This is a genomic window from Sediminibacterium sp. GW821-FHT12F12 (genome assembly GCF_058806635.1).
This window is the reverse complement of the sequence record NZ_JBXAPW010000005.1, coordinates 173,015-230,685: the sequence shown is the minus strand read 5'-3', so window position 1 is coordinate 230,685 and position 57,671 is coordinate 173,015. Positions and strand designations below refer to the sequence as shown.

At 45.3% G+C, this 57,671-nt stretch carries 52 protein-coding genes (2 of these 52 running past the window's edge); 24 read left to right on the top strand and 28 right to left on the bottom strand.

What is annotated here, in order from left to right; all coding sequences use genetic code 11:
- From AC1RNB_RS09950 to AC1RNB_RS09920, 7 genes are all read left to right on the top strand, one after another.
- A protein-coding gene (locus tag AC1RNB_RS09950; RefSeq protein WP_493082526.1) for a Gfo/Idh/MocA family protein crosses the window boundary here: on the top strand, positions 1-222 show its final stretch. It extends 1,113 nt beyond the left edge of the window; the window shows 222 of its 1,335 coding nt (coding positions 1,114-1,335); its start codon lies off the left edge, out of view; it ends in the stop codon at positions 220-222.
- A gap of 232 nt (positions 223-454) precedes the next feature.
- Positions 455-2,464, top strand: coding sequence for a hypothetical protein (locus AC1RNB_RS09945; protein ID WP_493082525.1), 2,010 nt, complete (start codon positions 455-457; stop codon positions 2,462-2,464).
- Between the two features lie 19 nt (positions 2,465-2,483).
- Positions 2,484-3,374, top strand: coding sequence for a hypothetical protein (locus tag AC1RNB_RS09940; RefSeq protein WP_493082524.1), 891 nt, complete (start codon positions 2,484-2,486; stop codon positions 3,372-3,374).
- A gap of 63 nt (positions 3,375-3,437) precedes the next feature.
- Positions 3,438-4,322, top strand: coding sequence for a hypothetical protein (locus AC1RNB_RS09935; protein ID WP_493082523.1), 885 nt, complete (start codon positions 3,438-3,440; stop codon positions 4,320-4,322).
- Positions 4,323-4,411: 89 nt separating this feature from the next.
- Positions 4,412-5,590, top strand: a complete 1,179-nt coding sequence (locus tag AC1RNB_RS09930; RefSeq protein WP_493082522.1) for an acetyltransferase domain-containing protein — start codon at positions 4,412-4,414, stop codon at positions 5,588-5,590.
- Positions 5,591-5,623: 33 nt separating this feature from the next.
- On the top strand, positions 5,624-6,274 hold the full coding sequence (locus AC1RNB_RS09925) for a methyltransferase domain-containing protein (protein ID WP_493082521.1): 651 nt from the start codon (positions 5,624-5,626) through the stop codon (positions 6,272-6,274).
- 26 nt (positions 6,275-6,300) lie between these two features.
- Positions 6,301-7,950, top strand: coding sequence for a SulP family inorganic anion transporter (locus AC1RNB_RS09920; RefSeq protein WP_493082520.1), 1,650 nt, complete (start codon positions 6,301-6,303; stop codon positions 7,948-7,950).
- A 181-nt stretch (positions 7,951-8,131) separates the two neighbouring features.
- On the opposite strand, the gene AC1RNB_RS09915 is transcribed toward AC1RNB_RS09920, so the two are convergent.
- From AC1RNB_RS09915 to AC1RNB_RS09905, 3 genes are all read right to left on the bottom strand, one after another.
- Positions 8,132-8,539 carry a VOC family protein gene (locus AC1RNB_RS09915; RefSeq protein WP_493082519.1) on the bottom strand — a complete coding sequence of 136 codons (408 nt, stop codon included), beginning with the start codon at positions 8,537-8,539 and terminating at the stop codon, positions 8,132-8,134.
- Positions 8,540-8,564: 25 nt separating this feature from the next.
- Complete coding sequence (mutS, locus tag AC1RNB_RS09910) at positions 8,565-11,267, bottom strand: DNA mismatch repair protein MutS (protein WP_493082518.1); 2,703 nt, start codon at positions 11,265-11,267, stop codon at positions 8,565-8,567.
- A 215-nt stretch (positions 11,268-11,482) separates the two neighbouring features.
- On the bottom strand, positions 11,483-13,087 hold the full coding sequence (locus AC1RNB_RS09905; RefSeq protein WP_493082517.1) for a M28 family metallopeptidase: 1,605 nt from the start codon (positions 13,085-13,087) through the stop codon (positions 11,483-11,485).
- A 94-nt stretch (positions 13,088-13,181) separates the two neighbouring features.
- Here AC1RNB_RS09905 and AC1RNB_RS09900 point away from each other — a divergent pair, with 94 nt between their 5' ends.
- The 5 genes from AC1RNB_RS09900 to AC1RNB_RS09880 all read left to right on the top strand — a co-directional run bounded on the left by AC1RNB_RS09900 (position 13,182) and on the right by AC1RNB_RS09880 (position 17,054).
- The gene (locus AC1RNB_RS09900) at positions 13,182-13,703 is read left to right on the top strand and encodes an RNA methyltransferase (RefSeq protein ID WP_493082516.1); all 522 of its coding nucleotides are present in this window, start codon (positions 13,182-13,184) and stop codon (positions 13,701-13,703) included.
- Between the two features lie 91 nt (positions 13,704-13,794).
- A complete protein-coding gene (locus AC1RNB_RS09895; RefSeq protein ID WP_493082515.1) occupies positions 13,795-14,697 on the top strand; it encodes a UbiA-like polyprenyltransferase in 903 nt (300 codons plus the stop codon).
- 313 nt (positions 14,698-15,010) lie between these two features.
- A complete protein-coding gene (gene ruvX / locus AC1RNB_RS09890) occupies positions 15,011-15,421 on the top strand; it encodes a Holliday junction resolvase RuvX (RefSeq protein ID WP_493082514.1) in 411 nt (136 codons plus the stop codon).
- A gap of 131 nt (positions 15,422-15,552) precedes the next feature.
- Positions 15,553-16,131 (top strand): peptide deformylase, encoded by a 579-nt coding sequence (gene def, locus AC1RNB_RS09885; protein WP_493082513.1) that lies wholly within the window; start codon positions 15,553-15,555, stop codon positions 16,129-16,131.
- Positions 16,128-17,054, top strand: coding sequence for a hypothetical protein (locus AC1RNB_RS09880; protein ID WP_493082512.1), 927 nt, complete (start codon positions 16,128-16,130; stop codon positions 17,052-17,054). The genes def and AC1RNB_RS09880 overlap by 4 nt, the downstream gene beginning before the upstream one ends.
- 65 nt (positions 17,055-17,119) lie before the next feature.
- On the opposite strand, the gene AC1RNB_RS09875 is transcribed toward AC1RNB_RS09880, so the two are convergent.
- From AC1RNB_RS09875 to AC1RNB_RS09855, 5 genes are all read right to left on the bottom strand, one after another.
- Positions 17,120-18,139 carry a hypothetical protein gene (locus tag AC1RNB_RS09875; protein ID WP_493082511.1) on the bottom strand — a complete coding sequence of 340 codons (1,020 nt, stop codon included), beginning with the start codon at positions 18,137-18,139 and terminating at the stop codon, positions 17,120-17,122.
- 46 nt (positions 18,140-18,185) lie between these two features.
- A complete protein-coding gene (locus AC1RNB_RS09870; RefSeq protein WP_493082510.1) occupies positions 18,186-19,907 on the bottom strand; it encodes a porin family protein in 1,722 nt (573 codons plus the stop codon).
- Between the two features lies 1 nt (position 19,908).
- Entirely contained in the window at positions 19,909-20,448 is a 540-nt protein-coding gene (locus AC1RNB_RS09865; RefSeq protein WP_493082509.1) for an RNA polymerase sigma factor, read from the bottom strand.
- Between the two features lie 144 nt (positions 20,449-20,592).
- Positions 20,593-21,702 (bottom strand): carboxylate-amine ligase, encoded by a 1,110-nt coding sequence (locus tag AC1RNB_RS09860; protein ID WP_493082508.1) that lies wholly within the window; start codon positions 21,700-21,702, stop codon positions 20,593-20,595.
- Positions 21,703-21,832: 130 nt separating this feature from the next.
- Positions 21,833-22,786: an ATP-grasp domain-containing protein gene (locus AC1RNB_RS09855; protein ID WP_493082507.1), complete on the bottom strand. Its 954-nt coding sequence runs from the start codon at positions 22,784-22,786 to the stop codon at positions 21,833-21,835.
- Positions 22,787-22,977: 191 nt separating this feature from the next.
- Between AC1RNB_RS09855 and AC1RNB_RS09850 the strand changes: the two genes are divergently transcribed.
- Positions 22,978-23,799 carry an alpha/beta hydrolase gene (locus tag AC1RNB_RS09850; protein ID WP_493082506.1) on the top strand — a complete coding sequence of 274 codons (822 nt, stop codon included), beginning with the start codon at positions 22,978-22,980 and terminating at the stop codon, positions 23,797-23,799.
- Positions 23,800-24,206: 407 nt separating this feature from the next.
- Here the strand turns inward: AC1RNB_RS09850 and AC1RNB_RS09845 are convergent, their stop codons facing one another.
- Complete coding sequence (locus AC1RNB_RS09845) at positions 24,207-27,467, bottom strand: TonB-dependent receptor (RefSeq protein WP_493082505.1); 3,261 nt, start codon at positions 27,465-27,467, stop codon at positions 24,207-24,209.
- 398 nt (positions 27,468-27,865) lie between these two features.
- Here AC1RNB_RS09845 and AC1RNB_RS09840 point away from each other — a divergent pair, with 398 nt between their 5' ends.
- The gene (locus AC1RNB_RS09840) at positions 27,866-29,068 is read left to right on the top strand and encodes a bifunctional 3,4-dihydroxy-2-butanone-4-phosphate synthase/GTP cyclohydrolase II (RefSeq protein WP_493082504.1); all 1,203 of its coding nucleotides are present in this window, start codon (positions 27,866-27,868) and stop codon (positions 29,066-29,068) included.
- 151 nt (positions 29,069-29,219) lie between these two features.
- On the opposite strand, the gene AC1RNB_RS09835 is transcribed toward AC1RNB_RS09840, so the two are convergent.
- The 3 genes from AC1RNB_RS09835 to AC1RNB_RS09825 form a co-directional block, all read right to left on the bottom strand.
- Positions 29,220-30,197, bottom strand: coding sequence for a PhoH family protein (locus AC1RNB_RS09835; RefSeq protein ID WP_493082503.1), 978 nt, complete (start codon positions 30,195-30,197; stop codon positions 29,220-29,222).
- A gap of 180 nt (positions 30,198-30,377) precedes the next feature.
- A complete protein-coding gene (gene rpe / locus AC1RNB_RS09830) occupies positions 30,378-31,025 on the bottom strand; it encodes a ribulose-phosphate 3-epimerase (RefSeq protein WP_493082502.1) in 648 nt (215 codons plus the stop codon).
- 55 nt (positions 31,026-31,080) lie between these two features.
- A complete protein-coding gene (locus AC1RNB_RS09825) occupies positions 31,081-31,887 on the bottom strand; it encodes a tetratricopeptide repeat protein (RefSeq protein ID WP_493082501.1) in 807 nt (268 codons plus the stop codon).
- A gap of 96 nt (positions 31,888-31,983) precedes the next feature.
- Between AC1RNB_RS09825 and AC1RNB_RS09820 the strand changes: the two genes are divergently transcribed.
- Positions 31,984-33,072, top strand: a complete 1,089-nt coding sequence (locus AC1RNB_RS09820; RefSeq protein ID WP_493082500.1) for a TolB family protein — start codon at positions 31,984-31,986, stop codon at positions 33,070-33,072.
- Between the two features lie 145 nt (positions 33,073-33,217).
- Complete coding sequence (locus AC1RNB_RS09815) at positions 33,218-33,691, top strand: hypothetical protein (RefSeq protein WP_493082499.1); 474 nt, start codon at positions 33,218-33,220, stop codon at positions 33,689-33,691.
- A 172-nt stretch (positions 33,692-33,863) separates the two neighbouring features.
- Here the strand turns inward: AC1RNB_RS09815 and AC1RNB_RS09810 are convergent, their stop codons facing one another.
- On the bottom strand, positions 33,864-34,649 hold the full coding sequence (locus AC1RNB_RS09810) for a DUF3108 domain-containing protein (protein ID WP_493082498.1): 786 nt from the start codon (positions 34,647-34,649) through the stop codon (positions 33,864-33,866).
- Positions 34,650-34,830: 181 nt separating this feature from the next.
- On the opposite strand from AC1RNB_RS09810, the gene AC1RNB_RS09805 reads away from it, so the two are divergent.
- From AC1RNB_RS09805 to AC1RNB_RS09795, 3 genes are read left to right on the top strand one after another with little or no spacing between them, the layout of a single operon-like run.
- Positions 34,831-35,850 carry a sensor histidine kinase gene (locus AC1RNB_RS09805; RefSeq protein WP_493082497.1) on the top strand — a complete coding sequence of 340 codons (1,020 nt, stop codon included), beginning with the start codon at positions 34,831-34,833 and terminating at the stop codon, positions 35,848-35,850.
- Positions 35,847-36,563, top strand: coding sequence for a LytR/AlgR family response regulator transcription factor (locus tag AC1RNB_RS09800; RefSeq protein WP_493082496.1), 717 nt, complete (start codon positions 35,847-35,849; stop codon positions 36,561-36,563). The genes AC1RNB_RS09805 and AC1RNB_RS09800 overlap by 4 nt, the downstream gene beginning before the upstream one ends.
- Positions 36,564-36,578: 15 nt before the next feature.
- Positions 36,579-37,064, top strand: a complete 486-nt coding sequence (locus tag AC1RNB_RS09795) for a hypothetical protein (RefSeq protein WP_493082495.1) — start codon at positions 36,579-36,581, stop codon at positions 37,062-37,064.
- 27 nt (positions 37,065-37,091) lie between these two features.
- Here AC1RNB_RS09795 and AC1RNB_RS09790 read toward each other — a convergent pair whose 3' ends face one another.
- Positions 37,092-37,586, bottom strand: coding sequence for a metallophosphoesterase family protein (locus AC1RNB_RS09790; protein WP_493082494.1), 495 nt, complete (start codon positions 37,584-37,586; stop codon positions 37,092-37,094).
- Between the two features lie 95 nt (positions 37,587-37,681).
- Between AC1RNB_RS09790 and AC1RNB_RS09785 the strand changes: the two genes are divergently transcribed.
- A complete protein-coding gene (locus AC1RNB_RS09785) occupies positions 37,682-38,500 on the top strand; it encodes a hypothetical protein (protein ID WP_493082493.1) in 819 nt (272 codons plus the stop codon).
- Positions 38,501-38,534: 34 nt separating this feature from the next.
- Here the strand turns inward: AC1RNB_RS09785 and AC1RNB_RS09780 are convergent, their stop codons facing one another.
- The 3 genes from AC1RNB_RS09780 to AC1RNB_RS09770 form a co-directional block, all read right to left on the bottom strand.
- Positions 38,535-39,044 carry a DinB family protein gene (locus AC1RNB_RS09780; RefSeq protein WP_493082492.1) on the bottom strand — a complete coding sequence of 170 codons (510 nt, stop codon included), beginning with the start codon at positions 39,042-39,044 and terminating at the stop codon, positions 38,535-38,537.
- On the bottom strand, positions 39,044-40,762 hold the full coding sequence (locus AC1RNB_RS09775; RefSeq protein ID WP_493082491.1) for a S8 family peptidase: 1,719 nt from the start codon (positions 40,760-40,762) through the stop codon (positions 39,044-39,046). The genes AC1RNB_RS09780 and AC1RNB_RS09775 overlap by 1 nt, the downstream gene beginning before the upstream one ends.
- A gap of 197 nt (positions 40,763-40,959) precedes the next feature.
- The gene (locus AC1RNB_RS09770; protein WP_493082490.1) at positions 40,960-42,276 is read right to left on the bottom strand and encodes a hypothetical protein; all 1,317 of its coding nucleotides are present in this window, start codon (positions 42,274-42,276) and stop codon (positions 40,960-40,962) included.
- A 194-nt stretch (positions 42,277-42,470) separates the two neighbouring features.
- Here AC1RNB_RS09770 and AC1RNB_RS09765 point away from each other — a divergent pair, with 194 nt between their 5' ends.
- Complete coding sequence (locus AC1RNB_RS09765; RefSeq protein WP_493082489.1) at positions 42,471-42,803, top strand: hypothetical protein; 333 nt, start codon at positions 42,471-42,473, stop codon at positions 42,801-42,803.
- A gap of 4 nt (positions 42,804-42,807) precedes the next feature.
- Here the strand turns inward: AC1RNB_RS09765 and AC1RNB_RS09760 are convergent, their stop codons facing one another.
- From AC1RNB_RS09760 to panC, 11 genes are all read right to left on the bottom strand, one after another.
- Complete coding sequence (locus AC1RNB_RS09760) at positions 42,808-43,008, bottom strand: YqaE/Pmp3 family membrane protein (protein ID WP_493082488.1); 201 nt, start codon at positions 43,006-43,008, stop codon at positions 42,808-42,810.
- Positions 43,009-43,055: 47 nt separating this feature from the next.
- Positions 43,056-44,579 carry an L-piperidine-6-carboxylate dehydrogenase gene (amaB, locus tag AC1RNB_RS09755; protein WP_493082487.1) on the bottom strand — a complete coding sequence of 508 codons (1,524 nt, stop codon included), beginning with the start codon at positions 44,577-44,579 and terminating at the stop codon, positions 43,056-43,058.
- A 327-nt stretch (positions 44,580-44,906) separates the two neighbouring features.
- Positions 44,907-45,605, bottom strand: coding sequence for a LytR/AlgR family response regulator transcription factor (locus AC1RNB_RS09750; protein ID WP_493082486.1), 699 nt, complete (start codon positions 45,603-45,605; stop codon positions 44,907-44,909).
- Positions 45,605-46,699: a sensor histidine kinase gene (locus AC1RNB_RS09745; protein ID WP_493082485.1), complete on the bottom strand. Its 1,095-nt coding sequence runs from the start codon at positions 46,697-46,699 to the stop codon at positions 45,605-45,607. The genes AC1RNB_RS09750 and AC1RNB_RS09745 overlap by 1 nt, the downstream gene beginning before the upstream one ends.
- A 12-nt stretch (positions 46,700-46,711) precedes the next feature.
- On the bottom strand, positions 46,712-47,545 hold the full coding sequence (locus tag AC1RNB_RS09740; protein ID WP_493082484.1) for a hypothetical protein: 834 nt from the start codon (positions 47,543-47,545) through the stop codon (positions 46,712-46,714).
- A gap of 87 nt (positions 47,546-47,632) precedes the next feature.
- Complete coding sequence (gene panB, locus AC1RNB_RS09735) at positions 47,633-48,448, bottom strand: 3-methyl-2-oxobutanoate hydroxymethyltransferase (protein ID WP_493082483.1); 816 nt, start codon at positions 48,446-48,448, stop codon at positions 47,633-47,635.
- A gap of 132 nt (positions 48,449-48,580) precedes the next feature.
- Positions 48,581-49,477, bottom strand: a complete 897-nt coding sequence (locus AC1RNB_RS09730) for a Ppx/GppA phosphatase family protein (protein ID WP_493082482.1) — start codon at positions 49,475-49,477, stop codon at positions 48,581-48,583.
- Positions 49,458-51,551 carry a polyphosphate kinase 1 gene (gene ppk1, locus AC1RNB_RS09725; protein ID WP_493082481.1) on the bottom strand — a complete coding sequence of 698 codons (2,094 nt, stop codon included), beginning with the start codon at positions 51,549-51,551 and terminating at the stop codon, positions 49,458-49,460. Before ppk1 ends, AC1RNB_RS09730 begins: the two co-directional genes overlap by 20 nt.
- A gap of 124 nt (positions 51,552-51,675) precedes the next feature.
- On the bottom strand, positions 51,676-52,173 hold the full coding sequence (gene rfaE2 / locus AC1RNB_RS09720; protein WP_493082480.1) for a D-glycero-beta-D-manno-heptose 1-phosphate adenylyltransferase: 498 nt from the start codon (positions 52,171-52,173) through the stop codon (positions 51,676-51,678).
- Positions 52,160-53,173, bottom strand: a complete 1,014-nt coding sequence (locus AC1RNB_RS09715) for a lysylphosphatidylglycerol synthase transmembrane domain-containing protein (protein WP_493082479.1) — start codon at positions 53,171-53,173, stop codon at positions 52,160-52,162. The genes rfaE2 and AC1RNB_RS09715 overlap by 14 nt, the downstream gene beginning before the upstream one ends.
- 86 nt (positions 53,174-53,259) lie before the next feature.
- Positions 53,260-54,108 (bottom strand): pantoate--beta-alanine ligase, encoded by an 849-nt coding sequence (gene panC / locus AC1RNB_RS09710; protein ID WP_493082478.1) that lies wholly within the window; start codon positions 54,106-54,108, stop codon positions 53,260-53,262.
- Between the two features lie 104 nt (positions 54,109-54,212).
- Between panC and AC1RNB_RS09705 the strand changes: the two genes are divergently transcribed.
- The 3 genes in view from AC1RNB_RS09705 to metK are tightly spaced (at most 50 nt apart) and all read left to right on the top strand, a layout consistent with a single transcriptional unit that may run on beyond the window.
- Positions 54,213-55,031 (top strand): glycogen/starch synthase, encoded by an 819-nt coding sequence (locus AC1RNB_RS09705; RefSeq protein WP_493082477.1) that lies wholly within the window; start codon positions 54,213-54,215, stop codon positions 55,029-55,031.
- Positions 55,032-55,041: 10 nt separating this feature from the next.
- On the top strand, positions 55,042-56,520 hold the full coding sequence (locus AC1RNB_RS09700) for a DUF4270 family protein (protein WP_493082476.1): 1,479 nt from the start codon (positions 55,042-55,044) through the stop codon (positions 56,518-56,520).
- A gap of 50 nt (positions 56,521-56,570) precedes the next feature.
- On the top strand, positions 56,571-57,671 hold the 5' portion of the coding sequence (gene metK / locus AC1RNB_RS09695) for a methionine adenosyltransferase (RefSeq protein ID WP_493082475.1). Its footprint extends 153 nt past the window's final position; 1,101 of the gene's 1,254 nt are visible here — the first part of the coding sequence; it begins with the start codon at positions 56,571-56,573; the stop codon falls past the right edge of the window.

Genomic DNA, 57,671 nt, shown 5'->3' with positions numbered 1-57,671 from the left:
TTTGTTTCTGTAGTGAAATCCAGAAAAACGGAAGACCTCCATTGTTCCATCCAGGCAGGAGCCCATGTGGCAACTGTTGCGCAGATGGGTAATATTTCTTTCCGTACGGGTCAAAAACTACACTGGAACAGAGCCGCAGGTAAATTCACAGATGCTGCGGTGAATGATACTTACCTGCTGGCAAAATATCATAATGGGTATGCTTTACCTAAAATCGGGTGAATACCGGCAACAGAATATACGCATCGTTTTTCCTGAATGGGTATTCGCGATACGGAACTACACAACACGTATAAGAACAAAAGACCTCTGATCGGGGTCTTGGGTCTTTTGTTGTGTGGGGGTATTATTACAGCCATTGCTGCAGTTATGAGTGATAAACTGGTATTTTTTTATACGGGTTTGCTACCTATATTTGAATGGACTATCTTTTCCCTAAACTACTGATTATCCTATGATGAAGCGCCTCTTAATTGCTTTATTATTGCTTGTTCAGGTTGCCCGGGCACAAACCTTTGTCAGCGTCAGGGATTGGCCCATGCCTGCTGGTTATAGCTCCGGACTCGTTACCCCGGGGTTTAAAATTGTACCCAATTTTTTCCTGGAAAATCTGGGCACAAAGACCTACCTGATCCTGAAAATGGAGATCACATTGGCCAGTCCGCGAAACCCAGTGGCCCCATATTCTTATCGGTATATGCGCGGGGGAAAAATTTACACTGACAGGGATCTGGGTTTTGACCCATTTTATCCCATCGGCCTTTCCGCAGCCACTTTCAGCGTGCGGGTGCAGGGACCGGGTGTTAACAAACAAATCAGTTACGAATGGTTTCTTGGCCGTAACCAGGTGGCAGAAGTGCCCAAAGACACCAGGGTGGAAAGTTATGCGGCACATATTCAGGGATTAACCTCGGTTGGCTACCATGGTACAGATGCCATGGACAGGGCTATTACTAATTTTGAGGCAGCAGTTAAGAAAAAAGAAGAAGATGCCAAACGGGCAGAAAGGGAAAAAGCAGATGCTGATAAGAAAAAAATAGATGATGAGAAAAAACGGATAGAAAAGGAAAAGGCAGAAACTGATAAGAAAAAAACAGAGGATGAGAAAAAACGGGCAGAAGCGGAAAAGAATGATCCTTCAAACGGAAGGAGCACATCGGGAGGTAATACAAATGGATCTGATAATAACGGATCTAATTCGTCAGCGGCTAAATTAGCTCCTTTTAATACCTATCCGAACGGTGATCCCTCTATAAAACCGACTGCCACGACCAATCAAGCCAATAAAGGAAAATCTGATCAAAGTTTCTGGTCAGAAAAAAAACAGGAGAAAGCTGGTCCGATTCCGGATCAGTCCATACATAAAAACCTGCCCGATTTTGTGCGCACCACAGATGGGGGGTATTTTCATCGGGGAGAAGACGGAAAATTCAGGCAGGTAACGCAACAGGAGTACCAGGATGCCAAAAATGCTGTTGCTGCCAAATTGCAAAAACCGGTAGAGCAGGAAAAACCCACTCTCACTGCAGAAGAAGTGCGAAGCCAGGTAAATAAAATGTTTGCAGATGCCGAGGCACAGAACAGAGCCATCAACCAGCAGATAGAGCAGAAAGTGGAGATGTGGAAACAAAATTATTATTACGCAGAAGCTATCCGTAACGGAAAAGAAAACCTGGCTGCTCTCAGTTCTTTAAATGGCTCTTATAATTCCGTGCAGCAACTGGAAGCAGCATTCAGTCAGCAAAGCAGTGCTATCAGAGCCGAAGTGCAGAACCTGGAACAGGCACGTAATGCTAAACTGAGCAATGCGGTTAACGGAAATTTTAATGGGAATAGTACAGAACGGGCGATTGGGCAAAGTATGCAGTTGATTGGAGGTATTATCAATAGCAGCAAAGCTGCCAAAGAAGAAAAGGAAGCCAGAGAAGCATTGCGTGCAGAAAGGGAAAGACAATTGGCCGCCATTGCCGCAGCCAAAATGAAAGCCCGTATAGGTATGCGGAATCAGCTGTTACGCAGTTTCCCCAGTGGAGGAACACCACTTACCTCGCATAGAGTAGTATTGCCTGAAGTATACATGTTTGCCTATCTGACAGATATGTCTGCCTTTGATAAGGAACAATCGGTAGTAGCGGTAAGTAATGTTTTCACTGTGCAACAGTATTCTGACGGAACATTTCCCTATAAAACCAGTGTGATCAGCAAATTAAAGGGGTATGCTCCCGGAGAAGTGATACTGGTGGGATATTATGGCGAAAAAGACAAAGCCGAGCAGATGCGTAAAGCTTTTGTTAACCTGGCAGCCCAGAGCGAACTCACTGTAAGAACCTTTGCGATCAAAGCACCACCCGGAACCACTACTGTTTCATCAGGTGCCAGTGGCGATTTCTGGGAAACAGGCGGCAAAAAAAATGCTGCCGATGAAAAGAAAACAGATAAGAAATCAGATTTCTGGAATAATTAAAAACTAAATAAGCTAGTCTATGCGTGTATATGTTGTTCTTTCCTTTTTTCTATTGACATCCCTCCCGGTATTGGCGCAGATGAATGAAACCGAGGCCAAAGCTTCCTATATGCTGGCCGAAGAAAATTATGGCAAGGGTAATTACCCGGTAGCACTCACTTTTCTGAAAAATGCGAAAGCCAGCCTGGGCGGGGCCAACTGTAAGATTCTCTATCTCCAGATCCAGATAGAAAGCGAGCTGGCTAAAACCAGAAAAAATTACAGAGATAGTTTACTGAAAACCATCACTGTTTTTCAGAACTCGCCGGATATCAAAGATTTTAATGAGGACAAAGTATTAGAAGTGGTGAAGATGAAACTGGAAATAGCCCAAAAAGCGGCGGAAGAAGCGGCACTGCTGGCAGAGCAGAAACTGGCAGAAGAAGCGAAGAGTGCAAAGACTTTTAAAGACTGGCGTTTTACCGCAGGACTGAACTTAGGGCTCACGGTGAAAGAAGCAGAAAAAATGTACCCGACTTTTTTTCGCAGAACAAAAACTGAAGTTAGTCAGGATTATCCCGGGCTGGAAATGATCACTTCAAAGCCTGTGTCTGGTTCTAACTATACCACTACCGCTTCTATTTTTGTTAAAAACAATAAAATAGTGGGTAACAGGTTGTTGCTTGAATATGAAGAGGGCGACAGTAAAAAAAATAATTACGAAGCATTCAAAAAATCGATGTTGGACGAGCGGGATAGAAACAATAAACTATTCGGTTTTGAAGCCATTTCGCTTCCTTCTGTTGATGGATTAGGATTCGTGTGGAAGAAAAAAGGGAAAACGTTTACACGTGTCTGGACAAATATCACTAAAAAGGGAGATGGATTTTATGGGATCTATATTTCGGATATAGTGGATGAGTCTAATTGATTTTTTACAGTTTCTTTTCAGAAAACAGTCCTTCATTATCTGGGAAAACGATAATTCGTTTATATGAATCGTATGAAAAATGTGTTATTTGTTTGCCTGATATTGGTTTTCATACAGCCACTTTATAGCCAGGTTAACGAAACAGAAGCCAAAGCCGCATACATGCTGGCCGAAGAGAATTATGGCAAGGGTAATTACCCCGTTGCGCTTACTTTTCTAAAAAATGCCAAAGCCAAACTGGGTGGAGCCAACTGTAAAATACTGTATCTCCAGATACAGATAGAAAGTGAACTCGCTAAAACACAAAGAAATTACCAGGATAGTTTACTGAAAACCATTATGGCTTTTCAAACTTCACCGGATATCAAAGAGTTCAATGAGGATAAAGTATTGGAAGTGGTGAAAATGAAAATGGAGATGGAGCAGAAAGGAATAGAAGAGAAGGAACTAAAGGAAAAAAGAGCAGCTGATTCTGTTAGCAGAGAAAAGCTTTTCAAAGATTTTTCAATAACCCAGGGATGGGAGTTGGGACAAACCCTGGAAGAAGCAGAGAAAAAACATGCCAATTTTTTCAGGCGAACTTCGAGTGAAAAAAGTGGTCTTTTCCCGGGACTGAAACTGATCAGTTCAAAAGATGTGGCCGATGTATCGGTGTATGTAAATGCGAATAAGAAAATTATCGGCTTCAGAACCAATATCGAGTATCCAAGACTGATCAGCAAATACCAGAACTATACTTCGGGGAAAGAGCTTAAGATGAAGATGGTAGATGCTTATACACAAATGTTCGGATTTACGCCGGTAACCGGATATGTCAGCCCCGACGGACTACAATATATCTGGAAAAAGAATAAGAAATCAGTTATTATATCCTGGATGGTTTTTAAGAATGGGAATGGATTTTATGGAAATGACTACTCGTATGTAGTGGATGAAGCCATTCAGTAGTAAACCAGCAGGGAAATAAGTTCCTGATTTTTGTAATCTGAAAGCTGGCAAAACAGCAATAGTTTCCGTATTTTCCCCAAAACAAGATTATGGAAATATTGGCTGTCTTAAAAAAACGCATCGATTCCATCGATATCCTACGCGGAAGCATTATGATTATCATGGCATTGGACCATGTACGCGATTTTTTTCATACAGGCGCTATGACCAGCGATCCTACCAATCCGGCTACTACCACCCCCATTCTTTTTTTCACCAGGTTTATCACCCATTTCTGTGCGCCGGTATTTGTTTTTCTTGCAGGTACTTCCGCTTTTCTGGCAGGCACCAAAAAGACCAAAAAGGAAATGTCTGTTTTCCTGCTCAAGCGAGGGGTATGGTTGATCATTCTTGAGATCACTATTTTTAATCTGCTGTTTTCTTTCGACCCCCTTTATCATTTTCTGGGACTGCAGGTGATCTGGGTAACCGGGTTATCCATGATATTACTCGCCGCATTTTTATACCTGCCTTTACCTGCTCTATTCGTGATAGGTCTTGTGATGGTTGCGGGTCATAATATGCTGGATACCTTCAATTCTTCCGCCATGGAAAAAACGCCCCTCTGGTGGGCCCTGCTGCACCAGCAATATTTTACCCAATATACACCTGGCAGATTTTTTGGTGTATTGTACCCCCTGATTCCCTGGCCGGGAATTATGTTACTTGGGTATTGTATGGGCGCATTATTTGTACCAGGCTATGATGCCGTAAAACGCAGACGTAAGCTCATTGGGTTCGGTTTGGGTGCCACCATCGCCTTTTTTGTGATCCGTTGGTTTAATGCCTACGGCGATCTGGTACCCTGGACAGAACAGAAAAACACAACGGCCACCATCCTTTCCTTTTTTAATGTAACCAAGTATCCGCCATCCTTACTGTACTGCTGTATCACCCTTGGCCCCGCATTGATTGTGCTGGCATGGTTGGAAAAAGCCAAGGGTAAATGGACAGAATGGGTGGTTATCTATGGCAGGGTGCCTATGTTTTATTACCTGCTGCATTTTTTTCTCATTCATCTCTTATGTACCATCGCTTTTTTTGCTACAGGGTTTACCATGGAGCAGGCCGCAACGGGTATGATGTTGTTCCGGCCCAATGAGTTTGGGTTCTCGCTGGGCATTGTGTACCTGATCTGGATAGCCGTGGTACTGATTTTATACCCTTTCTGCAAACGGTACAGTCGGTACAAAGCCACCCATACACACTGGTGGTTATCTTACCTGTAAAACTATTTGCGGGTAAAATGGTAACTTTGTACAATGAAAGCAGGTAAAATGGTTCAAAAGGAACCATTACATACAACGCAAGCTGTTCATACAGAACCCGGTCTCCTGCAAAAATGGTTTGCATCTGATGGGCAGTTTCATCAGCTGTATCCCGAACCGGTGCGTGCACAGGCCAATATGCATTGGACACCCCTGCATGTGGCACGAAAAGCTGCCGAATTTCTTACGGCCGACAAACACAAACACATACTCGATATTGGCAGTGGTGGCGGTAAATTCTGCCTCGCTGCGGCGTATTATTGTCCGGAAGGGATCTACACCGGCATCGAACAAAGAGCCAGTCTGGTAGCCAACGCAGAAGAGGCGAACCGCATATTGGGGTTACCCCATGTTTCTTTCCTTCACCAGAATATCCTGGATACAGACCTGGCTGCCTATGATCATTTTTATTTCTTCAACGCTTTTTACGAGAACCTCGACGATAGTTTCCGCATAGATGAGTCGCTTACCTACTCGCGCGAACTGTATGCACAATATAACCGGCATCTATTCCGCCAGCTCGAGAAAAAACCTCCCGGTACACGTATCGTTACCTTTCACAGCACAGAAAATGAAATGCCGGGTAATTACATGGAAGTAAGTGTGTCGGCCGATGAACTGCTGAAATGCTGGATCAGGGTATAAATTGTTGTACGATTAAATAAAGGATGATGTTTAAACCCAAACTGGTTGATTCGCTGAAAAATTACAACCGCCAACAGTTCTCCAAAGACCTGATGGCGGGTATGATTGTGGGTATTGTAGCCTTACCATTGGCCATTGCTTTTGCCATTGCTTCAGGCGTATCGCCGGAGAAGGGTTTGTTTACAGCGGTAGTAGCCGGTTTTATCATTTCTGCTTTGGGAGGAAGTAAAGTACAGATAGGAGGGCCCACAGGTGCATTTATTGTAGTGGTATATGGCATTGTACAACAGTTTGGCGTTAATGGATTGATCATCGCCACTTTCATGGCCGGGGTAATGCTTGTAGGGATGGGCTTTGCAAGGTTGGGGGCTGTGATCAAGTTTATCCCGCATCCGCTCATCATCGGTTTTACCAGCGGTATCGCATTGATCATTTTTTCTTCACAGGTTAAAGATTTTCTCGGATTACAAATGGGGGCCGTGCCAGCAGATTTCACAGATAAATGGATTTCCTATGCCGGACATCTCTCAACCATCAACTGGACCTCTTTCCTGATCGCCGGTATTACCGTACTCATCATCCAGGTATGGCCCCGGGTATCGCATAAAATCCCCGGCTCGCTGGTGGCCATTCTGTTAACCACCGCAGCCGCTTATTTTTTACATTTACCTGTTGAAACCATTGGCAGTCGTTTTGGTAGTATTCCCTCTTCGCTTCCCTCACCTGTATTGCCGGCCTTTGATCTGGAGACTGTTAAAAAACTCATACCTGCCGCTTTCACCATTGCGTTGTTAGGCGGAATAGAATCTCTTTTATCGGCCGTAGTAGCAGATGGTATGATAGGAGGTAACCACCGATCCAATATGGAACTGGTGGCCCAGGGTACGGCCAATATTTTTTCTTCCCTGTTTGGCGGTATACCGGCAACAGGTGCTATTGCCAGAACGGCCACAAATGTAAAAAATGGGGGAAGGACGCCGGTAGCAGGGATTGTGCATGCCCTCACCCTGTTGCTGATCATGTTATTTGTAGGTAAATGGGCCGCCCTTATACCCATGGCTACACTGGCGGGTATCCTGGTAGTAGTAGCCTATAACATGAGCGAGTGGGAGAGTTTTGTCTCAGTATTCAAAGGCCCCCGCAGCGATGTGGCGGTACTGGTAACTACTTTTCTCTTAACTGTATTGGTAGATCTTACGGTGGCCATCGAAATCGGTATGGTGCTGGCCGTATTCCTTTTTATGCAGAAGATGATTAAGTTCAGCGATGTAAGCAGTATGACGGCACAGTCTGATGAGAACAGCATTGATGCAGACTCCATAGATAATTACCAGTTACCTAAACAGGTAGAAGTATTCGAGATCACCGGCCCCCTGTTCTTTGGTGCCGCCTACAAATTCAAAGACGCCATGCGTTTTATTGAAAAACCACCCAAAATTCTCATCATCCGCATGCGCAAAGTGCCCATCATTGATGCTACCGGTATCAAAACATTACAGGAAGTGTACAAAGAATCCAGACACAAAGGCACTAAAATCATTCTCTCCGAAGTGCACAGCACACAGGTTTTACAGGAACTGAAAGATGCGCGCTTACTCTTTGCAGTAGGCAAGGCCAATGTAACCGAAACCTTTCCCGCCGCAATAGAACGCAGCAAAAAAATATTGGCCGGTTAGTGTCTGACCTTGTTTTTAGGAACAATCCCTCTTTACCTCTTTTTCTCTTTAGCTCTTAGTGAACCATCCTCCATCATCATCGAAATAACTACGGGTTCGATAGAACGAGAGGGTAAAACTGTAAGTACTAATCAGTTAGTGCGATTATGCTCTTGAATCTCCTGAAAAATGGGAAGTTACTTTATGGAGCAGGGAACTTACTTTTCTGTTGAATCAGGTCCCACAGATTGCCATAGAGGTCTTCAAATACCGCCACCGTTCCGTATTCTTCTTCCTTTGGTGTACGGATGAATTTGATATTCTTTGCCGTCATGTCTTTGTAGTCGCGCCAGATATCATCTGTGTTCAGGAACATAAATACGCGGCCACCGGTTTGGTTACCCACCCTTGTTTGCTGTTCATCGGTAGCTGCTTTGGCGAGGAGGATACTACACTCTTTGGCACCGGGTGGTGCTACCAGTACCCAGCGTTTGGTTTCATTCAGTACCGTGTCTTCGAGTAAATTGAAGTGGAGTTTCTGCGTATAAAAAGCGATAGCTTCATCATAATCTTTTACAACCAGCGCAAAATGGGTAATGTATTGTTGCATAATAAGCAGGTAGGGTAGTGAAGGATTATTTCAACAGGCTTTTGATCTCATTCAGTTTCATCAGCGCTTCTACCGGTGTAAGCCGGTTGATGTCGAGGTCGTTGAGCTTTTTGCGGATCTCATCAAAGGTTTCTGAGTGGGCATCAAAGATGGAGAGTTGCATCTGTGGTGCCGCCATATTTTTCAAACGCTGCCCCATATCGGTCGGGACGCTCAAAGCGGCCCGACCGATATGGGGCAGCGGAGGCTGTGCTTGAACGCTAGTACTATTCTCATTACCACTATTCAGGCCGCTTTGAGCATCCCGGCCCGTGGCAGATCTTTCTTCCAGTTGTCCCAGAATCTCATTGGCCCGATCAATCAACGTTGCCGGCATTCCTGCCATTTTCGCCACATGGATACCAAAGCTATGGGTACTGCCGCCTCTGGCCAGCTTACGCAGGAAGATGATCCTGTTACCCACTTCCTTATTGGTTACATGAAAATTCTGTACACGGGGTAATTTCTCTTCCAGTTCATTCAGTTCATGGTAGTGTGTGGCAAACAAAGTTTTTGGGGCTGCAGGCGAGCCGTGCAGGTATTCTACAATACTCCACGCAATCGAAATACCATCATACGTAGAGGTACCCCGGCCGATCTCATCCAGTAAGATCAGGCTGCGTGGCGAAATATTGTTGATGATGCTGGCGGTCTCATTCATCTCCACCATAAAAGTAGATTCTCCGCCGCTCAGGTTATCGCTGGCGCCTACTCTTGTAAAGATCTTATCGGTCAGCGGCACACGTGCACTGGCCGCCGGTACAAAACTACCCATATGCGCCATCAGTGTAATCAATGCCGTTTGCCGCAGTATAGCACTCTTACCACTCATATTCGGACCGGTAAGAATGATGATCTGCTGATCAGTTGAGTTAAGCGTGATATCGTTGGCGATATAACTTTCTCCCGCAGGTAAATTTCTTTCAATTACCGGGTGACGGCTTTCTGTAAATGCCAGGTCATACCCTTCGTGCAGTTCAGGCTTCTTATAGTTATACTGCAAAGCATTCTCCGCAAAACAAATCAGACAATCCAGCGTAGCTAAAATATTTCCGTTGATCTGTATCGGTGCAATATAATCCTGCAGGGCAAGCAGGAGTTTATCGTAAAGATCCATCTCAATCGCCAGGATCTTATCTTCTGCGCCCGTGATCTTTTCTTCGTATTCTTTTAATTCAGGCGTAATATACCGTTCCGCGTTAGCCAGCGTTTGTTTGCGGATCCAGTCGGTCGGCACTTTGTTTTTGTGAATATTGGTTACTTCGAGATAATACCCAAACACATTATTGAAACTGATCTTCAATGAAGAGATGCCGGTTTTCTCCGCTTCCCTTTGCTGAATATTCACCAGAAATTCTTTTCCGCCACTGGCGATATTTCGCAGCATATCCAGTTCTTCGTGTACACCCGCTCTGATCACTTCTCCTTTGTTTACAGCCACCGGCGGATTTTCACTGATCTCCCGCAGAATTTTTTCCACTATCAGATGACAACCATTCAAAGCATCGGATAATCTTTGCAGATAAGGATTAGCCGCAGTAGCACAAAGCTGTTTGATCTGCTCTGTCTGCTCTAATCCCCTTGCCAGGTGCATCACTTCCCGCGGATTGATCTTTCTCATGGGTATCTTGCTCACCAGGCGCTCAATATCTCCACAGATTTTGATGGATTGTGTTAGTTGCTTGCGCAAATCGGCCTGTAATACCAGAAAAGCAACCGTATCCAGCCTTTCATTGATACGGCTCAGTTCTTTCAGCGGAAAGATCATCCAGCGGTGCAGCATCCGGGCACCCATGGGACTCACCGTATTATCCAGCACTTTTAATAAGCTGTTGCCAGTATCGGTACCGGTATAGAGTAATTCGAGGTTGCGGATGGTAAAGCGGTCCATCCACAAAAAATCTTCTCTTTCCATCCGCTGGATAGAAGTGATATGCTGCAGGTGCGGATGTTCCGTTTCTTTCAGGTAATAGAGTATGGCTCCGGCGGCGGTGATGCCCTGATGCAGGCCCTCAATGCCGAATCCTTTCAGCGAATGTGTCTGAAAATGTTTCAGTAAGCTTTCAGTGGCAAATGCTTCATCAAAGATCCAGCTCTCCATGGTATAGGTGTAGAACTTTGGCCCGAAAATTTCCTTGAAATGTTTCTGGTAACTGCGCTGGTAAATAACTTCTGCGGGTTTCAGGCCCTGCAGCAGTTTGTCAATGTATTCATCATTACCTTCAGCGATAAAAAATTCGCCCGTAGAAATATCCAGAAAAGCGATGCCTGTTTGTTTCTCAGTAAAATGAACCGCCGCTAAAAAGTTATTACTGTTATGCTCCAGCAGTTTATCGTTGGTGGCAACGCCCGGTGTTACCATTTCGGTTACACCCCGCTTCACAATTCCTTTCACCGTTTTGGGATCTTCCAACTGATCGCAGATGGCTACCCGGTAACCGGCTTTTACCAGTTTGTGCAGGTAAGTATCCAGCGCATGGTGCGGAAAGCCCGCCAGCTCGCTGGAAGAAGCGGCACCATTATTCCGCTTGGTCAATGTAATGCCCAGCACTTTGGAAGCAATAATGGCATCTTCCCCAAAGGTTTCATAAAAATCTCCCACCCGAAACAGCAGAATAGCATCCGGGTATTTCTGTTTAATAGCCCGGTGTTGCTGCATTAAAGGAGTATCTGCGCTCGATTTTGACATGGGCAACAAATATACTGATGTGCTTATTCTGAGTAGGGATATTCGGGGGGATGTGGAAAGAAAGTTTGGAGTTTGGGGTTGGGAGTTTGGGGTTGGGAGTTTGGGGTTGGGGCATAAAAAAGCAGGAGCCCGGATTCCTAGAACACCCTTGACTCCTGCCTGATAACTATTAACTCTTTAAATTATTAACTCCAAACTCCAAACTCCAAACTGCTCTAAAACCCAAACCCTCCCGCCGGTCTCGGCTTTGGCATTTCTTTCCGGGGCAGTTTGGCATCGCGCTGAGAAGCGTTGTAAACAAAGGCGGCCACAATGGTAGCAATCTGTTTCAGGTCGGCTTCAATCAGGTGATCGTACACATCCATATTACTGTGGTGTGTGCGGGTATCATATTCGATCGGGTCCTGGATAAACTGGAAACCGGGCAATCCCACTGCATCAAATGCCTGGTGATCGGTACCGCCGGTGTTGCTGATGGTAACGGTGGTAGCACCCAGGTCTTTGAAAGGAGCGAGCCATTGTGCAAAAATATCGCGGCAGGCTTCGTTACCCTGCAGGTAAATACCACGGATCTTGCCGGTACCATTATCGATATTAAAATAAGAAGAGAATTTCTCATGCGCCGGTGTTGTTTGCATGGTAGCCGGATCAGCGAAAGTATTTTTTACATATCCTCTTGATCCCAATAATCCCTGCTCTTCACCACTCCATAAACCAATACGAATGGTACGGCGGTTGTTGAATCCAAGTGATTTCAGGATCCGGATGGCCTCCATCATCACAGAAGAGCCGGATGCATTATCGGTAGCACCGGTGCCGGTCTGCCAGCTATCAAGGTGGGCACCAATCATCACCACTTCATCTTTTAATGCGGGATCGGTTCCCGGAATTTCCGCTATTACATTATACCCGTTCAGGTCTTTTGTATGGAATTTGGTTTTTACATCCACGTCCATCTTTACCGTTTCACCTGCTTTGGCCAAACGGAGAATGGTGTTATAATCTTCGATACCCAAAACGATATCAGGAAAATTCTCCGGGTCACTGGCTTTATACGCACCACCGCCCTGGGCAAAAATGGTTCCATCATGACTGCGGGTGCTGCCATTACTGATAAGCGCAACAGCACCTTCTGCCTTGGCCATATTTTTCAATACGGTCAGCATACGGGCAGCCGGGTTATTGAACCGGGCCATCATGGCTTCACGCTGTCTTCGCTGAGCAGCCGTATCTACTGGCTGACGGGAAGCAGCAGCAGGTGCCGTTGCTTTGGCCATGGCATCCAGATCGGCATCGGTATACCTTACGGCATCGGCTTTAAAACTGTGTTTGTAGGGTGTAGCCTGGTCAATAATCAGCAGTTTGCCTTTCAGTTGTCCGCGGTAGGCTTCCAGTCCGGCAGAATCCTTGGCATTGATCACCAGTATTTCCGCACTCTTCTGTCCTTTGGTACCCGCGGTCCATGTCTTAGGATAAGCAGACAGTGATTTATAATAAGGAGCAGTAATGGCTACATAACTTTTTTCCAGTTCCCATCCTTTACCAAATTCGCCCCAGGGTTGTACAGTGGCATTGGTGAGTCCCCAGCCCGCCAGGGTTTCCCTGGCATAATTGGCAGCCCGGTTAAAACCCGGAGATGCCGTTAGGCGGTTACCACTTTTATCGGTAAGATGAAAGGCTATTTCCATGACTTTGGAATTTTCCAGGCCTTCTTTCCGGATCTTCTGCATCATGGCAGGATCTACATTCTCTGATTGTGCCAGGCCTGCGAAAGGGAGGGCCAAAGCCAACATGACCGACAGGCGGGTGTTTTTTCTCATAGCTGAAATGTTTAAGTTTTGGGAAGAACAAAATAGCAAATCTTACTCATTTTAACCGATCCTTTATTTGAATGGATGGAACTACCTTTGCGCCATGCGAAAACTGACCATGGATGAGCTTGGCCGGATGTCGGTGGATGCCTTTAAACAGGCTGAAAAGAATCCCGTAATGGTGGTGCTCGATAATATCCGGAGCATGCACAATGTGGGCAGCGTGTTCCGCACAGCCGATGCTTTTCTGGCCGGCGGCATCTGTTTATGTGGCTATACACCTCAGCCGCCGCACCGCGACATCCATAAAACGGCCCTTGGCGCTACAGAAACCGTTGATTGGCTGTATTTTTCCACTACCAAAGAAGCAGTGCAGGAACTGAAACAGAGAGGGTACAAAGTGTATGCGATAGAACAGGTGGAGAATAGTATTCCCTTACAGCAGTTTAACCGGGGCGATGATAAAATTGCACTGGTCTTTGGCAATGAAGTGGAAGGGGTAGATGTTAACGTATTACCGCTTTGTGATGGCAGTATCGAAATTCCACAGTTCGGCATGAAACATTCGCTGAATATCTCGGTGGCGGCGGGGATTGTGTTGTGGGAGATGGTGAGGGGGCAATAAGTCAATGAGTGAATGAGTGGATGAGTGAATAAATGATAGGATGATAGGATGATAGAATGAATGAGGGAAGAATGTTTTTTAATGAGATGATATGACAACAGTAAAGAAATATTTAAGTCTGGTGAAATTTTCGCATACCATTTTTGCGATGCCGTTTGCGTTGATTGGTTTTTTTCTGGGGATCACATATATGCAGAAACATCCGGAGGCGGGGGAATTGATTTTTAAGGCTACGGCAATGGATGGTTGGGGCATGAAACTGTTCCTCGTGCTGGCCTGTATGGTTACGGCAAGAAGTGCGGCAATGGCTTTCAACCGTTATCTCGATAGAAGTTTTGATGCCAAAAATCCCCGTACGGCCATCCGGGAAATTCCGGCAGGTATTATTTCGGCCAATAGTGCGCTGCGTTTTGTGATATTGAATTGTGTGCTGTTTGTAACGGCCACTTATTTTATCAATGATATCTGTTTTTTCCTTTCGCCCGTGGCGTTGTTTGTGATCCTGTTTTATAGTTATACCAAACGGTTCACAGCTTTGTGTCATATTGTGTTGGGTCTTGGACTTTCACTGGCACCTATCGGCGCTTATCTGGCTGTAACCGGTCGCTTCGATATACTGCCCATCCTGTTTTCTATGGCTGTTATTTTCTGGGTGAGTGGGTTTGATGTGATCTATGCCTTACAGGATGTGGAATTTGACCAGTCGCAGGAACTTTATTCCATTCCCAGTGTGCTCGGCAAAGCCAAAGCACTGCGGGTATCTGAAATATTACATGTGTGCAGTTCGGCTTGTGTGATAGCTGCAGGCATCTATGGCGGGTTTCACTGGTTGTACTGGATAGGGATTCTGGTTTTTGTGGGCATGCTTGTTTACCAGCATTCTATCGTAAAACCCAACGACCTCAGTAAAGTGAATATCGCTTTTATGACAGCCAATGGCATTGCCAGTGTGGTATTTGCCCTGTTTGTGATAGGAGATCTGTTAATGATGTAGCTGCTTACACGATGAAAATGTAAAAAAGCACAAGTTCCCAAGTTAACTTGGTTTAATCCGGTATTTGAAAAAAAGCGTTAAGAAATTTACAGAATGGAGCGTTAAGAAATGAACGATGCCTGGCTTAGATAAGCGGTTGAATGGCATATTTGCACAACCATAGTTGTGATGATTGGCTTTAGACTTCGTTCATTTTAGCGGAATGGAGTTACTTTTAAAATAGGGTCTAATGGGTATCTATATTTACCAGATTCAGAAGCAAAAACTAGCTATTTTATTTTTCTTTTAGTTATTTACAAAATACTCAATTACTATGGCCCGGATCATCTGTATCGATTATGGCGGAAAAAGAACCGGACTCGCGGTTACGGATCCTTTACAGATCATTGCCACTTCTTTAACCACCATCGAAACCAAAGACCTGATCTCCTTCCTCAAAAAATATTTCCAGGAAGAAGCGGTTGAACTGATCCTGATCGGTGAACCCCTGAATCTCGATGATACAGCCACCCATGCTACCCCATTAGTGAAAGCGGCGATCGTTCGGCTGAAGAAGGAGTTTCCGGCTATACCTATTCAAACCGTAGATGAACGGTACACTTCCAAAATGGCTTCCCGTGCCATGGTAGAAATGGGGATGAAGAAAAAAGACCGTCGCATCAAGGGTAATGTTGACCAGATCGCAGCCACCATTATGTTGCAGGAATTTCTGCAGAATAAGTGATCTGTTCATCTGCCTGTGAAATAAAGCTGACGAATTAACGCATCATTCACCAATTTACCCCGATTCTCATTTGCCGGTTGCCCCCTTTTCCGGTATTTTTGCGGCATTTTGATACTTATAACCGCTTAGAAATGATTTTTCCGATCGTCGCATATGGGGCTCCCGTTTTACGGAAACTGGCCCGGGATATTGAACCCGGTTATCCCGGTCTGGCCACTTTGATAGAAGATATGTGGGAAACCATGTATGCCAGTAACGGGGTAGGATTGGCTGCACCGCAGATTAACAGGGATATCCGCTTGTTTGTGATGGATAGTACCCAGATCTTTGCCAACCTGGAAAAAGACGAAGAAGGGGTGTACCCCGATGCACCCGGTATCAAACGGGTTTTTATCAATGCACAGGTACGATCGCTCGAGGGCGAAGAATGGGCCTATAATGAAGGCTGTTTAAGTATTCCCAAGATCCGCGAAGATGTGAGCCGCGCCGAAACAGTGGTAATGGATTATCTCGACGAACAATTTCAACCGCATACAGAAACCTTTAACGGTATTACGGCAAGGGTGATTTTGCATGAGTATGACCATATAGAAGGCAAACTCTTTATCGATTATCTCAAACCGCTACGCCGTAAAATGCTGCAGGGAAAATTGAATGATATCAGTAAAGGGAAAATCCGCGTAGATTATAAAATGATATTCCCCAAATGATGCGATATAGTTTTTTCTGTCTGCTCCTGCTCTCTTATACTGCTTCCTTCGCCCAGGATACGTCTGTGGTTATTGACGAAAAACGCTTTACCCTGAGTGAAGTAGTAGTTCGGAATAATTTCGATTATAAAACACTGCTAACCCAGATCAAAGAAGACACTACTTTCTATAAAGCCTTCCGCAACCTGCGCATACTCGGATTCAGCTCTTATAACGATATAAAAATGCTGGATAAAAAGGGGGGGGTCAAAGCTTCTCTTTCCAGTAAAACCCGGCAGAACCATACCGCCAATTGCCGAACCATGGATGTGCTGGAAGAAACGGTGACCGGCGATTTCTACGACCGGAAAAATGACTACAATTACATGACCCCGGAATTATATGCCGGTTTGTTTTTTACCAAGGGACAGGTTTGCGGAGAAAATAATATTGTGAAAGGCCGTAACCTCCGCTTCAGCGATAAAAAGGGAATTGAAAAACACAAAGAGCAGTTGAAAATGTTGTTCTTCAATCCTGGTAAAAAGATCCCCGGCATTCCTTTTATCGGTGACAAACTGGACCTGTACGATGAGGATGCACACAAATTATATGATTACAGATTGGATATAGAAGAGTTTCATGGCGGACTGGCCTATGTGTTTGCCATCGCGCCCAAAGAAAACAAGGAGAAAAGCGACAGGGTGGTGGTAGACCAGATGGTTACCTGGTTTGATATGAAAACCCTGGAAGTATTGGCGCGCAATTACTCGCTCAGCTATAAAGCCGGTGTCTATGATTTTGATGTGAGCATGGAAGTGGAAATGACCAAATTTGATGGATTAACCGTTCCCAAAATCCTCCGTTACCGTGGTAACTGGGATGTGATCTTCAAGAAAAGGGAAAGGGGGCTTTTTACAGCCACACTGTTCGATTTTAAAAGATAAAAAAACAAGGGCCGCAATTGCGGCCCTTTCTATACCCCCCGGTATATGTTCAACAATGAACTTCTTTATAATTCGTCTAATTCTTTCAGGATATTCTGCAGGCTCTTCTTTTCAGGAGAGAGTTTGTAACTCGTGGTAAGTGTTACACTATTGATCTCTTTCTCACCCCAATAAAAGTCGCTGCCTATTTTGGATAGAGAGATCAGTTTGATCTTACTCCGCAACGGAATATTTTTAGCGAAGAAAGAGCGTGAAGCATAATCTCCCTTGCAGTTAACTACGATCTTACGTCCGTCTATAACGATAAATACGGCTGTGTTTTTATTGGTAAAATTGGGCGATAAAACAGCGGTTACTTTTACCCTCGGCAAAGTGCTGTCTATATACCTGCTGGCCGTAACCCAACGCAGGTTTTTGGATACCAGTTCATATCCATAATAGGAAGGAACCAGCGGGTTATTACTCAACTTAGACCAGGTAGGCAGAAAGTTGGTGTTAAAATCCCTTATCCACGAGAAAACAGTATCAATCCCCTTCGGCGGAACGGGTATCGCTTCCCTGCCGTAAAAAGCCTGCATATCTGCTTTGGCTGTATCTATATCATGGAATTTGATCCGGAAAGTGCTATCGGTAACGAGGCGCAGTTCATTTCCTTCTTTTGATACGCGGATAAAAAAGCCGCCACCGGTTTCGAGCAAACTGCCATCGGCCGTAGTAGTGGGTTTAAATACACGTAAAAAATCTCCTTTCCGCCGCAAGGGTAATAATTCCACCCTTACATTTCCCTGGGGAGTGCCGGTTGATCCGGGTCCCACCAGACTGTTAGGTTTGAATTCCAGTTCCAGGCTATCACCAAAAAACAGTTTACCGCCGTTAACCGCATTAAAAGAATCCACCAGTACTTCTTTGGGATGCAGGAGATCGAACAGATCATTCACAGAATGGGTACTGAGCAGATTTTTTACCCATGCCGTATCATTCAGCGGATGATTGGTATACGTGGTGAAATTGTCAGACAGTTCCTTCTTGCAGGAAGCAAGGAAGAGCGCAGACAAACCTACCATGATGTGTAAAATTCTTTTCATAACGTTCCTGTCTATCAGATACCCAACGGGTATCTTTTGCTGCCTGTTACTTTCGGTTTAAGTTGATCCGGAGCCCTACAGCCAATCCGCCCACGCTGAAGCGCTGTTTGAAGCTGGCCTGCTGGGTGGTCATATTAGATAAGTTGTACCGGAAATAGGGTTCAAAGAAAATATGCATATCCTCACTCATCTTTTTCACTACACTGAAACTGCCGATCAATCCCAGTCCTATATTGGTTTTGTATACATTATTGCCTGTTTTGGTCAGCGGTACAATGGCCAGTGAAGAATCCAGCATCACACCCTGGTACCAGGAAGAGATATTCACCGCCACACCTGCATTGATTCCGAATTTGAGGTCTTCATTGCCAAACTGGTAACCTACGGTTAACGGGATATCAAAACTGCGGTAACGGTTACGCACGGTATTATTCCGGAAACCCACTGTCTGTAATACGCTGGTATCCTGCACAATCACTGTATCGCCCGGTGCGCGGATAATGGTGCGTACGGTTACTACTGTAGTCGTTTTTACTTCGTTCTCTGTACGGTACACATATTTTTCGTTAGCCTGCGAATACTGTACACCTGCTTTTAACAGGATATTATCTGTAAGGGGTTTCACCAGCCGAAGTCCGGCGGAATAACCCACCTGCATACTTTCACTACTGTCTTTTTTCAGCATGTATAAGGGAGAGGCGGATACATTACTCACAGACTTAAACGACAAATCGGGAGAAGCATAGGCTTCCAGGTACCAGTCGGTATTGCGCCTGTTATCGGATGGGCAGATAATGATATTCTTGAACTGGTTGGTGTGGTTCAAGGTGGATAGTTGTTTATCCTGCAGGTTTTGCGACATATCATACCCGGTGAGGGTAGGAATGATAAAGGCAGGCAGCAGGTTTTGCTGATAAGAAGGTATCTCTTCTCTGTCATCTGTAATTGCCAGGGTTTTATCTGCCGCATGGGTTTTGTTCAGGAAAGGATCATAAGCTGTATTGGTAAGATCGTTGCCTGCAGGAGGAACGGGCTTTAACAGCTCTATTCCTTTTTTCCTGCGGATGCCCGATACGAAAATATCCTGGGAAGCAGAACCGGCTAAACGGTTATCAGTAGCATTGGCTGCAGGTGGCAGTAAGTTGCGGTTATGGTTACTATTGGCTGCATTCTCTGTTACAGGCGCTGTAGCCGGGGTTGTATTTGCTGAAGGAATAATTGCCTTATTCGGTGCTGCATTGGCGGCAGGCACCTGTGAAGCGGGTTCAGACTTACTGATGGATGATTCTGTTGCTTTCTCCTTGTGCGAACTGAAATAGAGATAACCACCCCAGGCACCGGCTGTTAACAGACCGAGAATCAAAACAGCTGCAGCAGGGTAGCGGAACCATAAGAAGCCGACTTTATCATCATCCTCTTCCTCCGGACGAACTTTCTCCCATAAACCAGCGGGTACCGGTGCTTCATGATCGATGAGTTTACCCGCTACAAACTGGTCAAACTGCCCATCGCTGATGCGGTCCCACAAACCAGCCGGAACAGGCGCTGCAGCACCGGTCAGCGTGCCGGCTACAAAACCATCAAACTGTTTATCGTTGATCTTATCCCATAACCCCTCCGGTACGGGGGCTTCAGCATCTTTTAAACTGTTGCCCACGAATTTGTCAAATTGACCTTCCACAACCTTATCCCAAAGACCTGCCGGCACGGGCACAGCGTGGTCTTTGAATTTGTCGTTGAAGAAGTCATCAAATTGGGTATCGTTCATCCTATACAGCAACTTTTTGTAATTGTAAGATTTGGTATTGCAGCATCTTCCGCGCTTTTACTAACTGGCTGCGGCTGGTGCCGGGTTGAATATGCAGCATTTCCGCTATCTCTTCATGACTATAGCCTTCAATCGCATTCAGGTTGAATACGAGGCGGTAACCATCCGGTAACTGGCTGATCAGTCTCATCAGGTCTGCTTCTCCCAGCTGCGAATAAGCCTGGGCATCAATAGAAGGGGCATTCTGGCTGTTATCGTCGATATCTTTGAACTGCAGTTTTTTCTTTTCCAGGTGGCGGATAGCAGTATTCACTACAATACGCCTGATCCATCCCTCAAAAGCACCTTCAAATTTGAACTGACCGATATACTGGAATACTTTGATAAAAGCATCCTGGATCATATCCTCGGCTTCCATCGAATCTTTGGCATAACGTAAACATACGCTCATCATCTTACCGGCATACCGGTCAAACAGCATGCGCTGGCACCGGGCATCGTTCCGGATGCAACCCTTTATCAGTTCGTATTCGTCGGTCACCTGGGGAGTGTTTTGTATAGTTTGGTAATTAGTAGATACCGCGGCAAGTTACTTCGTTGCTTTGATTGCAAGAGATTTTACCGGGTTTATATACTATAAATCCCACAACTATAAGCTGCGGGATTTATAGTAATAGTATGATAATCAAACTTTTAGAAATGAATCGTGGATATAATCCACCACATTTACCAGGCTACCGGTTTCGCGAAATACCGTTAATTGTCTGTCGGCACCCGTTCCTGTCTCAAAAATCCGGGCCACATAGTCAATCACATGACGGCTGCCCAACTCATCTACCACATCATCCACAAAGTCCAGCAGCTCATAAATCAGTGCTCTGGTATTCACTTCCGTTTCCTTGCCAAAATCGATCAGGGTACCATCAATCCCGTAACGACTCGCCCGCCATTTATTCTCGTTGATGAGGGAACGCTGGTAGATCATGAAGTTCAGGTTCTGTCCGCGCAGTTTATAGATTTTGGCACAGATGGCCTGAAACAACGCGGCAATGGTGATGGTTTCATTAATGGTCATCGGCACATCACAGATGCGGAACTCAACGGTATTGAAGAAGGGGTGTACTCGCAGGTCCCACCAGATCTTCTTGGCATTATCAATGCAATTGGTTTTGATCAGCAGGTTCACATAATTCTCATACGCTTCAATATTCTCAAAATAATCCGGGATGCCGGTTCTCGGGAACTTATCGAATACTTTGGTGCGGAAAGATTTATAACCCGTTTCCCGCCCTTCCCAGAAGGGAGAGTTGGTACTGAGGGCATACACATGCGGAAGAAAATAACGGGCCGTATTGGCGATATGAATGGCCATTCTGCGGTCTTCCATGCCCACATGTACATGCAGACCAAAAATCAGGTTACTTCTGGCCGCTTCCTGCAGTTCATTTACCAGTTCGTTGTAGCGTACATGATCCGTGATAAGTTGTGTTTCCCAATGACTGAAGGGATGGGTGCCTGCGGCACCGATCCAGTAACCCAGGTCGCCGGCAATCTGTGCAATATTGCCGCGCAGCGAGGCTACGTCTTTAAAGGCTTCTTCTATATTGGCGCAGATATCAGTACCTACTTCCACCACCGCCTGGTGCATTTCCGCTTTCACTTTGTCTTTCAGAATCTTCTGGCCCTCCTGCACAATCCGTTGCTCATGACTCTTCAACTCCCGCGTATGCGGGTCCAGCACCATATACTCTTCTTCTACGCCCAGTGTAAAATGTTTGAAATTCAGATTTCCCATAGCAGCAGCTTTCTTTAACGTGAATCGTGAGACATGAATCGTGAGTTGTCAATTGTCAATGGACAATGGTGAATAAAAGCCTCTCTCACTACTCACTACTCACCACTGACGACTGACGATTCACTACTCACTAATATAATTTCTTCCCGGCAGTACCTCTTTTCAGATATTCCCCCCAGGTAAGGTTATCTACTCCGTCTTTTTGTGCCTGTGCTTTTTCTATTGCAAAATTGGCGGCGGTTTCTACTACCCAGTCAAAATTTTCCTGTCCTACGCTTTTGATATCCGCATCCGGTGCCGGGTTACAGAAATCGATGGCATAGGGAACGCCATCCCGCAGGGCCAGTTCAACGGTGTTGAAATCATAACCGAGGTATTGGTTGATGCGCAGTACGATATCCGTCATCTCTTTCAGCTTTTCTGCCGAAGGTTTGAAATCTGCCACATAACGCAGGTGGTGCGGGTTGCGGGGTTCATAAGACATGATACGCACATGTTTGCCGCCGATACAGTAACAACGGTAATATTCCTCAAAAATGATCTCTTCCTGCAGCAGCATCACCAGTTGCTGGGTTTCGCTGTGTTTCTCAAAGAAATCATCCATATCGGTAAGCTTATACACGTTTTTCCATCCGCCACCGGCAAAGGGTTTCATGTACGCAGGGAAACCTACGTATTTAAAAATGCCTTCCCAATCCAGCGGATAAGCCAGGTTGCTGAAGGACTGGTCTGAAGTATCCGGCGGAAGGTCCCGCGAAGGAAGGATCACCGTTTTGGGAACGGGTACATCTATCTTGGTGGCGAGGCAATTGTTGAAAAACTTTTCATCCGCACTCCACCAGAAAGGATTGTTGATAACGGCAGTACCGCAGAGTGCCGCATTTTTTAAATAAGCCCGGTAAAAAGGGATATCCTGACTGATCCTGTCCACTATCACGGCATAGCCGCTTGATTCACCCTGCATCACTTTGTCTATACGTACAGGTTCGGCAACAATACCGGGAATATTCTTGCTGTTGATCCTCTCCACAAAAGCCATGGGAAAACTTCTTTCCTGGCCGAAAAGTATGCCGATCTTTTTCATAAGTAATCGTTTGGTAAATAATGAGGTTTTCCTGATAGGTTCCGTAGTCAATTTAGCGAAACTGATTCGAAATAAGAAGCCTGCCCGTATAAATATTTTCTGCTATAAGTGAAGCACCGCTATTGCTTCTTTGGTGGTTTTGTGGAGATTTCATTCCGCTGAATTGTGATCATTCCATTATTTTTGAAAACATGGCCGATACCAAACCGATTGTACTTTCTGCGGTAACCGTAGAACAGTTTACCCTCGCTTCAGAATACCTGGAACGGGAAGTGCGGGTAGATATGTACCTCCCGCTTCCGCAAAAGCAGGCCGACCAGTTAAGTCTGCTGCTCATTAACGATGGGCAGGACCTGGCCACCATGGCCTTTGACGAAATATTGGATGAGTTGATCTATTCCGGAACCATTGAACCGCTGGCCTGCGTAGGAATTCATTGCGGGCCGGAACGGAAAATGGAATACGGCACCGCTTACTCTGCCGACTTTAAAGGTAGAGGTGCCAAAGCGGGGCTGTACAGTAAATTCATTTTTGAAGAGTTATTGCCCTATATCCGCAAAACCTATCAGGCACCTTCTTTTAAACACAAGTCTTTTGCAGGTTTCTCACTGGGTGCATTAAGTGCAATGGATATTGTATGGAACCATGCGAGTGAATTCAATAAAGTGGGGTTATTCAGTCCTTCTTTGTGGTGGAGAAGAAAAGGTTATGATGATGGATATGACGATGAGCTGCACCGTTTGATGCACCTGCAGGTGCGCAAGGGGCATTTTCATCCCTGGTTACAGTTTTTCCTGGAATGTGGCAAACTGGATGAAACCGCCGACAGGAACCAGAACGGGGTGATTGATTCGATCGATGATGCACTGGACCTGATCGTAGAACTGAAAGCCAAAGGATATACCGATGCCCATATCGAATATCTGGAACTGGAAGATGGTAAACACGATGTAGCTACCTGGGGAAAAGCGTTTCCCGCATTTTTGAAATGGGGATGGGGATTGAATAATTAGTAGTTAGTAATCGGTGATTATTAATTAACGTCTTGTGCTATTGGATAATTCAAAATTCGGTTGGTTAGTAAAATAAAAACTGCTACTTCAGGGTGTTCAATGAAAAATTTCTAATCAGTCCGCCTTTGGCGGACGGGCCTCTTTTTGTTCGGTGCCGAGCGAAGGCGAGGGCAGACAAAATGATGCGTTGGCAGAAGAAAAAGCAGTCCCGCCATCGGCGGGATAACAGGGACGGGGCTCCCGCCGGTAGCGGGACCGTGAGCGACAAAAAATCCTGACTATCAGGGTGATTTTTAATACAATACGTTATTAATTACTAACTACTAATTCAGGACGGGACAGAATACAATAAAAAGAGGCTGCCTCGTTTGAGACAGCCTCTTTTCTATTGCTGGATAAAGTTAGGGTTAGAACGTGAAACGTAAACCTAACTGGCTGATCCAACGTGCGGCATAAGCAGCATTGGTACTGTTACTTACACCCCATGCAGAAGTTACATTCGGGTTAAAGCGGTAAGTAGGTGTCAGGTCTGTTGCACTCTTGTATCCGGCAAACTGCACCAGCGAAAACTGGTCGTTGCTCTGGAAATACTGGCGGCCCCAATCCCTGTTCAGCAGGTTACCCAGGTTAAATACATCATACGTTAACTGGAACTGGTAACGTTTGCCGGCCACCATGATATTGAAATCCTGTGCAATTTTCAGGTCAACGATATTGGTGAAAGGTAAACGGCTTCCGTTTCTTTCTGCATACTGTCCACGACGGTTACGCAGGTATTCGTCGTTCTGGATATAATTATTCAATGCAGCTTTCTGTACATCAGGGGCAGCGGTTACACCACTACCGGTTACAAAAGTCATATTGGCCAGATCACCGGCGGTTGGTACATAAATCAGGTCGTTAGTACCTGTTAAACCATCGTCCCTTGTCATACTGTTGGAACCATATACATAGCTAAGCGGAGAGCCGGACTGACCAGTGTAAGCCAGAGTGATGGTTGTTGCCAGCGACTTGTTGGCATATTCAAATTTCTTGCTCAGGTAAGCAAAAATCCTGTGACCTGCGCTGAAATCAGAAATAGAACGGGTGATATAGTTACGTCCGTTAACGGTTTCCATAAACCTCCACTGACTCAGGTTAACAGAGCTGGTACCTTCATTCAGTGTGAAAGAGTTACCATAGCTATAGTTCACCTCAAAAGTGAAATTGGTACGGGTACGTTTGGTTAAACTGATTGTTGTACCATACGCAAAGCCTGTTTTGTCTGTGTTATTGCTTAACAGGATGGCATTATCGTAAGGGTTGCTGCCATCTGCGTTAATCGGAATTTTCGCATTGTTAACAGTAGAATATACATTACGTGTGTCAGGTCCTACGGCTTTTCCTACAGGAGGTAGAAGGTTGATATTGGTGTAGTTGATCTCATTGATATTTTTGGAGAAAAATCCTTCCAGTGTTCCAGACCAACCATCGCCAAAGCGTTTATCTACGGCCAGTGAAGCTCTGAAGATCTTAGGCAGTTTAAACTCAGAAGATACCAGGTTCAAAGGTCCTTTGGTTACGCCGGCACCCACTTCGCTTGGTTTCCACTGGTTGTTGGGATCGTTGCGGAAACGGATCAGCGCCAGCTGTGTACTATTGGCAGTATAACCTCCAATGAAAATACCATTATTGTTATACACACCACCAGGCCATACCAATGGAATACGTCCTACAAACAGGCCAAAACCTCCACGTACGGTCATATTTTCATCAGGTATTTTGTATACGAAACCTACGCGGGGAGAGAATGAAATAGGCACTTTTGGTGTAGCACCTGAACGTGCACCTTTCAGATCCCAGTACTGCGAAAATTTAGGAATAGCTACCGTGTTGGTATAGATATCTTCCCATGGTTTGCTCAGGAATTTGGAATAATCTGCACGGATACCAAAATTCAACGTCAGGTTATCATTGGCTCTGTACTCATCCTGAATAAACAAGGAACCTGAAGCGTATTTGAATTTGGCAGCAGCATTGGTATTATCACCTTTACCATTATCGATCTGCGGGAAACCGTAGGTATAGGCACTGGGTGCTGCATTGGTTAAAAATGCATTCAGGTTAGGAAAAGTATAGTTACCAAAAGTGTTCTGGATAAAGGCATTGAATACACCGCTGTACTCCCAATCCACACCCACTTTCAAACCATGTTTACCGGCAGTGAACTTGAATTCATTGAACACGGTCCAGTTTTTCTGCGTAAGCAGGTTAACAGTAGAGCTATTGTCTGGCCCGAATATGATGGCACCGGAACCGTCATTGATACGAACACGGGGGAAATCCTGTCCCATTGGTCTGCGGTCATCCGATACATCCGTAAACGTGATCAGCAATTTATTGGAAGCATTTCTGCCTACGACACTTTTCAATTCTGCCGAAGTAGAATTACTGCGGGTAGGGAAACTATAACCGTTATTGTAGAAATTGATAAGACTGGTACTGCTGGTGCTGGTATTCAAGCGTTCACCTTTGGTGTAACGGTTGCTCAGTGTCAGCTTATGTTTATCGCTGATATTCCAGTCGATACGGGCAGCAATCCTGTCGGCTTTTACTTCTTCTGTATTATCCTGAAAGCCACCGGGTTCATAACCATAATTGGTCCGCAGGGTATTGGCCAGGTTATTCAGGATAGTCAGATCCTTGGTATTACCGGCATAACTATTGAAATCAAATGGCTGAGGGCGGATATCGCGCTGCAGGTCTACGTTGATAAAATAGAACAGTTTGTTTTTCACAAAAGCACCACCTACACGGAAACCATAGGTTTTTTTAGAGAAATTACTCAGTTTGGTAGCATTCTCTTTCAATCCTGTAGGTGTTTTACCCGCCAGGTTCTGGTTCTGGAGGAAATAATAAACAGAACCTTCGGTTTTATTGGTGCCACCTTTGGTAATGGCATTGATACCACCTCCTACAAAGTGACCCTGGGCCGCATCGTAAGGAGAGATAACCACCTGGAACTGATCGATCGCATCAATAGAGATCGGGGATATGCTCGCCTGACCACCATTGGTTCCGGAAGCTGCCAGACCAAATACGTCGTTATTGATCGCACCATCTACATAAAAAGCGTTGTAACGGTTGTTCTGTCCGGCGATGGAAATGGCACCTTCTGTACCATTCACCAGTTTCGCCTGGGGAACTGCGCGGAGATAATCATATATATTACGTCCAACAGTAGGCAGATTGGCCATTTTGTCGCGGCCAATGGTTGTTTCGGTACCCCCTTTGCCGGAAGCATCGGTTGTTTTACGCAAACCGGTTACCACTACATTACCCAGGTTGGAAGCCTTGGGAGCCAGGGCAAAATCAACCCGGTATACATCACCCAGTGTAAGGAAGATATCTGTTTTTTTCTCGTTCGTGAAGTTGATGAACGATACTTCCACAGAATAAGGACCTCCGGGGTTCAGGTTATTTACGTCAAAACGACCGCCATTGCGGCTCTGAACGCGGTAAATAGTACCGGTGGGTTCATGCGTAACTGTTACAGTGGCACCTACCAGCGGTTCACCTGTATTGGTTTTAACGGAACCTCCCATACTACTGGTGGTGGTCTGTGCCAGTGTAAATGCCGGCAAGAGCAGAACCGCCAGTACAAATTGTACAATTCTTTTACTAAGCATAGTGTTAATTTTTCAAATGCAAAGAAAGCAAATATTCCCGTGTGTATAGTCAGGTGATATTAACAAATTATTGTCAAAAGGCCCTTTTGGCTATTTTACCCGTAAACTTGGTATCTTTTTATCTTTTTGGGTGATATTTTGTTGTTTTTCAAGGTAAACGCAATTTTTTTGACATGTATTCAGAATACGGTTGTGGATAACTACCCTGCCGTAAACCTATATTTTCTATTTTCCCTGTTTCACTCCCGAAATACAGGTCAATCTGATCTGAATCGTTACTTTTTGGAAAAAGAGGTCGTTTTCGGGATTTGTAAAATTTCGGGCGTAGGCGGGCTTTTCTTCAGGTTTATGACCGAAGTACCCCGCCCGCACTGTAATTTTGCATTTCAATAATTTTTATGTTAGACAGGATCGAGCAAGCGATAGAAGACATCCGTAAAGGGGAAATGGTGATTGTGGTAGATGATGAGGATCGTGAAAACGAAGGCGATTTTATCATTGCAGCAGAACATACCACCCCGGAAGTGATCAATTTTATGAGTAAGGAGGGCAGGGGATTGATCTGCGCCGCATTGACCGAAAAACGTTGCGCTGAACTGGAACTGGGACCCATGGTTACCTCCAATACCTCATTGCATGAAACCGCTTTTACGGTATCGGTTGACCTGATCGGTCAAGGTACGACTACCGGTATTTCGGCCCAGGACAGGGCCAAAACCATACAGGCATTGGTGAACCCGAAAACGCATCCTTCCGAATTAGGCCGTCCCGGACATATTTTCCCACTCAAAGCCAAAACCGGTGGAGTATTACGGAGAACCGGGCATACAGAAGCGGCGGTAGACCTGGCAAGACTGGCTGGCCTTGAACCTGCAGGGGTATTGGTTGAAGTGATGAACGAAGATGGTACCATGGCCCGTTTGCCGCAATTACTGGAGATCGCTAAGAAATTTGACCTGAAAATTATTTCTATCAAAGACCTGATCGACTACCGGCTAAAAACTGATTCGCTGATTGAAGAACTGGTGCGGGTGGATATGCCTACCAAATATGGCCATTTTACCCTCGTGGCTTTTAAAGAAAAAACCACCGGTGCAGAACACCTGGCATTGATTAAGGGTAGCTGGACAGAAGACGAAGCGGTTTTAACCAGGGTGCACAGCAGTTGTTTCACCGGCGATATCCTCGGTAGTTTCCGTTGCGATTGCGGCGACCAGCTGCACAAAGCCATGCAAATGGTAGAGCAGGAAGGCAAAGGAATCATTCTCTATATGAACCAGGAAGGAAGAGGGATTGGTCTTGTAAATAAACTCAAAGCCTACAAACTGCAGGAGGAGGGAATGGATACCGTAGAAGCCAACCTGCATCTCGGCTTTGGCATGGATGAAAGAGATTATGGGGTAGGGGCACAGATCCTTCGTTACCTGGGCGCCACCAAATTAAAACTGATGAGCAATAATCCCCGCAAACGCGCCGGATTAAAAGGGTACGGACTGGAGATGGTGGAGATTGTTCCCATCGAAATCCATCCCAACTCACATAACCGCAGATACCTCGAAACCAAGCGGGATAAATTAGGACATGAGATACTGGGAGATTAGTGGTACGTGAATCGTCAATCGTCAATCGTGAGTGGTGAGTAAGGAGTCGGCAATCAGCATGCTTTTACTCACTACTGACTACTCACCACTCACTATCTATCTATTGCATAAAAAGTAAAGGTCTCAATCAAATTGAGACCTTTACTTTTTATTATCTGTGATGCCCCTGATCGGTGTCTTCTTTTTCTTTCTCGTATGCTTTGATGATGGCTTTTACCAGGCGGTGACGTACCACATCTTCCTCCGTTAATTCGATATGTGAAATGCCATCGATATTTTTCAGGATCCGGGTTGATTTTTCCAGACCGCTGCGCATATTACGTGGCAGATCCACCTGGGTAGGGTCGCCGGTGATGATGGCTTTGGCATTGGCACCGATACGGGTAAGGAACATCTTCAACTGAAGATCATTCGTATTCTGCGCCTCATCCAGGATGATAAATGCATTATCCAGGGTACGTCCGCGCATATAGGCCAGCGGGGCGATCTCAATGGTGCGGGTACTCATATAATAACCGAGTTTATCGGCCGGTATCATATCATCCAGCGCATCATATAGGGGACGCAGATAAGGATCGATTTTTTCTTTCAGGTCGCCGGGAAGAAAACCTAAACTTTCGCCGGCTTCTACCGCAGGTCGGGTAAGGATGATTTTCTTGACCACTTTATTCTTCAGCGCCCGCACTGCCAATGCAACGGCGGTATAAGTTTTACCGGTGCCGGCTGGTCCGATGGCAAATACGATATCATTTCTGTCAACCGCATGCACCATTTTTTTCTGGTTCTGTGTACGGGCTCTGACGGTTTTACCATTGGGGCCGAAAACGAGAATGTCGTTGGGATTACGGTCAACAAAATTGTCAACAGTTTCTGCATCATCGCCACCCAGGATCTGTTCAAAGTAATTTTCACTCAGGTGACCATTGCGTTCGAGGTACTGAATGATGAGGTCGATCTTTTCTTTTGCTGTTTCAATCTGTTCAGGAGCCCCGCTCAGTTTTAATTGCGTCCCGCGGGAAAGGATCTTTAATAATGGGAATTTCTTTTTCAGCAAATCTAACTTTCCGTTATTGACACCAAAGAATTCGATGGGATTAACGGAGTCGAGGTTAATGATGGTTTCTGTCAAGCTGATGAGATTTTAATGGATTAGTAAGATCTGAACTACTATTCCAAATTTAACTGGAAGACAATATAAAATCCTAACACTTCTTATACACAGATGTGGATAGTGTTTTGCCGGTATATTGTCTGTTACCTGTAAGAAAAACCACTAGGAAGTTTGTATGATTTTCTGCAGAGTGTACCGTTATAACTTTTTCAAAGCAGCAATCGTAGCAACCGGATCTGCAGATCTGAAAACGGTATTGCCCGCCACCAGTACATCTGCACCAGCCTGCAATATAGCACCTGCATTGTCCAGTGTAACACCGCCATCGATCTCGATCAGCGTAGAAGATCCACCATCTATGATCATTTGTTTCAGTGCGCGTATCTTATCGAGAGTGCGGGGAATGAATTGTTGTCCGCCAAACCCAGGGTTCACACTCATCAGGCAAACCAAATCAATATCCTGAATGATATCGGCCAGGAGCGATACCGGTGTATGCGGATTCAGTGCCACGCCCGCTTTCATGCCCAGACTTTTGATCTGCTGCAGGTTGCGGTGCAGGTGCGGACAGGCTTCTATATGTACGGTAAGGATGTTGGCACCGGCTTTCTGAAATGCTTCTGCATATTTACCGGGCTCCAGAATCATCAGGTGTACATCGCAAACTTTGGTAGTGGCTTTACATACCCTTTCAATGACAGGAAATCCAAAACTGATATTGGGTACAAAACTTCCGTCCATCACATCCAGGTGAAGCCAATCGGCCTGGCTGGTATTGATCATATCACAATCTTTCTGAAGATTCAGAAAATCGGCACTTAAGAGGGAGGGAGCAATGATGGCCATGATTCAATTTTGATGCTGCGAAATTGCAGAATTTATTGCTTGTCTGCGATTAAATTTATTTAGCGCCTAAGCGGTTCAATGCTGCGGCTGCTTCTGTTAATGTTGGATCCAGGGTTAAGGATTTCCGGTAATTATCAATGGCTTCTGCGGGTTGCTTCAATATTTCTCTGCATTTGGCAATCCAGTAATAACCATCAGCATAGGTATTTTTTATGGTTACCACTGTCTGGAATATCTGCAGTGCTTCCTGGGTTTGATGGTGATCAAAATACAGAAAGCCTTTTTCCATATACGCTTCCATATAATTCAGGTCGTTGCGGATACAATTGTTGAATGATTCTATCGCTTTTGCCTGATTACCAGTTCTTGCGTAATAAATACCTGTAATAAAATGGCAATGTGCCACATACTCTCTACCCATTCCCAAAGCCATCAGTTGTTGGCAAATCCGCAGGGCCGTAGTATCCTTTTTCTCCGCCAGCAGGTTGGCAGCAGCCAGCATGGCATCGGGCGATGGATATATGCGGATGGCATACCGGTAAGACCGTAATGCCCCGGTAGTATCTTTGGCATTTTCCTGTAGGAGGGCTTTGCGGTACCAAAGACCGTAGTTCAGGCTGTCTTTTCTGATCAGGGAATCCAGCTGTCCAAGAGCCTGTGGGTAAGCGCCCAAACTATCCAGTGCATCCACCAGCTTCATCCGCAGGCCCATACTGTCGGGATATTGTTCTACAATGCTCAGCAGGTTTTGCACTGGTGCGGGCATATTCTCTTTGGGCAGGGTACCAGGTACTTTTTCTTTCAGATCGTTTTTACAGGCTGCCAGCAGCAGTACACAAAAGACGATTTTCCATACTTTCATCCGGTAAAATTAAGCAGATAGAATGGCACGTGACAGTTTTCTGACGTAAGACTGTTGCCGGAAACCTATTTTTGCCGAATATTAACAAATAACCATATGAAAAGAGGATTGATTATTTGGGTATGCCTGTTGGCAGGTATTGGTCAGTTACTGGCTCAACCATCACAGGCTGTCGTAAATGATTCTGTTTTATTTGCCGGTGAAAAGCATTTTAAAAATGTACGTCAGTTAACTTTTGGCGGAGATAATGCGGAAGCTTATTGGAGTTATGATGGCAAGAGCATTATTTTTCAACGCACCAACCCTAAAGAAGGGATTACCTGCGACCAGATCTTTATCGGAAAAATTCCTACCAAACCGGATGAGAAGTTCACCTATAAAATGGTGAGCACTGGTAAAGGCCGGACTACCTGTGCGTATTTCCTGCCCGATGGTAAACATATCCTGTATGCTTCTACGCATAAGGGAGCAGATACCTGCCCGCCTACACCCGACCGTAAAAAATACGGCAACCGTTATATCTGGCCATTGTATGATAGTTATGATATTTTCATGGCTGATCTGAATGGAAAGATCGTAAAGCAAATTACTACTGCTAAGGGGTATGATGCTGAAGGAACCTTATCGCCCGATGGCAAAAAGATGATCTATTGCAGCGATAAAGACGGAGACCTGGATTTATACATCATGGATCTCGCCACCGGTAAAGAAAAGCGCATCACCAATATGCTGGGGTATGATGGCGGTGCCTGGTTTAGCCCGGATGGTAAAAAAATTGTTTGGCGTGCCAGCCGCCCCAAAACCGATGCCGAGATCAAAGAATATAAGGAACTGCTGGCCGAGGGGATGGTAGCACCTACGCATATGGAAGTATGGGTAGCAGATGCAGATGGAAAAAATGCCAAACAGATCACCAACCTTGAACAGGCTAACTGGGCGCCCAATTTTACACCCGATAGCAAACGAATCATCTTCTGCAGTAACCATGAATACAAAAGAGGATTTCCTTTTAATATGTACCTCACCGATATCAATGGTAAGGGCCTTGAAAAGATCAGCCGCGATAAGGGCTTTGATGCTTTCCCCATGTTCAGTCCGGACGGCAAAAAGATCATTTTCGCCTCTAACCGTAATAATGGCGGCACAAGGGATACGAATCTGTTTGTGGCAGATTGGGTGGAGTAGTGAATGGTGAATGGGTAATTGTGAATGGGGAGTGTGGTAGAAAAGCCTGGGCATCTTTCATCATTGACAATTGACCATTCACGAAAGAAACATTCGTTTTTCCCAAAACCCTGCTTTATCTTTCACTTATAAAAAAATTATCGATATGCAAACAGGAATGGTACACTTACATAATTTTCTTCGTTGGGTAATTCTGGTCTTGTTGCTGGTCTCTATCCTGAAAGCCTATAGCGGCTGGCAGGGTAAAAAGGCTTTTGCCGCAGGCGATAAGAAGATCTGGTTATTCACCATGATCAGTGCACATATCACTTTATTACTGGGATTGTACCAGGTTTTTATGGGTCGTTACGGGATATTGACCACTACCTTACCCGAGGGCACCAGTGCTATGAAAGATAAGTTCTTCCGTTTTTACTGGGTAGAACATCCGCTGGGAATGGTCATCGCCATCATTCTGATCACCCTGGGATATGGTATGGCCAAAAAAGCGGTTAGTGATGAAGTGAAGTATAAAAAGGCCTTCTATTATTTCCTCATCGCCCTGATCGTGGTACTGGCCAGTATTCCATGGCCTTTCAGGGAAATTGTAGGAAGACCCTGGTTTCCGGGGATGAATTAAACTGATAAAAGCCGCATGATTGCGGCTTTTTTGTTGTTGAAAGAAGAGGGGAAATGAACAGATGAACAGATGAACAGACGAACAGATGAATAAGGAACAGGAAGAACTTAGAACAAGGAAAGTAGAACTAAAGAGTTCTGCCAGTTACCCAACTTCTTTATAAATAATCAGTTTAATTACTGAAGGCTAATTTGATTTTATACCGGTAACGTGTACCGAACTGTTGCTCCAGTTTCAGCACTTCTTTGGTTTTCTTGCTGATATAAAAAACTTCGTGATTCTGCATGCGGTCGAAATCTTTGTGTTCGAGTAACCAGCAATCGATCTGCTGCCCGTCAAAACCAGTAAGCGTAGCGCTGCCGGTAACGGTATAATACACCAGTTTGGGGGCGGGGAATCCCGGATCATAAAAGTTGATGGCAAAAGTGGTGTTGGGTTTATAAGGTAGGAGGGGGAATGTTTCCAGATCGAGATGCCAGTTCAATACATATTGGCCGAAGGACTGTTCAAAAGCTTTGTAACGTTTTACGTTATTGCTGTCTGCATCATGGCTGTTCACTGCTTTGCCATTGATCATCGCTTCCCGGCTGATAAAATCCCAACGGCTGCTGGTATTCCCCTTGTTCCACACATCATGTAATAAAGGTGCAAAGGTTTTGCGGTTGCATACGGAATATACTTTGTGAACAACGGTATCATTGCTTTCCCATTCCTGTGTAACACTAATGGCTTCTTTACCCTGGTAGCTAATGAGGTCTATCTTCCTGGTCCAGGTACTGAACCTGGACCGGCTGCTGTCTTTTCCCATTTTAAAGTATACCAGCCAGCGATGGGTGCCCGGCTGCAGTACAGAAGGCCTCACATCTGAGGGTTTGACCAGTAATGTGTCCATTTTTTGGGCCTGTGCCATCAAATGACCCAGCAGCAGGAAAACCAGAACGGTAGTAAATATTTTCATACAAATTGGTTTAGACTACAAAAATGAAACAGGGAAAACACCGGTTCCGGGGAATTAAACAGATGGCTGGTTTTTTTCAATCAATCTGTCCTGTGGCTATACAGCTGCATCCATTGAAGGAAAAGCCCCATTAATTTAAAAATGCTATGATTTGCAGCAGTAAAAATTAAATTTGTACTCTATGCTGAACATGGTGCGTACTGTTACACTCAGACAGATCCAATGGATTATCTGGATCCTGGTATTCCTGATACATGTGTTGTCTATCATGGCCTTCGACCCATTCAGTCAGGCCCTGGTATATGGGGCGCTGAATGTGAGTACCTATGTCATGATTATTTACGGAAATGCATTGTTACTACTACCGCGTTTTTACGAAAAAAAGCAGATGGTGTTGTATGTATTACTGGCTTTGTTACTGATCTGCCTGGTTGCTTTTTTTCGCTATTACAGTAGTTTTTATGTGTACAATCAGTTCTTTGCTGAAAAGCCAACCCCCTTCCGCTGGTCGGGTATCGGTTCTTCCCTGATCACTTGTTTTCTGGTATACCTGACTAGTATCCTGTTTTATATCACCTTACGCTTTTTTCAACTCAAGCGGAAGCAGGAGCTATTAGAGAAGCAACATGCAGAAGCGGAACTCAATCTGCTGAAATCGCAGGTGCAGCCTCATTTTCTGTTTAATACCCTGAACAATATTTATTTTGTGGCACAGCGCGAATCACCGGCTACAGCGGTTTTGCTGGAAAAACTCTCGTTGATCCTTCGCTATTTTGTAGATGAAGCACCCAAAGAAAAAATTCCACTCTCTGCGGAACTGAATTTTATCAGCAGTTATATCGAACTGGAAAAAATGCGGATGCGTTACCCCCTGGTAGTAAAAATACAGGAAGAAACTGACCGCGAAAGGGTGGCAGTACCCCCGATGCTGCTGATACCGCTGGTGGAAAATGTATTTAAACATGGAATAGATAAGCTGAGAAAAGATAATTTTATTAACCTGTTTGTGCTGGTACACCAAAACCAACTGGAGGTCAGGGTAGAAAACCTGCTGTTGCCGGTATCGGGGAAACCTGATACAACTGGTACCGGACTGCGCAACCTCCGGAGCCGTTTATCTCTGTTGTATGGCACCGGTTATACTTTGCAGGCAGAAGAAGCGGGAAACCTGTTTGTGACACAGTTAAGCATACCCCTATGAAAAGGATCACCTGCATGATTGTAGAAGATGAACCGCATGCACTCCGGTTATTGGAGGATCATATTGGTAAACTGTCTTTTCTGCAACTGGAAGCACGTTTTTTTGATGCGATGGAAGCCCTCGCGTATTTAAAACAGCACACAATAGACCTGATTTTTCTGGATATCAACATGCCCGGCTTGTCTGGCATGGATATGGCGGCCATGCTTCCTCCCCAGCAGAAACTGATTTTTACAACTGCCTATGCTGAATATGCGCTGGACAGTTTTGAATACCAGGTAGTAGATTATTTATTGAAACCCATCAGCTTCAGACGGTTTATGCAGGCAGTGAATAAATTAACTGCATTTATGCCACAGGAAGAACTGGTTCCTGTGGTTAACAGCCCATCTGAAGAAAACGATTTTCTCTTTGTGAAAAGTGGCAAACAGGTGCATAAGATCGAGTACAATGCCATCTGTTACCTGGAAGCGTTGAAAGAATATATCGCCATTCACACCGAGACGGAAAAAATACTCGTGTATAAACGAATGAAAGAGGTAGCGGCGCAATTACCTCCGCAGTTTGTACGGATCCACAATTCTTATATTGTAAATCTTCGCCACATCAAAAATATCGAGTCTCATCTGGTAATGGTAAAAGGAGAGAGCCTGCCGGTAAGTAATGGCTACCGCGCACTTTTTCAGGAAAGAATTCAGGCAAAACTATTGTAAAACCAATTGTAAAATATGACAGTCCGCACGCTATCGGCAAGGCGCAGTATACTTACAGCATGGCTGATAGCCGGAAGCCTGGATATTATTACCGCCTGCCTGTTCTTTAGTGTCAGAACCGGTAAAGATCCTATGCGGGTGCTGCATTTTGTAGCCAGTGGTGTATTTGATAAAGCCGCTTTAACAGGCGGAGCCCTGTATGCTGTATATGGTTTGTTGCTGCATTACCTGATTGCCTTTCTGTTCACCTTTTTTTTCTTCTGGATCTATCCTAAACTGAGGTGGTTTTCCTTCAACAAATGGTTAACAGCGGTCGTATACGGATCCTTTGTATGGGCAGTGATGAACCTGCTCATTGTACCGCTCAGTCATACACCTAAATCGCCGTTTCAGCCAGGTCAGGCTATCATAGCCGCATTGATACTGATCTGTATGATAGGTCTGCCGCTATCGATCATCATCGGAAAGTATTATGCAGGCAGGAGAACGGGGGGCGGTTAAAAAGACGCCACAGATTAAGAGAGCGGCTTACCTGGCACCCAACTCTATCACTTCGCAATTTTTCATTTCCTTTCCGTCTATTACAAAACGGATCAGGGTTCTTACTTTATGCCAGCCCTGTTTGCCGGCAGCGCCGGGGTTCATGTGCAGACAATTCAATTTGTCATCATACATCACTTTCAGAATATGCGAATGGCCGCTGATGAACAGTTGTGGCTTGTGCTGCAGAATCAATGGTTTTGATTGCGGGTTGTATTTAGGCGGATAGCCGCCGATATGTGTCATCACTACTTTCACCTGTTCACATTCCCAAACGAGTGTTTCCGGAAAAAAGCCACGGATATCCTGTCCGTCAATATTGCCATACACCCCCCGCAGCGGTTTGAATTGCTGCAGAGCCTTTGATACAGCATCTGTTCCAAAATCGCCCGCATGCCAGATCTCGTCGCAATCGGCAAAATGTTTGAATACCGCTTCGTCCAGGTAATCATGCGTATCTGAAATAAGGCCGATTTTTGTCATACAACTGCTAAGTTACTGGCCGGATCGATAGGATGCTACTTGATTTATTTCTGGTTACCTTAGTCTTCTCTAATACCACAGATATTTTTCTACCCATGAGACGATTTCTTTTTTTAGCTGTTGTATTTTTCATCATTCTGTCATCCTGCAGCACAAGCCGCCGCATGGATTGGCCCCTATGGAAGGGAGCATTACCGGCTACCACCGGTACGGCTTTTTATCAATCAGTAGCTGCAGTCAAATGGCAGGAAAGGGATTCATTGGCTAAACAGGAAATATTGGCTGGCAACCTGCCTCCTTTTCTTCGGAAATTTGTCCGGATCAATCTTTCCCTCACCGATAGCGTTACCGGAAAAAAGATCCGGGCATTTTATTATGTAGCACCCGATTATATATCACTGGGTACGGATGATGACTGGGCCCGGATTCCCCTGACACCCATGGCGGCACAGGTGATCGCTGACAGCTTTCATTGTTTTTTGCCTACCCGTAAAATGGTCAATGATATTTACGAACAGGCTGCAGTAAAACTGATACCGGTACCTATGTATGCGTTCCGCGACAGTTCTGTTACCATGTGGCAGCATCACCTGATCGTTGAAGGACAAAGAAAGGGGCGAAGGGGGTTGATTGCCGGCATCAAAAAAGATGTGGTACTCTCCGGTAAAATCACCCGCGATGCCCGCCCTAACCGGGAAGCCATTTACGGCTGGCACAAACCGGATGGCAAACCCATACAACCGTTGTATACAGGACATATCAACTGGTGGGTCGATTACAGCCATGGCATACGCCTGGTGTACCGCACTATCTGGGTAAACGGTAAACCGATGGACTATACAGACGTACTGAAAAATCCCGTGCTGCAGAAATTACTGTGCGACGAGGAATGGTGCGATTTTGTACGGTATTAAGCAGGTAAAACAGATTACCCCTTACACTACAATGCTACAAATATCTTTCTTCCAGTATTGCTTTATGATGCAGTAAATGTCCGAACAGAATAAAACCAATGGCATTGGTCGTAACCGGCAAGTCGCTGGCAATACCTTGTTCAGCCAGTTGTTCTTCACTTAACGATAAAAGCAAAAGGTCAGTGGCTTTGCGAACAGCCTGAAACTCTTCCTTTAACGAAGCAAGTGTTCTTGCATGGGCATTCGAACTGAGCGCATAACTATCTTCATCAAAAGAGGCGAGTGGCGTTTTGTCTTTACGGGCGATCCGTAACGCACGATAAGAGAATATTCTTTCTGCATCTATCACATGCTGCAGCAGTTCTTTAATGGTCCATTTGCCTGCTGCATACCGGTAGTCGGCTTTCTCTTCTGGGAGTTGGGTATAGAAATCATTCATGGAAGTGGCATAACGGGCTACGGCCGCTGCTACGCTGTCTGCTTCCACTCTTGCGATATACCTCGAGAAATAGGGAGGAAATTCGGAAGCTTGTGGTCTTGCCATCAGGATTTTGGTTTGGTGTTTTTCTGAATAGTTACGTTGGAAATTTTCACAGGCTCTTTGCCTGCCAAAGAAGTGGCAGCCCGGGTGGTATCGGCTGTTTGTACCGCTTTGTAGGCGTTAATGATACCACCTGTTCTGCTTAGTATCGCAAAGGGTATTTCTTCATTTTTGGAGCCAGGTTTGATCGCCTGTATCGAAGGATCGGGTTTGATCGAAGATTCTTCAATAATCTTTTTAACCTGCACAGCAGTTAACTCAGGATAATAACCACGGATCATTGCCGCCAGGCCGCTTACGATCGGTGCCGACATACTGGTACCCTTCAGGTTGCCGTATTGGTTACCTCCGGGAAAAGTGGAGTAAATTCTTACGCCTGGTGCAAATACATCTACATTCTGTTTGCCGTAATTGCTGAAATCTGCCGCGATACTGCCGCTGATCCTGGGATCGCTGCTGGCACCTACGGTGATAAAATTGGAAGCGTTGGTATTCCATTGTTTCAGCCATGGATTGGGGAAGTTCTCTTTTTCATCCAGGTCATTGCTTTCATTACCCGATGCGTGTACAATCAAAACATCGTGCAGCTCAGCATATTTTACGGCACTGTCTACCCATCTTTTTTCAGGCGAGAAGGATTTACCAAAACTCATGTTGATCACTTTGGCACCATTATCCACTGCATAATGAATGGCCAGTGCCACGTCTTTGTCATATTCATCCCCATCAGGCACCACGCGCATCATCATCAGTTTCACATTGTCTGCCACTCCATCTATGCCCATGCCGTTGTTTCGCTGGGCCGCAATCAATCCCGATACATGGGTGCCGTGTTTGGCACTGTTCAACGGACCCATCACATCATTATTGCCATAAAACCGGTCTGTAATGTCTTCGTAATTATCTTTTATGATCTCTGCCCGGTAATCCACCGGCGGTGTGTCTTTGGATTCGAAGGCCATTTTCTTTCCTTCTACATATTCATCCAGGTCGGCAATGGTATTGGTATTTTTTTCATCCGGGTCAATACCGATCATCTTAATACAGGTGAGGTATCCAAACTTGGCTTCACGCGCGGCTTTTGTCTGGGGTTCAAATCTTTCCAGTTTTTCACAGGTATACTCTTCGCAACCCATTTCTTTGCGCAGCACTTTATCGTGGCGTTTGATGGCTTTGGCGGTTACTTCCACAAACATCAGTTCTACCTGCTCGTCTGAACTGAAGCTGATCTCATTGGCCGCTTTGCGCCAGATCACATATTGTTCCCGCTCATTGCCTACCAAAGAAGCCGTATCTACCGACTTACCAGTGAATTTGCCTTTTAAGCGGTGGTATACCCTTGATCTTTCGTCAGATGTTCTGCATACATCGCGTCCATCTTTTCCTCCCAGAAAATTCCATCCATACACATCATCTACATATCCGTTTCCATCATCATCTTTTCCGTTGCCGGGAATTTCTTTAGGGTTGTGCCAGAGAATATTCTTCAGGTCCTCATGCGTTGTATCTACGCCTGAATCGAGTACCGCTACGATCACGGGTTTGGCTGATTTTCTTTTTTCTCTGAGAAAAGTATAGGCTTTGTTAAGGCTGATGCCATAAAAGGAATCCTGTGCATAATCCAGCAGATGCCAGCCCCTGGGGGCTTCGGTTTGTGCATGTCCCTGTTGGTACATGAAAGGCAGGGCCACGATGGCTAAGACAATCCCACGACGCATCATTGTGTAAAAGTTTTTCCTATATCTACAAATTTGAGAAATGATCATGATAAAATAACAATCGACACCCTGTTTTAGGAAAACATTAAGTGAATCGGGATTTGTCTGTTATTTTATTGATTATCAGTTAACTATCGGTACTTAATTACCGCAGATTCACAGATAATAATGCGGGAATTTGCGGCTTTCGGATCTGTCCTTTAAGGTTTCTTGGTTAACAGATCATTGGGGGTAAGCGGATGGCTTAAAAGCTGGCCAAACAGTTCCCATCTTTTGTCGGGTGCTGTTTCTGTACCGCCATTGGCTTCGATATAATTTTTCACCAGGTCTTTGCCGTAATTATAGTTGATCACATAACTACGGTTCACACGGATAAAACTGATGGATTTCAGCGCAGTTTCTTCGTTATTCAATCCATATTCCTTCAGCCAGTGCAGTGCTCCAGCTTCGTTCATCGTGCCGTTTAATAACCCCCTCGCTACTTCATTGCGTACATAATTCAATTGGCCCTTCAACTCAAGGGCGGTGTAATAGCGGTCAAGACCCGTAGTGTCCAGTCCGGCCAATGGTAACAATACCTCTTTGGTAAATGCGTTTTTTTCCTTGCCCGGGAAAGTAACTTCTATGCCATAATTGGCACTGCCTTCGGCGATGAGTGATTGCGGACTGAAAAGCGGATACAAAGAAATCTCCACCCAGCCTTTATCAGCGTAGAGATTTTTTTCAAGCAGCATATTGTACACATGGTGTCCGGGGTAACTTTCATGGCTACCCACGTCAATGGCTTTGTCGATAAAAATTTTCAGATCGGTGTTGAACTGTACAAGGCTTTGGTAATGCCCCTTGTACCAGTTATATCCGCTCCAGGGTTTGTTGGTCACATATTCCAGTTTAAAATCCTCCTCCGCCGGCAGGGTATAATGTGCTTTGGTTCGTTTACGGCATTCGGCGATCGCTGTTTTAAAAACCGTATCTATCTTGCTGGTGGGAATGATAAAACGGTTGGCCAGTTCCTGGAAGCGATTGTTGAGGCTTCCTTTCCCCGGCAGTATACCATCCAGCCTGGCCACCAGTTCCTGGAAATGAGATTCCGGATAAGCGGGTACGGTTACCCCGAATAAGGCGTTGGTTTCTTGATCGAAAGCTGGTAGCTGACCCGCTACGATACGGATCCTGCCGGCAAAAGCCGTTAACTGGGCATTGATCCAGCGCACCCGGGCCAGCAGGGTGTCATTTTTTTCTTCTTTGGCCAGTGTATTGATCTCCTCCGTTAATGCCTGCACGGCCTTTAACAAACTGTCTTTGGGAAATACCGCCGCTTTGTTACCAACAGGGCGTAAAGAATCGGGCCCGTAATAGGCATCTACGAATGCTTCATCATACTGGCCAATGGTAAGCCCCAACCGAACATATTTTTCTGCCAACTGGTTTAATTGAGCGCCGGTGTTTGATGGGGTGGTTGGTTGCGAACAGGCCACTGTCAGCAGCAGGAGGGAGAAGAGAAAGATTTTTTGCATAGTGATATCGTTAGGTTAAAGTTGCTGATATTCTGGCAATCTGCCCCGGTTTTACCGGTAAAATACAGGAAGATTGGTTTTGTGATGGCCATTGCAAAAAAATCAGTGCATTGTGTATACCGGGAATCCAACAAACTCCTTATATTAGGTTCAGGATTTTGCCTGAAAGGATTCTCACTTCCCAAACGATTGTTATGTCTTATACCTCTACTGTACGTATGGAATGGGTTCAGCAATGGATGGCCGATAAACGCGAGCCGCATACGATTGAAGAAGAACTCAGACTTTTGGGTTTGGGTGCAGATCATATTGAGGGACACCTGTCGGAATATAAAAAACTCAGGCATTCAAAGCGACTTACTACCGGGTTTATCTGGCTCGCTATCGGCGCTTTCCTTGGCTTTGTGAGTTGCGTACTCTCCCTCACCAATCCTTTTCCGGCATTGTATTTCTGGATCCTTTACGGACTTACCTCGGTGGCCATCGCACTGATCTTTGTAGGACTTTATTTTATTTTTGAAGACTAAGAAATTATCTCCGGCTTTCTTTAATGGCTTTGATCAGTTTGTTGTTCCTTCTTTCTGCGCGTGCATTCTGCAAAGACATAACGGCCCATAAAGCTGCCGGTAACCAGCCCAGCAGGGTTAGCTGTAACAGCAAACAAATTACCGCCGTAAAAATCTTTCCCCTGAAAAAGAAAGACAGGAAGGGAAAAAGAATGGCTAATAACATATCCCTGGTTGGTTTATGGTTTGGGTAACATTGGCTGTTACATCGCTTTAGAGGTCAAATACGATGCCCTGTGCCAGTGGCAGTTTATCGCTCCAGTTAATGGTATTGGTTTGTCTGCGCATATAGGCTTTCCAGGCATCACTTCCGCTTTCACGTCCGCCGCCGGTTTCTTTCTCTCCACCAAAAGCACCACCAATTTCAGCACCACTGGTCCCGATATTCACATTGGCAATACCGCAATCGCTGCCGGCATGTGAGAGGAAGCGTTCCGCTTCGCGCATATTCAATGTCATGATGGAAGAGGAAAGTCCTTGTGGCACACCATTCTGCAAAGCAATGGCTTCCTCCAGCGTATTGTATTTCATCAGGTAGAGAATAGGGGCAAAGGTTTCATGTTGCACAATAGCCATCTCGTTTCTGGCTTCGGCTATACAGGGTTTTACATAACAACCGCTTTCATATCCCTTTCCTTCCAATACGCCTCCTTCTACCAGGAAACGGCCACCCTGCTGTTTACACTGTTCAATAGAATGCAGGTACATTTTTACGGCATCGGTATCTATCAGGGGACCCACATGGTTATGGGTATCCAGCGGATCACCGATCCGTAACTGGCCATAGGCTTTTACCAGTTTGGCAGTAAAACTATCATACACAGATTCGTGAATGATCAGTCTGCGGGTTGTGGTACAACGCTGTCCGGCAGTGCCCACCGCTCCGAAAACCGCACCAATCAACGACATATCCAGGTCTGCGTCTTTGGAAATGATGATGGCATTGTTTCCACCCAGTTCCAGAATGCTTTTGCCCAAACGGCCGGCTACAGCGGCACTCAGTGCTTTACCCATGCGGGTAGATCCGGTGGCAGATACCAGCGGAATGCGGGTATCATTACTCATCCATTCGCCTACTTCACGTCCGCCCTGTACCAGTCCATTTACGCCTTCGGGTACATTATTCTTAGAAAATACTTCTGCTACAATTTTTTGTACGGCAATACCGCATAAAGGTGTTTTTTCACTGGGTTTCCAGATAGTCACGTTTCCGCAAACCCAGGCCAGTGCCGCATTCCAGCTCCATACGGCCACAGGGAAGTTAAAGGCGGAAATGATGCTTACAATACCCAGTGGGTGCCATTGCTCATACATACGGTGTGCCGGGCGCTCGCTGTGCATGGTTAAACCATATAACTGGCGCGAAAGACCCACAGCAAAATCACAGATATCTATCATTTCCTGTACTTCTCCGTATCCTTCCTGCAGACTCTTGCCCATTTCATAACTCACCAGTTTTCCCAGTGCTTCTTTGTTGGCACGAAGAGCATCACCTACCTGTCGTACAATTTCGCCGCGTTTAGGGGCGGGCCACATACGCCAAACCGCAAAAGCTTCCTGCGCTTTGGCGATGGTTGCTTCGTAGGCAGTTGTGTCGGTAGCTGTTACGGAACCGATGGTTTTCCCGTCAACGGGCGAGAAAGAGTCGATTTGATTGCCATTACTGTTGATCCATACGGTGCCGGTAGACGTACCGTGATTCTGTGCGGTGATGCCGAGTTGTTTAAGGAATTCCATACTGCAAAAGTACCACCAAACCGGATATTCCCCAACCCCAGTATGCAGGAGTTGATAAATTAATGTTTTCGAAGCAGCAGGTTCCGATACCTGTAGCGGGGCCTATATAGGTTAATAACGTAAAACCTTACTACACAATAACTGAAGAAGAAGATCTGAGGCTGTAAAGGCGCTAAAAGAAAAAGGTACCACCTGTTGAGAACAACCGCTGGTACCTTTCATCAAAACCTTGCATGAAACATTTATGAAAAATGATCCCTGTAAAAGTATTTATCGATACAACATTGTTCAATTTATATAGGCGAGCAGGCCTATTGAATCGGGGAATTACTTGGTTTTAGAAATCGTTAACAATTGGTCATATACCTGACTGTAACTGCTGCCGATGGGAATCTCTTTACCGGCGGTCCAGAGTTTGGTTTTGCTGAACTTTTCGATACGTGCCAGCGGCACAATAAAAGAGCGGTGTACCCTTACAAAATCCCGGGAAGGAAGTTTTTCCTGTATACTTTTTAGTGTCATTAAAGTAAGTACAGGATTAGGCTTGATATAGATTTTGATATAATCGTCCAGTGCTTCTATCAGCTCAATGTCTTTCAGGTTGATCTTCATGATCTCATAGTTCACTTTCACGAAGATGGAATTGAGCTGCAGTTCCTGCGAACTGAGGAACTCGATATACTCTTTCACCTTGTAACAGGCTTTCAGAAAACGGTCGTACTCAAAGGGTTTCAGCAGGTAATCAACAGCGTCTACATTAAACCCCTCTGCTGCAAAATCTTTGTATGCGGTGGTAAATACAACCGGTGGCTTCTGGGGCAATGACTTATAGAACTGCATCCCGTTGATATCGGGCATTTGTATGTCGAGAAAAAGCAGGTCTACCGCATTTTCCTGCAGCCAGGCTTTGGCTTCGTCTGTATTAGTGAAGGTTTTTTCCAGTTTCAGGAAGGAGATCTTGCTGCAATACTCGTTAATGAGTTGCAGTGCTAAGGGTTCGTCATCAATGGCTATGCAGTGTATCATCAGGTCACAATTTCCAGGTGAACATTATAATAATTGTCTTTCTCAAAACTGGTTAGTTTGTGTTTGCCGGGATACATCAGTTCCAGTCTTCTTTTTACATTGTTGATTCCGATACCGGTATTTTCCATCAGGTTATTTTCTGAAGGTACAATATAATTGACAGCTGTAAAGATGATCCTGTTCCCTTCCGTTCTGATCTCGATGGTGATGCTGGATGCCTCTTTGGTACTAACCCCATATTTAAAGGCATTTTCTACAAACGGGATAAAAAGCAGCGGGGCTACCAGCAGGTTATCGGTTGATCCTTCCGTTGTAAAATTGAGTGTTACTTTATCCGTTAACCTTACTTTCTGCAGATCAATAAAATTGTGCGTGAATTCCACTTCATTCTGTAAAGGTACGAGGTCCCTCTGCGTTTCTGTTAGGATATACCGCATAATGGAAGATAGTTTCATTACAGCCGGTGCCGTTTTCTCACTTCTGACCACGGCCAGTGAATAAATATTATTCAGCGTATTGAAAAAGAAATGCGGGTTCACCTGCGATTTCAGGAATGACAATTCTGTATTCAGTTTTTCATTCTCTGTTTCTTTCCGGTTCTGTTCTGTCTGCAACCAGCGTTGAATCACAGAGATACAGGTGCCTACTGTAAAAATCAGCAGGAAAAGAACGGTGTTGTATGGGTCTGCCACTGGTCTTCTTCCGCGCATGTAACCGGTAAACCTTGGTTTCCCTTTAAATGCCGGGTTGCGGATAAACTCTCGGTTATTGGGATTAAAGGGTTCGGGTTCTGCAATGAACAAGGCAATTTGTTTGGGGGCGTAGAGAAATACAACCAAACAAACCACAATCGACAGGATATAATAAAACCATTTTTCTTTAGCCAGAAAACGCGGGATCAATAACAAAGTGTTGAGGTAATAAAACAATACCAGAAATACATTATTACAGATGATGGAAGCCAACTGATGATTGCTCATACTGAAATCGCGCAGCCTTGGAAAAAAAACCAGGTAGGGGAGGGTGAAAAAGCAAAGCCATGCTGCACTGTGTGCAATCAGCGTTACTAGTTTCTTATTGTTATTCAATGGCATATATCAACTTGTTTAAAAGCTCATCACATATTTGGTCCAGAAGCTCTGTTCCTTCATCCGGCTGTCTACACTTCCAAAATTAGCACCACCACCTCCGGTATTTCCGCCACCGGCACGTGAACCACCGTTTCTTCCGCTGCCTCCACCAGAGGGTCTGCCGCTTCCGGCAGGTACACCTACCAACTGGGTGGATGTACTTACGGGTCCTCCTGCATTTGGCATCTCCATTCCGTTAATCTTCCATCCAATACTCAGTGTTTTGCCGCTAAGAGCAGTTTGTCCTCCGAGAAAACTGAGTGGTACCAGGTATTCGATGTAGAAATTATTGGCTTCATCCCAATCAAATGCAAGGTTGATGCTATTGGGTTGACTGATCAGCTGGTTTTGATCTTCCTTATCATCAAAGCCGAAAGTTTTCAGCAGAATCATAGTAGCTGCTAATCTTTCCCGCATTTCTTTGGGGTCTGGTCTGCCACCCTCGCCCGGCTCACCGCCAGGTCTTCCGCCCCGTCCACCACCACTTTCCCTTTTAAGCGGGAAGCTGATGCCTGTTCTTTCTCTTTTCCTGCCTTTGTTGTCCATATACAAATCCATCCCAAACGACATCATTTTCATCTGCAGCTGCAGATCCGTTACTTTCATGGCGAGGTAGAGGTTGCTAACATCATGATCAATTGCGTATTGTATATTCGTTTCTTTATCTGTTTCAAACCTGCCCGTATTCCATTCATTGATATTGCCATCCAGCACATGATTAATCCTTACCGAATCACTTACCATTTTTGCCTGTGTGGAGGTTAACAGGCAGAGCATAGGCAGTATAGCCACAAAAAGATTCTTTTTCATGTGCAGTTGGTTTGTACCAAATCTATTCAGCCCAATCATGCCGGTAAAAGATTATGGGTGAAAATATGGGTCTTATCGGTGAAGAACTCAGTAAGATTCCTGCTGGTTGGGGAAATCCCGGGATTTTACGTCACGGATATATTGTTGTACCGCTCCGGTTACCTGCGTTTCCAGATCCAGGTACTGGCGCAGAAAACGGGGTTTGAAAGTATTGTTGATGCCGAGCATATCATGCATGACCAATACCTGTCCGTCGCAATCGGCCCCGGCTCCAATCCCAATCGTTGGGATCTGCAGTTGCTGGCTCACTTTCTTAGCAAGTTGTGCGGGGATTTTTTCCAGTACAAGGGCAAAACAGCCTGCCTCCTGCAACAGTAATGCATCCCTGGTCAGCTTTTCCGCTTCCGCTTCTTCTTTGGCCCGAACGGTATAGGTGCCGAACTGGTAGATAGACTGTGGCGTAAGCCCGAGATGGCCCATTACCGGTATGCCTGCGGCAACAATACGTTTGATACTGTTTATCACTTCTTCGCCTCCTTCCAGTTTCACTGAATGGCCGCCGGCTTCTTTCATGATGCGGATGGCCGATGCTACGGCGATATCCGGATTGGATTGATAGGAACCAAAAGGCAGATCCACTACTACCAGGCAACGGTCTACGCCCCGTACCACACATTGCGCATGGTAGATCATCTGGTCCAGTGTAATGGGAAGGGTGGTTTCATGTCCGGCCATTACATTACTGGCACTATCGCCCACGAGTATCACATCAATACCTGCCGCATCAAAGAGGCGGGCAAAGGAATAATCATAGGCGGTGATCATGGAGATCCTGGCGCCCTGGGTTTTCATCTGTTGTAAAGTGTGGGTGGTGATTTTTTTGATCTCTTTATGGGAAGACATTTGAAAATTTTTTAAAGGGACAGAAAAGGGGAATATGCCTCTGCTTTAGAATAAAACATATTCAAATGCCGGTATGAAAATACTAAGATTTGGAAGATTCTCATAGACTGCTTCAAAACCCGGGTATAGTGGTTACGAAGTAATACCCTTGGCTGCCAGTTCGTAGTAAAGATGCTGTATCAATCCATCTGCCAGGCCTATTTTAGGCACATAGATCTCCGCTGCATCTGCCCAGCGCATTACGTTGATATAGATCTGCAGGGCCGGTACAATTACATCGGCCCGGTCTTCGCGGAGTTTGTAGATATTGATCCTGTCTTCCAGCGAAAAACTGGCGATCTCTTTATAATAATCTTTCAGCAGTTCGAGGTTCAGGGGTTTGCCGTCTTTTTTCTTACTCAGCGAAAACACTTTATTGATGTTGCCACCCGTGCCGATAGCGGTGATCTGTTTAAACCCTTTGGTTTTTACTTTGATGAAATCTTTCATCTCGTCCCACTTCCTTTCATCCACCATGTCTTTCAGCAAACGGATGGTGCCGATATTGAACGACTGCTTGAATACCAGTTTGCCATCGGCAAAAAAAGTAAGTTCTGTACTGCCCCCACCTACATCAATGTATAAATAACTGTGTTCCGTATCCATATGTTCTGCCACATGGTTCTCGTAGATGAGGGATGCTTCCAGATCGCCGCTGATAATCTCGATCTCCAGGCCGGTTTCCAGTTTCACTTTGCGGATCAGGTCGGAACTATTACTGGCATCGCGCATGGCGCTGGTGGCGCAGGCGATCACATTTTTCACACCATATGCATTAATGAGATGCCCATAGGCTTTCATGGTCTGCAATACCATACCTCTTTTTTCTTTGGAGATTTCCCCTTTTTCAAACACATCAAAACCGAGGCGTAGGGGTACACGTACCAGGTTCAGTTTATTGAACTGGGGGTTGCCTTCACGGTCCTGGCTTACTTCGGTGATCAGTAACCTCGCGGCATTACTCCCGATATCAATGGCTGCTAACCTCACTGTTCACTACATTTTTCTTGTGCAGGTAATGGTACGTTTCTATCTGTGAACGCACCTGTCTTTTACCCGCGGAAGGTACATAGTTGTTGGTTAAGTCATTGTCGAGGATTCTCGCTTTTACGTTATCTCTTAATTGAATGTGGATAATCTCTTTCAATTCTGCGCAGATAGAAGGGTCTGTTACGGGAATGGCAGCTTCTACCCGGTGGTCCAGGTTGCGTACCATCCAGTCGGCACTGGAGATATAAATCTTTTCCTTACCCAGGTTATGGAAAATGATGACCCTGGCATGTTCGAGGTATTCATCTACAATACTGATCGCACTGACTTCTCCCTTTTCTTTTTTCGGATCACGCAGCATACAATAAATACCTCTGATAACCATCCGGATAGACACCCCCGCCCTGGCCGCTTCGCCGAGTTTGGCAATCAGGGTGGCATCACTCAAAGAATTTACTTTGAGAATGATACCGGCTTCCTTACCGGCTTTGGCATTTTTGATCTCGCGGTCTATCAGGGTCATCAGCGACTGCCGCATATTGGTTGGACAAACCAGCAGGGTTTTACACATCCGTAGATGCTGGATCCCCGTTTTCCAGTTTTCGAGGTAATGAAAAATGCGGTTGATATCGGCCATCACATTGCGGTTGGCTGTTAGCAGGCAATGATCTCCATACACAATGGCTGTTTTTTCATTCAGGTTACCGGTACTTACAAAACCATACTGGATGGTTTTGTTGCCTTTTCTTTTTTTAATGATACAGAGTTTGGCATGAATCTTCATTTTGGGTACGCCCAGTAATACGGTAACCCCTTCTTCTTCCAGTACTTTTTTCCATTCCAGGTTGGCTTCTTCATCAAAGCGGGCTTTCAGTTCCAGCATCACCACCACTTCCTTACCATTACGGGCGGCGTTGATAAGCGCATTGATCACTTTTGAATTGGATGCCAGGCGGTAGGCTGTTAGTTTGATCGAGTTCACATCCGGATCCATGGCTGCTTCGCGCAGCAGGTCTATCACCGCATTGAAAGAATGGTAGGGAAAATGCAGCATCACATCTTTCTTGATGATCACATCCGTTACCCGCATCGAACTCTGCAGAGCCGGATGTGTAAAGGCAGAACGGCGGGTACTTTTGGTGTTGAACACATCCGGGAAATCCATGAAATGCCGGAAATTGTGGATGCGTCCGCCGGGAATGATATTGCTTTTCCGGTTCAGGCTCAACCTGCGTATCAGGTATTCGAGTAAACCGGCATCCATTTCTTTATCATATACAAAACGAACGGGTTTGCCCTTACGGCGGTTCTTTAAGCCCTTTTCAATCTTCTCTACAAAACTGGTACTAACATCATTATCGAGATCGATCTCGGCATCTTTGGTAACCTTGAACACATGTGATTCAAAATGGTCATACCCGAAATAGGAGAAGATCACCGGCAGGTTATAGCGTACTACATCTTCCAGCAGAATAATATTTTTTTCTGACGATTTGGAAGGTAGCTGTATAAAGCGGCCGATGGCTCTGGCCGGTACTTCGATGAGGGCATATTTCTGCTGGTAAGCAGAATTCTTTTTCCGCATTACTACACCGAGATAAATACTTTTATCACGCAGGTAGGGGAGTTGCGGCAGACTCTCAATCATCAGCGGGATGATATTGGAGCGGACTTCTTCTTCAAAGAATTTTTTTACGAACGACTGCTGCTCGCGGGTAAGTTTTTTTTCTGTTACGAGTTGGATATTGGCTTTTTTCAATTCTTTCTGTATACCTGCCCAGATCCGGTTAAACTCGTTCTGCTGCTGTAATACAATGGTCTGGATCTGGTCAAGGATCTGCTGGGGGGCTTCTTCCATGTGCATGTTCAGCTTCCTGCGTTTCTCGCTGAATTCCAGCATCCGTTTCAGCGTGGCCACGCGAACACGGAAGAACTCATCCATATTGTTGGAAAAAATACCCAAAAAACGGATCCGTTCTTTTAAAGGAACACCCGGATCATTGGCTTCCTGTAATACCCTTGCATTAAAACTGAGCCAACTGATATCTCTCTGAATAAGTAATTTTTTTGCCATGCGCTGGGAGAGAAATTTGGAAAGGTGGATGATGTAATTGGTATTTGTTTTCTCTCCCGTCAAATATAAGAAACACCGTTTTTCAGGAATGTTAAGTTTATCAGATAAAGCGGAATGCCGGATGCTATGAAAAAGATGCTTTGATCTGCCGGATAATACCGGTAGTAGAAAATCCCTCCACAATCGGGTTGATGACTACCCGTCCTCCATGGGCCATCACTTCTTTGGCTCCTACAATCTGCTCAATGGTATAATCTCCGCCTTTTACCAATACATCGGGTTGTATGGCCTTGATCAGTTGCAGGGGGGTATCTTCTTCAAAAATAACAACGGCATCTACAATGGCCAGACTGGCCAGTAACAGTGCACGGCTATGTTCGTTGTTAACCGGTCTGTCGGGACCCTTGAGTCTTTTGGTGCTGCTGTCGCTGTTAACACCCACCACCAGGAAATCCGCTTCAGCAGCGGCCTGCGATAGGGAGGAGATATGTCCCTCGTGCAGGATATCAAAACAACCATTGGTAAAAGCAACCGTTTTATCCGTTACCCGCCAGCTGGCCAATTGTGCGAGTAAGTGTGGTAAAGTGAAGACTTTTTTTTCTATGGCGTTAACGGCTTTCATGTTGTTTCTTTTTGTTGTAATAAGGAAGCAGTACCAGGCAGATAGAACCTACCAGTACCACGATCGCAAACTGGGCAAACCATTGCAGGGTACCGTTGGCAAAACCGATTTCAAAAGGGATCTCATTTTTCTCCAGTACTTTGGCCAGGAAGAAAGCGTAGGCGCCAATGCCACCAGGTGTAATGATCATACCGATACTGGCAAAAGCCAGGCCGGATATGGCGGCTCCCAACCCAAGCCCTGTGGTGCCCTGTGTAGCGAGATAACCCACCCAGGTGCCAACAATGTATAATACCCAGATGGCTATGCTGTACAAGATAAAATTCCTTTTTTGTTCGAGGTAACGTATACTGTTCAATCCCTCCCAGATGCCCTTTAATACTTTTTTGGTCAGCATAACGATGCGCAGATGGGAGAATTGATTGAACCAGTGTTTTACTGCAATGGCAATGGCGGCCAGTATTGCCAGTACAATCCCGAGTTTAAGAAAGGAAACCGATCCGCTCCGGGTCTCAAATACCTGCACAAAGAGCTGCCGGGCAAATTCGCCAACTACATCATACTGGCTGATGAGTGCCAGCAGGAAAACAATCCCAAGGCTGATCACATCCACCGCTCTTTCGGCTACAATCGTTCCTACCAGTTTTTCGGCGGGTACTTTTTCATATTTGGCGAGGATGGTGCATTTTAATACTTCGCCCAGCCTGGGAACGGCCAGGTTGGCGAGATAGCCGATCATCACAGCAAAAAAGGTATTGGAGAGAGAGGGTTTATAACCCATCGGCAACATCAGGATCCGCCAGCGGAGGGCGCGGAGCAGGTGACTGCAGGAAAGAATCAGAAACACCGGCAACATCAGCCAGTAATTGGCTGTCTCGAGCGATCGCTTAAACTCACCCCATTTATCGTCCGGTATCTGGTGCAGACTCCACCATACCAGAAATACTCCCAGTCCCAGAAATAACAGGTATTGCAGGGCAAATAACAATCGTTTTTTCATAGCGGAACATTCAGTGGCAAGTTAAGCAAGCAATTTTAATAAATCCTGTTTCCCGTTTGGCCGGCAGCCGGAAGAAGCACCCTGAATTAATTAAGCGTCAGATTATCAATCAGTCTTACCCCCCCCATGAATGCTGCCACCAATGCTACCAGTTTGCTTTGCCCGTCCCACACTGTTACCGGCAATAGAGTGGCTGCATCAGCGATCGAAACATAGTCGATCTTATCAAAACCTGCGGCCAGTATGGCGGCTGTGGCTTCTGTAACCAAATTGTCAAGACTGCCTGGCTTGAGCCCCCTCTGAATGGTTACTAAGCACTTGTAAATAACAGCCGCTGCTTCTTTTTCCTTTTCAGATAAACGCAGGTTTCGGCTGCTCATTGCCAGGCCGGAAGGCTCCCGTTTCGTGGGTACGATCTCCAGTTGAACCGGTAAAGCAGTTAAATGAATCAGTTGACGGATCACCATACATTGCTGGTAATCTTTTTGTCCAAGGTACAGGTTAGCGGGTTGTACCAGTTCCAGTAACCGGTGAACTACCTGGCATACACCCTGAAAATGCCCCGGGCGGTATTTTCCTTCGAGCAGGGTTTCCAGATAACCCAGATCATAGGGCTGGGTTATCTGCATCCCCGAAGGGTAGATCTCTGATACTGAAGGCAGGAACAGGATATCACAACCCGTTTTTTCGAGCAGATAGATATCGTTTTCGAGGGTTACCGGGTAGCGGGTAAAGTCCTGGGGGTCGTTGAACTGGGTAGGATTAACGAAAATACTGGCAACTGTTACATTGTTGTTTTTTTTACTATGTTCTACTAAACGCAGGTGTCCCTCATGTAATGCCCCCATGGTTGGCACAAAGCCTGTTTGCAGGCCCTGGGCTTTTTTGGCAGATAGAAAAAGGGAGAGGTCGGTGGCTGTTTTTAACAGGATCATTTGGGCTGAGTTTGGGCAAAAGCTGGATTTGCGTTGGTTTTCGGTGCATTTTATGTACCTTTGCCAACTGTTTTTTCCAGCATCGTGCTAAAATTCGCATACTAATGTCAACAAAGAAAAGAATTTTATTCATTGCTACTGAAATGTCGCCTTACCTCGAACTCACTGAGTTTGCGGAGGTGATTAATAAGCTGGCTATCAAGAGCAATGACAGTGGTTTGGAAGTGAGGTGCATTATGCCACGCTTTGGGGTGATCAATGAGAGGAGACACCGGCTGCATGAAGTGGTGAGGCTTTCCGGGATCAATGTATCGGTAGATAATGATGATTACCCATTACAGATCAAAGTGGCTTCTTTGCCCAATGCCCGTTTGCAGGTATATTTTCTGGAGAATGAAGACTTTTTCAAGCGGAAGCAGATTTTTCACGATGATGAAGAGACCTGGTTTGATGACAATATCCTCCGTACCGTTTTCTTCTGCAAGGGCGCCCTTGAAACCGTGAAGAAGTTTGGATGGCCGCCGGACCTGATCCATTGTAGTGGCTGGATGACCGGGTTGATCCCTGCCTATATCAAAACGGCCTATAAAAAAGAGCCGGTATTTGGTAACAGCAAAGTGATTTTTACCATTGGTCAGAATACTTTCAAAGAGAAACTGGGGGCTGATTTTGTACAGAAGGCGATTATCAACAGCAATATAAAAGATAAGGACCTGGAAGCTTTTAAAGAAGGTAATAATACGGCTATGTTCCGGGGTGGGGCCAGTTTTGCTGATGCCATCACTTTTGGTGCCGATAAAATAGAAAAGAAACTCGTTGAGGATTTCGCCAAAGTGAAAGGAAAGAAGGTAGTTCCTTTCAAAGGATGGGATTCTGATTTAACAGAGTATTTAGAATTGTACAACGACCTTGCGGGCAAGTAATCACTAACTCATGCATTCATTTTTTACGCTGCGTAGAATATTCATTTCCGGTGTTGTTTTGATCATTTTTCTGACAGGCTGCACGCGTATTTCTTCTACAGATGTTGGCTCCGGCCTGATACCGGCTATTGATGGTGTGATTACAAAAGATACCATCCTGGAAGTACTGACAGATTCCTACGAGGATATGGATACTGCCCGGATCTATAAAAGCGATAATCATTTACTGGGTTCCATCAGTAACGACCCACTTTTTGGTAAAACCAGGGCATCGCTGTACTTTGAGCTAAAACCTAATGCCTATCCTTACTTTGTTCCCGGAAACAAAGACAGTGTGGTGGTAGATTCTGCTGTGCTGATACTGAGTTATAAAGGATTTTATGGTGATTCTACGCTGCCTTTGCGTCTGAATCTCTTTGAAATAGATAATAATACACCCCTGGATCAGTACCGCACTTACCCGGTGAACCATCCATCCGCTGTAAATGTAAACCTGGGACAGTCGCTTACTTCGCAAACCTTTGATATCCGGAGATTGGGCGACTCGGTAAACAACCGTTACGAAAACGCAAAGAACCAGTTACGTTTTCCATTGAGCAAAGCCTTTGCCACCCGCTTTATCAAAACCTACGATTCCACTAACGCCTACCGGTCTGATTCTATTTTCCGTACTTATTTTGCAGGATTTGCCCTTACGGCCAATACGGCCGGAGCCAATGCCCTGCTGAAGATCAGTCTGGCAGATACCAATACCAAATTTGCCTTGTATTACAGTTCCAGCTCAACCGGTGCTACCCAGAGAGATACTTCTGTACTGTATTTTAAATTCAATACCATCAGCGATGGCAGTGCCAATGTGGTGGTGCGCGATAGAACCGGTAGCGAAGCTGCCCGTTACCTGACCACTACCTCCAAATCTGATTCACTGGTATATATACAATCGGTACCCGGCACTTTTGTAAGAATCAGAATTCCCGGCTTACAGGGACTTTCTAACCGCATTGTTCATAGGGCAGAACTGATAACAGAACAGGTGCCGGATGATAATAACCTCGCTACGCTCGAAAAACAGATGCTGCCACCCCGTTACCTCCTCTTAAGCAGGTATGATTCTGCCATCAATGCCAAAAGAAATATCCCCAACGATTATACCATCGGCTCTAACGGACCCAATATTTCTGCGTTTGGCGGGTACCTTGTTTCTAAATCCATTCAGGGTTATGATAATGTGGCTTCCTATACATTCGATGTGAGCCGTTATGTACAGGGTATTGTAACCCGTAAGGATACTTCTTTTACCCTGCGTTTATCAGCGCCCAGCAATGATTCGCTGTATTATACACCTCCTTACCCGGGTAATACTTCTTCCCAATTGTACTACCTGAATCCCTCGGTTGGAAACGATGTAGGAGATGGAAGGATAAGACTCGGCGGTGGTACCCATACCCGTTTCAGGATGCGTTTACGGATTATTTTTTCACGGATTTAGTAGGGTATTACTCATTATTCTATATTTGCACCCATTAAAATAAACTTTATATGCCTTATCTGTTTACCTCTGAGAGCGTTTCTGAAGGACATCCGGACAAAGTAGCCGACCAGATTTCAGACGCACTGATTGATAACTTTCTTGCCTTTGACGCTCAGTCTAAAGTGGCCTGCGAAACACTGGTTACCACCGGTCAGGTAGTATTAGCCGGCGAAGTAAAATCAAAAGCATACCTCGATGTACAGGAAATTGCCCGTGGTGTGATCCGTAAAATCGGCTATACCAAGAGTGAATATATGTTTGAGGCGAACAGTTGTGGTATCCTGTCTGCTATTCATGAGCAGTCTGCAGATATTAACCAGGGCGTTGACCGTAAGAAAAAAGAAGAGCAGGGTGCCGGCGATCAGGGTATGATGTTCGGGTATGCTTCCAATGAAACAGAAGATTATATGCCACTGGCACTTGATCTGGCCCATAAGATCCTGATCGAACTGGCTGCGCTGAGAAGAGAGAACAAACAGATCAAATACCTCCGCCCTGATGCGAAAAGCCAGGTTACACTGGAGTATGACGATAATAACCGCCCCGTTCGTATTGATGCGATCGTGGTATCTACCCAACACGATGATTTTGATACAGAAGGAAAAATGCTGGCCAAAATCAAAGAAGATATCATCAATATCCTGATTCCAAGGGTTAAGACCAAGTATAAGAAATACGCCAAACTGTTCAATGATAAGATCAAGTATCATATCAACCCAACCGGTAAGTTCGTGATCGGTGGTCCGCACGGAGATACAGGTTTAACCGGCCGTAAAATCATCGTAGATACCTATGGTGGTAAAGGGGCACACGGGGGTGGTGCTTTCAGTGGAAAAGATCCCAGCAAAGTAGACCGTTCTGCAGCCTATGCAACCCGTCACATTGCCAAAAACCTGGTAGCTGCCGGTATTGCTGATGAAGTACTGGTGCAGGTTTCCTATGCCATTGGTGTTGCCCAACCTACTTCTATCAACGTAAATACGTATGGAACTGCCAAAGTGCAGTTAACAGACGGACAGATCGGCAAACTGGTAGAAAGCATTTTTGATATGCGCCCTTACTTTATTGAGCAGCGTCTGAAATTGCGTACACCTATGTACAGCGAAACA

Coding starts and splice junctions, on each gene's coding strand:
- panC (WP_493082478.1), bottom strand. CDS start 54,108: ATGATCCTGTTAAAAACAGCCACCGACCTCTCCCTTTTTCTATCTGCC.
- AC1RNB_RS09900 (WP_493082516.1), top strand. CDS start 13,182: ATGCGAAAACTGACCATGGATGAGCTTGGCCGGATGTCGGTGGATGCC.
- AC1RNB_RS09875 (WP_493082511.1), bottom strand. CDS start 18,139: ATGAAAAGAATTTTACACATCATGGTAGGTTTGTCTGCGCTCTTCCTT.
- AC1RNB_RS09790 (WP_493082494.1), bottom strand. CDS start 37,586: ATGACAAAAATCGGCCTTATTTCAGATACGCATGATTACCTGGACGAA.
- AC1RNB_RS09945 (WP_493082525.1), top strand. CDS start 455: ATGATGAAGCGCCTCTTAATTGCTTTATTATTGCTTGTTCAGGTTGCC.
- AC1RNB_RS09920 (WP_493082520.1), top strand. CDS start 6,301: ATGTTTAAACCCAAACTGGTTGATTCGCTGAAAAATTACAACCGCCAA.
- AC1RNB_RS09780 (WP_493082492.1), bottom strand. CDS start 39,044: ATGGCAAGACCACAAGCTTCCGAATTTCCTCCCTATTTCTCGAGGTAT.
- AC1RNB_RS09770 (WP_493082490.1), bottom strand. CDS start 42,276: ATGCAAAAAATCTTTCTCTTCTCCCTCCTGCTGCTGACAGTGGCCTGT.
- AC1RNB_RS09930 (WP_493082522.1), top strand. CDS start 4,412: ATGGAAATATTGGCTGTCTTAAAAAAACGCATCGATTCCATCGATATC.
- amaB (WP_493082487.1), bottom strand. CDS start 44,579: ATGGAATTCCTTAAACAACTCGGCATCACCGCACAGAATCACGGTACG.
- AC1RNB_RS09715 (WP_493082479.1), bottom strand. CDS start 53,173: ATGAAAAAACGATTGTTATTTGCCCTGCAATACCTGTTATTTCTGGGA.
- AC1RNB_RS09915 (WP_493082519.1), bottom strand. CDS start 8,539: ATGCAACAATACATTACCCATTTTGCGCTGGTTGTAAAAGATTATGAT.
- mutS (WP_493082518.1), bottom strand. CDS start 11,267: ATGTCAAAATCGAGCGCAGATACTCCTTTAATGCAGCAACACCGGGCT.
- panB (WP_493082483.1), bottom strand. CDS start 48,448: ATGTCTTCCCATAAAGAGATCAAAAAAATCACCACCCACACTTTACAA.
- AC1RNB_RS09845 (WP_493082505.1), bottom strand. CDS start 27,467: ATGCTTAGTAAAAGAATTGTACAATTTGTACTGGCGGTTCTGCTCTTG.
- ruvX (WP_493082514.1), top strand. CDS start 15,011: ATGGCCCGGATCATCTGTATCGATTATGGCGGAAAAAGAACCGGACTC.
- AC1RNB_RS09760 (WP_493082488.1), bottom strand. CDS start 43,008: ATGTTATTAGCCATTCTTTTTCCCTTCCTGTCTTTCTTTTTCAGGGGA.
- AC1RNB_RS09940 (WP_493082524.1), top strand. CDS start 2,484: ATGCGTGTATATGTTGTTCTTTCCTTTTTTCTATTGACATCCCTCCCG.
- AC1RNB_RS09840 (WP_493082504.1), top strand. CDS start 27,866: ATGTTAGACAGGATCGAGCAAGCGATAGAAGACATCCGTAAAGGGGAA.
- AC1RNB_RS09935 (WP_493082523.1), top strand. CDS start 3,438: ATGAATCGTATGAAAAATGTGTTATTTGTTTGCCTGATATTGGTTTTC.
- AC1RNB_RS09860 (WP_493082508.1), bottom strand. CDS start 21,702: ATGGGAAATCTGAATTTCAAACATTTTACACTGGGCGTAGAAGAAGAG.
- AC1RNB_RS09880 (WP_493082512.1), top strand. CDS start 16,128: ATGATGCGATATAGTTTTTTCTGTCTGCTCCTGCTCTCTTATACTGCT.
- AC1RNB_RS09895 (WP_493082515.1), top strand. CDS start 13,795: ATGACAACAGTAAAGAAATATTTAAGTCTGGTGAAATTTTCGCATACC.
- def (WP_493082513.1), top strand. CDS start 15,553: ATGATTTTTCCGATCGTCGCATATGGGGCTCCCGTTTTACGGAAACTG.
- AC1RNB_RS09820 (WP_493082500.1), top strand. CDS start 31,984: ATGAAAAGAGGATTGATTATTTGGGTATGCCTGTTGGCAGGTATTGGT.
- AC1RNB_RS09850 (WP_493082506.1), top strand. CDS start 22,978: ATGGCCGATACCAAACCGATTGTACTTTCTGCGGTAACCGTAGAACAG.
- AC1RNB_RS09815 (WP_493082499.1), top strand. CDS start 33,218: ATGCAAACAGGAATGGTACACTTACATAATTTTCTTCGTTGGGTAATT.
- AC1RNB_RS09750 (WP_493082486.1), bottom strand. CDS start 45,605: ATGATACACTGCATAGCCATTGATGACGAACCCTTAGCACTGCAACTC.
- AC1RNB_RS09785 (WP_493082493.1), top strand. CDS start 37,682: ATGAGACGATTTCTTTTTTTAGCTGTTGTATTTTTCATCATTCTGTCA.
- rfaE2 (WP_493082480.1), bottom strand. CDS start 52,173: ATGAAAGCCGTTAACGCCATAGAAAAAAAAGTCTTCACTTTACCACAC.
- AC1RNB_RS09925 (WP_493082521.1), top strand. CDS start 5,624: ATGAAAGCAGGTAAAATGGTTCAAAAGGAACCATTACATACAACGCAA.
- AC1RNB_RS09765 (WP_493082489.1), top strand. CDS start 42,471: ATGTCTTATACCTCTACTGTACGTATGGAATGGGTTCAGCAATGGATG.
- AC1RNB_RS09805 (WP_493082497.1), top strand. CDS start 34,831: ATGCTGAACATGGTGCGTACTGTTACACTCAGACAGATCCAATGGATT.
- rpe (WP_493082502.1), bottom strand. CDS start 31,025: ATGGCCATCATTGCTCCCTCCCTCTTAAGTGCCGATTTTCTGAATCTT.
- AC1RNB_RS09700 (WP_493082476.1), top strand. CDS start 55,042: ATGCATTCATTTTTTACGCTGCGTAGAATATTCATTTCCGGTGTTGTT.
- AC1RNB_RS09795 (WP_493082495.1), top strand. CDS start 36,579: ATGACAGTCCGCACGCTATCGGCAAGGCGCAGTATACTTACAGCATGG.
- AC1RNB_RS09740 (WP_493082484.1), bottom strand. CDS start 47,545: ATGAAAAAGAATCTTTTTGTGGCTATACTGCCTATGCTCTGCCTGTTA.
- AC1RNB_RS09745 (WP_493082485.1), bottom strand. CDS start 46,699: ATGCCATTGAATAACAATAAGAAACTAGTAACGCTGATTGCACACAGT.
- AC1RNB_RS09905 (WP_493082517.1), bottom strand. CDS start 13,087: ATGAGAAAAAACACCCGCCTGTCGGTCATGTTGGCTTTGGCCCTCCCT.
- AC1RNB_RS09855 (WP_493082507.1), bottom strand. CDS start 22,786: ATGAAAAAGATCGGCATACTTTTCGGCCAGGAAAGAAGTTTTCCCATG.
- AC1RNB_RS09810 (WP_493082498.1), bottom strand. CDS start 34,649: ATGAAAATATTTACTACCGTTCTGGTTTTCCTGCTGCTGGGTCATTTG.
- AC1RNB_RS09705 (WP_493082477.1), top strand. CDS start 54,213: ATGTCAACAAAGAAAAGAATTTTATTCATTGCTACTGAAATGTCGCCT.
- AC1RNB_RS09800 (WP_493082496.1), top strand. CDS start 35,847: ATGAAAAGGATCACCTGCATGATTGTAGAAGATGAACCGCATGCACTC.
- AC1RNB_RS09825 (WP_493082501.1), bottom strand. CDS start 31,887: ATGAAAGTATGGAAAATCGTCTTTTGTGTACTGCTGCTGGCAGCCTGT.
- ppk1 (WP_493082481.1), bottom strand. CDS start 51,551: ATGGCAAAAAAATTACTTATTCAGAGAGATATCAGTTGGCTCAGTTTT.
- AC1RNB_RS09775 (WP_493082491.1), bottom strand. CDS start 40,762: ATGATGCGTCGTGGGATTGTCTTAGCCATCGTGGCCCTGCCTTTCATG.
- AC1RNB_RS09870 (WP_493082510.1), bottom strand. CDS start 19,907: ATGAACGATACCCAATTTGATGACTTCTTCAACGACAAATTCAAAGAC.